The organism is Aquimarina sp. RZ0 (assembly GCF_008370685.1).
GTDB lineage: Bacteria > Bacteroidota > Bacteroidia > Flavobacteriales > Flavobacteriaceae > Aquimarina.
This window is the reverse complement of the sequence record NZ_VTZU01000032.1, coordinates 1-57,671: the sequence shown is the minus strand read 5'-3', so window position 1 is coordinate 57,671 and position 57,671 is coordinate 1. Positions and strand designations below refer to the sequence as shown.

The following is a 57,671-nucleotide window of genomic DNA, read 5'->3' as shown; positions in this document are numbered from 1 at the left end:
CCTGGAGAATATGCCAATGACAGATCTCTTTGTGTTGCATATTTTTTTGTGGGTACTACTTTAATTTTACCTGGGGTAGGCTTAGCGTGATAAACTAATGCTTCTCGTCTTTTGCTTTCGATACTCATACTAAATCAATATATTATGTGTGAATATAAAATGAATTTCAAAAAATAAAACGAACTTATTTGTATTCGTTTATATTTTTGAACTTCATCTAACCTATACAAAGGTACAAGTCTATTCGAGATGCAAAAACTAAACGACAGTTATCTTTTAAATAAAATAAAATTCTAAAAACTTTTATTTATTTCACAAAATCAATACTAAATTCACTAAGTATTCTACTTTTTACTGAAGATTTTATCAGGATCTACGCCTTTATCTAGTTTTTTCTTAGTATCCTCATTCAAAATACTTAATCCTAGTTGATACGATGCATTCATCCATCCAAAACCACTGGGAGTAATGTAGTTAAACTCTGTCCCCACGTTACCATATTCTGCATATACTTTGTGAGTACAGGCAACTACATCATACTTTTCGGGAATCGTACCGTTGTAATCTACCGCATTTTTAGTAATCATCCAAAGCCAACGATATATCAGTTCTTTGGCTTCTTCTGTATATCCATAGTTAAGTAAACCTCTCCAGATCATCATTTGATGTGGCGCCCATCCATTGGGGTAATCCCACTGCCGCTGTGGTGCATCAGGAGTACTCTTATCTGATATATCTGTAGTCCCTGCTATGCCTCCTTTTTGGACCAATTCGTCGAATAAGCTCTTTACTAATAGTGCCGCCTGCTTCTCTGTACATAATCCTGCCCAAAGAGGATAATAATTAGTTGCTGATGTAATAGGTTGTTGTTGTTTCTTAACCATATTGTAATCATAAAATGTTCCTTTCTCCTGATTCCACATTAATGTATTCATGCGATCCTTTCTTCTTTCAGCTTTTCGTAACCACTGCGCTGATGTATGCTTTGTAACTCCCATCATAAACTCATTCCCGAACGCTTCTCTAATCAGGTAGGCAATATCTTTTTCATACTTATATAAGAGACTATTAATCCCAACAGTATTCAAGTCTATACAAACATTATCCAGCCGGTTTGATGTATCGTGACCACTTTCTCTCATAGAGCGATCGTGTGTAAAGTATAGGTCTAGTTTTTTATCTATAAGTACTCCCGAGTTGTATTTTTCTGTAAACTCTATTAGATCAAGTTGATGTTTTTCTGCATATGTATTCAGAACAAAATCAAAATGTCCTTCTTCTGTTTCTGGTGGGATTCCTATTCCTTCTCCATAAAACCGATTCAATCCGGTAGTTGTGAGCCTCACTCCTTTTTGCATCCATACGGTCTCATATTCTTTGATTACCATTCTCAAGTTGTTTGCCAGCCATTCTCTGGAAAGTTGTGAGTTGTTTTCATATATTTCTTTTAATAATGAACTAAAAAAAGGCGGCTGTGTTCTGGTCAAATAATAACTTCTGTTCGCATTAAGAATCTTGCCATAATGTGCTATTTGATATCCAAAATTATCTGCCATTGCCATTGCCAGATCCGCTCGCCCGTCAATTAATAAGCCCACAGACTCAAAGTAACTATCCCAACCATACATCTCGTTAAACCGTCCTCCCGGAACTACAAAAGGTGTAGCCTGATAAGCTCCCTGATCATCTTTATAGTGAGCCAGGTTTAAAATTCCTGGTTTTCTGTTTAGTTTCTTAACATATTCTGGCGTAATAACTTCAGGTAATGTTACCACCTTAAGTGTTGGAATGTCAGTTTTTATAGATTCGAAATAACTAAGTGCTTCCTGATCTTTATTAGGTACATATATTCTAAAAGTATCTGTATCAGATTTTGTATCCTCTAGTATTTTTGACAATCCTTTTTTATCTACAGATCTGGTGAGGTTATCCCAATATCGGGTTTTTATTAATCTTGAAATTCGATTACTTGGCGATTCAGTAATTCTCTCTAAAGAGATCGCACTATCTTTTTCTGCAATCGCCAATTCCTGAAGCAGGTTAGATAAATGATAGGTTCCTTTTAGTGAATGAATTGTTCCACTAGCATCTGCGAAATCAAATTCCTTTGGTCCTTTATCGTCAATAGTTATTTTTTTATCCCCATCTGTATCTTCTTGTATTATTAATTGTTCTAAAACTTTCTGATGACTCAACTGTGGTATTTTCACTTCGTTTTTACATCCTATATCCATTATAAGAATCACGAAAAGTAAGAAATAGTACGTTTTAAAATGTTTCATATTCAGGACTTTACTATTGAATGCGTATTTTTTGATTAACACTTTATCCGACAGTATTTAACAATAATTTTGCTAAAAACTTCTAAGATCGGTGTAAAATAAATTCGTTTATTGAATTGTTTTTCAGAATTTAAGGGTATCTGAAAAGGACTTTTTAATTTTCTCTGAGTAAGATATTAAAATTTAAACGAGATTTCTATGAGAAATACCTGAATACTTTCATCTGTAGTACAAAAGTTTACATATTTCTGAAATTAACCTTGCCATTTCTAACGTAAATCTTGCAAATATGGGGCTACCTATTTTTTATACCAGTCATCATTTGAATTTACTGGAACAAAATATCCTTTTTTATTTTAGTTTTCAGAATAAAAAAGTCAAAATTTTCTTTTACACAACTTCAAACAATAAATGGTATTACCTAATATTTAAACATAGAAATTAGGTATTACTTTAACGATATAAAACTTTTGATTTTTGTTTATATAACAATATTTTGTTTTCTTATGAGTAATTCAGATTAAAACCTTCTTATAATACTACTTTTTTAAAAATTGAATGTTTCGGGTTAAGCCAGAGAATTTAGTTCTTTTTACCGCAGATTTTTGAAATACTTTAGAAAATACTTCTTGCGTAATCTCTTCCCAATCTTTTTGGGTCATCTCCAATAATTCTGGATTAGGATCAAATAATGGCTCGTTATGTGACTTAGAGAAACGATTCCAGGGGCATACATCCTGACATATATCGCACCCAAACATCCAATTATCAAATTTACCTTGAACAGTTGCAGGTATTTCATCTTTTAATTCGATGGTAAAATAGGAAATACACTTACTTCCATCTACCACATAAGGATCAACAATGGCTTGAGTAGGACAAGCATCTATACAAGCAGTACAGGTTCCACAATGATCCGTAACAGGAGTATCATATTCTAATTCTAAATCAAGTATCAATTCTGCGATAAAATAGTAAGAACCAACTTTTTGAGTAATCAAATTACTATTCTTACCTACCCAGCCCAAACCACTTTTTGCTGCCCAGGCTTTGTCTAATACTGGTGCAGAATCTACAAAAGCTCTTCCATGTACTTCTCCGATTTCCTCAGAAATAAATTCCAGGAGCTGCTTAAGTTTTCCTTTGATAACGTGATGATAATCATGACCATAGGCATACTTAGAAATTTTTGGAGCATCTGGGTCTTTCTGAGATGCTGAAGGAAAATAATTTAATAATAATGATATTACACTTTTGGACCCTTCTACCAGAAGTGTTGGATCCAGACGTTTATCAAAATGATTTTCCATGTAAGACATCTGTCCGTTCATATTTTTTTGCAACCATTTCTCTAACCGAGGTGCTTCTTCTTCAAGAAATGCTGCTTTGCTAATACCACAGGACAAAAACCCAAGACGTCTGGCTTCCTCTTTTATAATTTTAGTATACTTAGATTTTAGTGTCAATTATATTTCTTCTTTTATATCCTTACTCATAATCTGTATCCCTTTTTGTATTACCAGCGATGTGGGTAATGTTATATTTTCTCCACGATCAGTACGCATAAAAAGATAAAAACTAGTAATATCTTTTACTTCTCCAACCCAATCAAAATCTTTATCCAAAACCTTAATTCTATCTCCGATTCTTACTGGATGGTTAAAGAATAAAATTGCACTTGCTGTAAGATTAGATAATATAGACCACTGTGCAAAAAAAGCAATCCCAAGAACCGCTAATACCGAAGAAATAAAAACACTAAAATCCTTAATATCAACTCCCCAAATAATAGCAAGTACTGCTATTGTTATTAAGTATATAAAGAGGTAACTAAAATTAAGTATCGCTTTACTCCTATTAGGATTTATAGCTCTCACCTTACTGAATTTTCTAATTATCTGTTTGGATATAAATCTTACAATCAACAAAAGGGTAAATAAGATAACTGTATATATTTCTAATTTATAGGGTATCATCTTCGTGTTTTTTATAATATTGATCTATCTAGTTGTAAATTTTAAGAGTGGGGCAACTGGTTTTAATGTAATTAATGGTTTTATATTAATTTCTTCTATCTCTGTTGCTATTTGATATTTCTTAATCAATTCACTAACAGTGACAATCATTTCATACATCGCAAAATTACTGCCTACACACATTCTAGGCCCTGCCCCAAAAGGAAAATACCAATCTGAATATTCTTTTTTATAATCTTGATGAAATCTGTCAGGATCAAAAGTCTCCGGTCGTTCCCAAAAATCATTATGTCTATGTATCTCATAAAAAGAGATTAGAACCGTCATCCCTTTTGCTAATCGTATGCCACTATAACTATCATTTTCAATGGCAACACGATCAGAAAAATAAACAGGAGGATATAATCGCATCGCTTCTTCAATACACTGAATTGTATATTTACTTCTGGCAAACTGCTCCATCAGTGGTACTTCATCTGCTCCAAACCCAAGCGCTTCTTTATACACTTTTTCCTGAATCTCTGGATGCATTGCCAGTAATACTAATGTAAATGTGAGTGCATTAGAGGTCGTCTCATGACCTGCCACAAAAAGAATAAGTATCTCATCTATTAATTGTTCATTATTCATTTGGCTACCGTCATCATACCTGGAAGCCAACAACATATCCAGAAGGTCATCATAAGTATTCCCCGAGTTCTTTCTCTCTTCAATAATTAGATTTAGCATAGCTCTCGCTTCACTGGTTAATCTCAGTGTATTTTTAATCTGTCCACTAAGATAAAACCACCATCTTTTATAAGGCTGTCTGATTTCCCGAATCAAAGATCGTTGTGCCTCTTCTGTAATCTGCTGAAGCCTGCTAATAGTATCCCCGGTATCTGTATAACTAAATAAAGATTTGGCAACTACCTTAAAAGCTATATCATTCATTAAAGGGTAGATATCTATGGTCAGGTCTGGTTGAATTCGTGTTAATTCTTTTTTAATCGTTTCTCGTATCGTAGCTGCAATACCATCAATCTTCTTTTTATAAAATGCAGGCTGAATTAGCCTTCTTTGTTTTAACCAATACTCACCATTTGAGGTTAAAAGTCCATTTCCTATATATCTTGCTAAGTCTTTTGACTGCAGTGGAGATTTATGATATTTACGATGATGATGCTGAAGCATATGTTTTGCCAAACCAGCATCTCGTATAAATAGAGCTGATTTTCCAAAACCAAGACTTACTTCAAAAATATCTCCATGTTTTTCAAAATTCTCATGATGAAATGGCAATGGGTTTTTGAGAATTCTTTTAGCATTTTTTAATACACGAAGAAATGAGACTTTAGGAATATTCATATATATAGTATCCTTAGACTTCATCTGTTTACATGTATTGTTTTTAGGAATAACATCGAATCTTTGACTCGATATTCGAGATTTAAATGCTCTGAGGCTTTCCTCGAAATCAAAATGTTTTTTTCAATAAATGCCTCGCAGGCTTGCCCTGAGGTAGTTTACTACTAAAAGAATCATTCGCTTTTATTCTTAAAACTTTTTTTAAATTGTGTTATTTCTTGTTAAAACAATCCTCCCTGGATTCCTCCTTTAACTCTTCCTAAATGTTTATATGCTGCTTCGGTGACCTCACGACCACGTGGAGTTCTCATAATAAACCCTTGCTGAATCAAAAAAGGTTCATATACTTCTTCTATTGTCTCTGGGCTTTCACTTACGGCAGTAGCAATGGTGGTTAATCCAACAGGACCACCTTTGAATTTATCAATCAATGTCAGTAAAATTTTATTATCCATCTCATCCAATCCATGTGCATCTACATTCAAAGCTTTGAGTGCATATTTAGAAATCTCGATGTCAATCTTACCATTACCTTTAATCTGTGCAAAATCGCGCACTCTCCTTAGTAATGCATTTGCTATCCTGGGAGTTCCTCTACTTCTTCCCGCAATTTCTATTGCAGCTTCCATAGAGATAGGTACATTAAGTATATGTGCACTTCTTTCTACAATAGTAGCTAGTAACTCTGTTGTATAATATTGTAATCTGGACTGAATTCCGAATCGGGCACGCATAGGAGCGGTTAACAAACCTGATCTTGTAGTAGCTCCTATCAGTGTAAAAGGATTGAGATTAATCTGTACCGTTCTGGCATTCGGTCCACTCTCAATCATAATATCAATTTTATAATCTTCCATTGCAGAATACAAATATTCTTCTACAATTGGACTCAATCGATGAATCTCATCAATGAATAATACATCTCTATCATCCAGATTAGTCAATAATCCCGCCAAATCACCTGGCTTGTCTAGTACTGGCCCGGAAGTAACTTTAATACCAACACCGAGTTCATTAGCCAGAATATGAGCCAGTGTGGTTTTACCTAATCCCGGTGGACCATGAAATAACGTATGATCCAATGCTTCATCTCTTAAATTTGCCGCTTGAACAAAAATCTTGAGATTCTCTAGTACCTGATCCTGTCCAGCAAAATCTTCGAAAGCAAGAGGTCTTAATGCTCTTTCAATATCCAGTTCTTCATTAGAAAAATTCTCACTTGATGGATTCAGGTTTTCATTCATTCTTTTATCGGGTCATTTATTAACAGCTATATCAGTAACAAAGATACTAGAAAAAGTGAATCACTCTTTAGATGTACAAATACTTAAAGTATTCTGTAATATTCTTTTTATAAAATATACTATTTCAACACATTAAATCATTTAATAAAGTTGTATATTGCATTTTGTATACAAAAAACAATATTGTTTTTATGATAGAATATACAGATCTAAGCAAACCTATTTATGATCGCTTAAAAGAAATGATCATTAATGAAGAGCTAAAACCTGGAGAAAAAATAATACAAGAAAAAATAGCCGAATCATTAGGAGTTAGCAGAACTCCTTTGATGAAAGCACTGCTCACTCTCGAGAACGAATACCTAGTAGAAAGTATTCCCAGAAGAGGAATATTTGTGCGAAGCAGAGATCAAAAAGAGATCATTGATGTTTATTTCTGTAGAGAAGCGCTAGAAGGTATGGCCGCACGATTATTAGCAGAACAGAAGGATTATTCAATTATCGGACAACTTAAAGATTGTTTTACACCTTTTGTAAATAAAAAAGAAATAAACCCAATAAACTATGCCAAGGCAGATGAGAGATTTCATAAATCACTCATTAAACTCACAGGAAATGCGCCTCTTGATAAGATTTATTTCTTTAGCAGCATTCATGACAAAGTTATCGGTCACGGATTAGTAAGGCCGCCTGAAGAAACTATGGAAGAGCACTTCAAAATCATTAATGCCATAGCTATGGGAAATCCTGAAGATGCAGAATCATATGCACGAGAGCATATTAGAAAATCAAGAGAATTATTAATCAACCAACATAAATAAGAACCCCGTTGTGATGTATAGAATTACACTCATAACTCACAACCAATAAAATTAAAAAAGTGAATACGTATAACATTGCAGTAGTGCCCGGAGATGGCATAGGAAACGAAATTGTACCCGAAGGCATAAAAGTTCTGGAAGCAGTTGCCAAAAAACATAATTTTACCATAACCACAGAATACTTTGACTGGGGCGCTGGTTACTACCTAAAAAACAACAAGTTTTTACCCGAAAATGGATTGCAAACTTTGCAAAAATTTGATGCTATTTATTTTGGATCTGTAGGGCTACCAGAAGTTGACGATACATTACCAGCCAAAGATTATACGTTTAAGGTACGTACTAGTTTTGAACAATATGTAAATTTTAGACCTGTTCGCACCTATCCTGGAGTACAACGCCCATTGAGAACAGAAAAGCATATCGATTTTGTAATCATACGAGAAAACACAGAAGGAGAATTTGTTCAGATTGGAGATCAATATCTACCAGATGCTGCAAGCGGAATGGGAGTCGATACGAGTATTTTTACCAGAAAAGGTACTGAAAGAATTGCACATTATGCGTTTAAACTTGCCCAAACCAGAAGAAAAAAAGTAACGCATATTACTAAATCTAATACGTTAATCAACAGTCTCACCTATTGGGATCGAATCATTAAGGAAGTAGCACAGCAATATCCAGAAGTAGAACATAATCAGATGTATATTGATAACTCTACTGCGAATTTTGTATTAAAACCAGAGATCTTTGATGTCGTACTGACTACCAATCTTTTTGGAGACATTCTCAGTGACCTTGGTGGTGCTGTGATGGGAAGCCTGGGATTAGGTGGTAGTGGTAATATCAATCCAGAAAAAGAGTTCCCTTCTATGTTTGAGCCTATTCACGGATCAGCTCCTGATATCGCCGGTAAAAATATTGCAAATCCTTATGGGCAGATCTGGTCGGGCGCATTAATGCTTGAACATTTAGGAGAGCAACATGCTGCTGGTTCCATCATGAAAGCTATTGACAAATCTACCGAGCAGGGAGTACTTACCTTAGATTTAGGTGGTAAAGCCAGTACGACTGATGTTGCCAATGCTGTAATTGAGAATCTATAAAAGCATTGTATCATGAAAAACATCGTTGATCTTACGCTTTCTTATACAAATCAGCTGGATGGGTTCACCAAAAAAACCAATAAAACAGTAAAAGATGATGGCTGGAATGCCAGTACGCTCACTTTTTATTCTCATTGCGGCACACATATGGATGCACCTGCTCATTTTAATGTAAGTGATCAAACAATAGATCAAATTCCTCTTTCTGATTGTATGGGTAAAGCCTGGATCATCGATGTACGTACTATTGGATTTAAAGGATTAATAACTTCTGATCATATTCCTAAAAACATAAAAGAGCAGTTTATACCTGGTGATAGTTTGATTTTCTGGACAGATTGGTCTCGATATGTTGATTCATCCATCTATAGAGATGAGCTGCCAAGAATAAGTGAAGAGCTTGCTTTGTGGTGCGTAAAACAAAATGTAAAAATGATTGGTGTAGAACCACCATCTGTTGCAGATGTAAATAATATAGAAGAAGTTACAAATATTCATCAGATCTTACTGCAAAGCGTTGTGATTATCGAAGGGCTTACCAATATTGATGCAGTGCAATCCAATACCATAGAACTAATTGCATTACCCTTAAAAATTTCTAATGGAGATGGTGCACCTGCAAGAGTAATCGCTATAGAAAATTATTCATGAATTCAATATCAGACATATCAAAAACATTACCTGCTGTCGATATAACTAATTATAGAGATAAGAATGATATCCTTTTTAGAAGTCTTCATAAAACCTGTATTGTAATTGACGATGATCCGACTGGTAATCAAACAGTTTATGGAATACCTTTGTTAACCGTCTGGGATGTAGAAACGCTTACTGATGAGTTAAAAAAAAAGACACCCATATTTTTTATATTGACAAACTCCAGAAGTCTCCGAGTTACAGAAATATCTGAAATATACCATAAAATAGCTAAAAATATAATCAAAGCCTCTGCAATAACGCAACGTGGATATACGATTATCAGTAGAAGTGATTCTACACTAAGAGGACATTTCTCGGCAGAGATTAATGCTATAAAACATTCTGAAGATTTTTTAAATACTCTTACCATATTTATACCTGTTATGTTTGAGGGAGGCAGAATAACTGTAAATGATATTCACTATATATTGGATTCGGGTACTTTGACACCTGTTAATGAAACAGCTTTTTCAAAAGATCATTCTTTTGGATACACCAAAGCTAATCTAAAAGAGTGGATAGAAGAAAAAACAAACGGCAACATACAGGCATCAGAAATAGCTTCATTTTCGATTTCGGAAATAAGAACGCTCGATATACATTCATTAAGCAAACAAATTTTGGCACTGACATACGGTACCTATTGTATCATCAATGCGCTTAATTATAATGATCTGGATAAAATTACACAGGCGTTACTACTGGCAGAAAAAAATGGCAAAAAAATCCTATACAGAACTTCAAGTTCATTTGTTCCAAGCTACATTGGGCTTTCTAAAAAAGAGCTGCTAGATCCCAAGGATTTATTTCATAACACTACTAAAAATGGAGGCTTACTTATTATAGGGTCTTATGTTTCTAAATCTTCTGCACAGTTGAAATATTTATTAAGCCAGGCTGATATAAATAATACAATAGAAATACACATAGATCAAATATTAGGTAGTAATTCAATTTCTTATCTCGAAACTATCATTGCTAAAGCAGATCGACATCTTAAATCAGGTAAGAATACAATTGTTTACACCAGTCGAAAATTAGTTACCGGATCAGATATTGACACTACGATTGCTATTGCAACCAAGGTATCGATGGCACTGGTTACATTACTAAAACAAATTTCTACCAGACCAAAATATATTTTAGCAAAAGGAGGTATTACTTCTCATGATATTGCAATCAAAGGTCTGGGTATGAAACGCTCTAAAGTTTTAGGACAAATATTACCCGGTATCCCAGTTTGGGAAATGGGTAAAGAAACAAAATTTCCGAAGATACCTTACATTGTTTTTCCGGGAAATGTAGGTACTGAGGAATCACTTTACACATTAATACAAAAATTATCTTGATATGACAACATCTTCAAAAAGATATGGATTCTTTGCTGGTTCTTTTTTAATAACACTCTTATTGTATATAGATAGAGTGTGTATTTCCTCAGCAAAAGACGCTATCGGTAGAGACTTAAGTCTTACAGACACAGAAATGGGGTGGGTATTGGGAGCATTTGCTTTAGGTTATGCCCTCTTCCAGGTTCCTGGTGGAGCACTGGGTGACCGCTATGGAGTTCGCAAAGTTATGACTGCAATTATGGTTATCTGGTCTGTATTCACATCATTAACAGGGTTTGCCTGGAATTATATTTCCATGCTTTTTTTTAGATTCATATTCGGCGCAGGAGAAGCAGGAGCCTTTCCTAATATTTCGAGAGCTGCCTTCTCCTGGGTTCCTTTAAAAGAACGCGGTATTTTTCAAGGGATCAATTTTTCCGGATCTCGTTTGGGAGCTGCATTTGCATTACCTCTAGTCGCATATATGATAGAGATTTTTGGGTGGAGAAATATCTTTTACATTTTTGGAGCTATAGGAATCATATTTGCCATCATGTTTTATTTTGTTTTTACTAATACTCCAGAAGAACATCAGGGAATTCCTGAAGAAGAGAAACAATATATCATCGAAAACCGTCAAAAAGAAAGTATTTCGACAAAAAAAGGGTTATCTATTAAAAAAATACTTAGTTCTAAAAATGTACTTTTTGCTATGGGGCAATATATCGGTAGTAATTTTATATTTTTTTTCACGCTTACCTGGCTATTCCCATATATTAAGCAAAAATATAGTCTGAACCTTGTAGATGCAGGATTCTACTCTATGTTACCACTATTAGCAGGTGCTGTAGGCAATTGGGTTTCTGGGTTTCTGGTAGATACTATCTATAGAAAAGGAAAATGGAAACTTTCAAGAAGAGTTCCAGCTATTATAGGATTTGTACTGGTCATTATAGGAATTATTTCAAGTTTATATATGGAGTCTCCCTTGGGGGCAGTATTATGTATATCAATAGCAATTTTTGGAGCTGATATGACCCTCAGCCCTTCCTGGTCATTTTGTATTGATATAGGACAGAATCATGCGGGTAAGGTATCAGGAATGATGAATATGGCAGGAAACCTTGGCTCTTTTACTACTGCACTTGCTTTCCCATATTTACAGAAATGGACAGGCTCTAACGATACTTTTTTTTATATCGCTGCTATTCTTGCAGGTATTTCCATCATTTTTTGGCTTAATATGAATCCTGATAAAACCATTGTAAATGAATAAACAGTTTAGAGGAGTCGCTATTGGGTGTGGCTATTTTAGTCAATTTCAATATGAAGCATGGAGCAGAATTCCAGAAGTGACAATTACAGCAATATGCAGTATTGATCCCGATGAAGCAAGGACAACTATGAACACTTATAATATAAACAAGTACTATATTGATTATAAAGAAATGCTTACTCAGGAAATGCCTGATTTTGTAGATATTATAACACCTCCAGAAACTCATTACGAGATGTGCTGTTTTGCTGCAGATCTGGGGATCGCTATTATATGTCAAAAACCTTTAGCTCCCAGATATGATGAAGCTATCAAACTAGTTGATTATATCACAAAAAAAAAAGTGCGATTTGCAGTTCATGAGAACTTTCGCTTTCAACCCTGGCATCGGGAAATTAAAAAAATTATAGACTATAATGAAATTGGTGATCTTTTTAGTTTGAACTTCAGGTCCAGAATGGGCGATGGTTGGGGAGCTGATGCATACCTAAGCAGGCAACCTTATTTTAGAGACTATAAAAAACTACTCATTTATGAAACAGGCGTACATTTTATAGATACTTTTAGATATCATGGTGGAGAAATAAATAGTGTATTTGCTATGCTAAAAAAATTAAACCCTGTGATACAAGGAGAAGATTCTGCGGTCGTTATTCTAAATTTTGAGAATAATGCACACGCACTGTGGGACGCAAATAGATACAACGAAAACAATTTTAAAAAATCAAGATATACTTTTGGTGAATACCTCATTGATGGTTCCAAAGGTTCTGTCAGATTATATTCTGACGGAAAAATAACAATACAAAAACTAGGAGAGATAGAAAAACAACATGAATATTCCCATAATGATACTGGTTTTGCAGGAGATTGCTGTTATAATTTTCAAAAAGATTATATAGATAGATTAATCTCCGGAAAGGATTTTGAAACCGATGGAGAGGATTATCTAAAAACACTAAAAGTTCAGGAAGCTATATATAAGTCATCCAAAACAAAAACCATCGTAAATATTAAGTCACTATAATATTTTTATGGGTAGGGATATCTTAGATATACTTGTTAATATAACTATAAAACATTAATTAATAATCTTAAAACCTAAAACTATGCTTACATATATCTAGCTACTGTACTCACACATGATACCCCAACAACAGTAATATAATTAAAAATATTATTGAGATCCCAACTACAAATTGCTGAATCGTGGTTTACGACTGCAAAAATCGTATCCCTAATTTTGGAAATCACAATACGAAGTATTAGTAATTCTTATACCAATTCTATTTTAGAAATACTCAAATAGAAGTAGTAATTTCTTGTTTAGACAAAAAGAAAATAAAGTATCTCTACAATTTCTTTTTATTTTGAAATATAAACGAAAAAGAGCAAACTTTAACAGGTAATTTTAAATCAGAAAAGGGTACTAATTAGAAAACATTACTATTAAACAATTAATAATCAATTACATTGCGCTATTCCTAATAGTTATAGGGAATTAATGTGGTTAGAAAATTAAGATTTTTCCAGAAACAGCAAACGTATTCTCTTTATTTAGCATAGAAAAGAATTTTTAAGTAGCATTATTTGATGTAATCTATAGTCATAATTAGTAAATTCAGAATATACAATGATTTGTTAGTTTTTTTAAGTTGCTCACGAATGATCAAGAATCGTCTCGGTTTCGTACTTCCTGATTTATGTAGATAGTTCCCAGATCAGACTAGCCAGACATAAATTTATGATCATAACTTGAACTAATTTCTTACCTATACAACGTATGAAATTTCGGAACAACCGCAATCTACTTCAAATTCATACCAACAAAGTAACTAAAAAAAACAGCTTATATATTTCATTCATCCTGAATTGACTTTATTATACGCATACTAAATCTAGCCACAAAACTGGAATAAAATATTTCCAAAACATAGAGATTTAGTTCACATCTTAATCAAAAGAGGGCATATTACATTTAGTAAAATGCATCTGGTAAAACTCGCTGTATTCTATTTATCAAAGTATAATGCGCCTTTACAAGTAAAAACTACTGCTACCTATATTCCTTTACGATTGCTATCAATATCATATCAAGAATTAATAAAATACTAACGTATTATTTTATTTTAAAACCAATCATTATGAAACTATCAAAGCATAAAAGCATAAATTTCATACTTTTTTTCATCCTCTTTACAGGAATATCTTTTCAGATAACCGCCCAAAATATTAAAGGGCGTGTTATTAATAATAATACAGAAGCATTAATAGGAGCTACAATTGTGGCGATAAACACTGAGCATGCATCTATTACAGATTTTGAAGGCAAATTCGATCTAGGTATTCCACCGGGAAGCTACACCTTAAAAATCAGTTACCTTGGATATGAAGATCTAACTGTAGCAATCGACCTCAAAGAAGGACAGACATTACAATTGAACGATCTCATACTCAATAATGCAGCTGTCAGTTTAGATGAACTGGTAGTTTTGGGAACCAGGAGAAAAAACCGAACCGTTATAAAATCTACGGTCCCAATCGATGTTATTGGACAGGAACAAATTGTATCCTCAGGAACCACACAAACTGTAGAATTACTACAATCATTAATCCCGTCATTGACTTCTTTTAAAAATAGTATCACAGATGGAACAGATTATGTTCGTCCTTTTAATTTAAGAGGTCTTGGATCAGAACATGTATTAGTATTGGTGAACGGTAAACGACGACATATCTCTCCTGTAGTTAACGATAATGAACAGGCTCGTGGTTCTGTAAATGTAGATCTAAACAGTATTCCTCCTTCAGCAATTGAACGAATAGAAGTACTAAGAGATGGTGCATCTGCCCAATATGGTTCTGATGCCATAGCAGGAGTAGTCAATATCGTATTGAAAAAAAACAAAAAACTTAATGTCACAGTTACTGCCGGACAAAACCTCAGTACAGAACGAAGAGGATATGCCCCAGGTGAAGGGTTAATTGCCGGACAATCAGATGCTGATTTTCAACCAGGGCTTTTTGTAAAGGATTGGGTGCGTACCGAAGAGGATATTACCCATACAGACGGAGAATCTTTAATTGTTGGTATTTCTAAAGGGTTTGATCTTGGGAAAGGAAACATTAATGCCTCACTACAATTTTGGAAACAAGGAAGATCTGACAGAGCGGGATTAGATCCGGTATATCAATATTTTGGAACATTAGCGAATGGTGAGCAAACCGGAAATCCCACTGAACTGGATTTACCTGACACTACAATTGATCCCAGAGAAGCCAGTTTTGATCGTGAGAACTGGTGGTTTGGAAAAAGTGAGCTAACAGATATTAGCGGTTTTATTAATGCAGAATATCCTATTACAGATGATCATGAGGTATATCTTTTTGGAGGAGTGAGCAGAAGAGAAGGTCGTGGCCCCTGTTTCTGGAGAGAACCAAGATCTAATAACAATGTGCGATCCATACGTCCTGATGGATACTTACCTAATATTACCCCTATTCTAAAAGATTATTCTGGTTCTGCTGGTATCAAAGGTTCGTTCGGAAAATGGAACTATGATCTAAGTGAGTCTGTTGGTTTTGGTGATTTCAATTTTAGAGGAGAAACATTGAACGTATCATTAGGCGATAATCAAAACGTATCCAATACAGGTTTGAGACCTCAGACTGACTTTGATGGCGGAGGTACACGGTTTTTACAAGCTTCCACAAATATTGATATTAGCAGAAGTATTGACATCAATCTGGCTTCTCCCCTCAATCTGGCTTTTGGATCAGAATTCAGATATGAGAGCTATGAGATATATGCTGGTGAACCTGCTGCATTTACCAATGGAGGTGTGCCTATAATTGATGGCCCTAATGCAGGAGGAGAAGCTATTATTGGTACGCAGTGTGTGCCTAGTTTTTCTGACCTGGACGCCACAACCGCAAACCGGTCTAATATTTCCTTTTATACAGATCTAGAAACTGATATTATCCCATCATTAACTATTGGAGTTGCGGGTCGTTTTGAAAATTACTCTGATTTTGGGAGTACTGTCAATGGGAAACTATCTGGTAGATGGGAAATAACTGAAGGAATGGCAATACGATCCTCCACAAGCACAGGTTTTAGAGCACCTGCACTCGCCCAACAAAACTATTCTAATCGTTCATTACAGCCCGCAGGAGATGGTTCCTTACAACAAACAGGAACTTTCCCAGTGGATACAGAAATTGCCAGAGCAATAGGTGCCAGAGAATTAAATCCAGAAAAAGCAACTAATATTAGCGGCGGAATTACTTACAACACAAAAGATTTATCTATCACTATTGACGCATATCAAACAAATGTAAATGACAGAATTATTTTGTCAGAACAATTTGCGGGTATCCAGGAAGGCGGTCAAAATCTCTTGGCAAATTTTCTAGAAACCATTGCTCCTGGTTCAGGTATTACTCAGGTAAATTATTTTACTAATGGATTGGATACGCGCACCCGAGGCCTTGATATATTAATCAATTATAATGTAACATTTGGAGGCGTCATAGAAAACAAGCTTGGATTTACAGTATCTGCCAATTTTAATAGCACACGTATTACCAATGAAAAACAAATTGAAACACCTGAGGAACTGACACCTTTTTCAGAAACTCCTTTATTAGGACATAGCAATCAGGTGCGCATAGAGAATAGTGCTCCTTCCAGTGTAGGAAACTTTATTATTAATTACGAAAGATCTAAGTTGAATGTTCTTATAAAATCGATCTATTATGGAGAAATCACCGCTTCTGAGCGTTTTGCTAACAATCGACCAGAATTTGATCATACTTATGGAGGTCAACTTATCAATGATATGGAAGTAAGTTATAAACTCATGTCTGATAAGTTACGAATTGCTGTAGGTTCTAATAATCTATTCAATATCTATCCAGAAAAACGGTTCAAGTCAATGAGCAGGAATGGTGTATTTCCATATTCTGGATTTGTGCCTTATGGCTTTACAGGAAGATATGTGTACACGCGATTAAATTTTATTTTATAAAGAATCACACAGTACACGCTCCATTCTTTTTCATTTGCATAATGTTAAAACAAAAATGGTCTTGTACAAACATAAAAAGCTTTTCATTTTCATGAAAAGCTTTTTTTATATCTATATAATATATCTATATTCTTTTTAATGATGCATCTCTTCTTCTCCATCTTGCAACGGAGTAATTTGAGAAACATAATCCTGTCCTGCTATAACATATTCTCCATCTTCATTGGTTTTACTATAATCATAAGGCCATCTATATACGTGAGGAATAGCTCCAGGCCAGTTTCCGTGGATATGCTCCACAGGTGTTGTCCACTCCATAGTATTAGAACTCCAAGGATTCTGCACTGCTTTCTTTCCGTAGAAAATAGAAACTATAAAATTATATAAGAACACCAACTGAGCTGCTGCCGTGATTAATGCAAAAACAGTAATCAACACATTTGTATCAGACAAATCATCAAAATAAGGAAAGTAACTATTGGTATAATAACGTCTTGGCAGTCCCGCCATTCCTATAAAGTGCATTGGGAAAAATACTCCATAAGCTCCTACTGCTGTCACCCAGAAATGTATATACCCAAGATTCTTATTCATCATCTTACCATACATCTTAGGAAACCAGTGATATACTCCTGCAAATAAACCATATAATGCAGATATACCCATCACCAGGTGAAAGTGAGCTACTACAAAATATGTATCGTGCACATTGATATCTAATGTACTATCCCCTAGAATAATCCCTGTAAGACCTCCTGTTATAAATGTAGATACTAATCCTATAGAAAAGAGCATTGCAGGGTTTAACTGCAGGTTACCTTTCCATAATGTCGTTATATAATTAAATGATTTTACCGCTGATGGTATCGCAATTAATAATGTTGTAAATGTAAATACAGAACCTAAAAATGGATTCATCCCTGATATAAACATATGATGTCCCCAAACAATTGTAGATAAAAATGCAATTGCCAGAATAGAAGCAACCATCGCTCGATATCCAAATATTGGTTTACGAGAATTTGTAGCAATAATCTCTGAAGTGATTCCTAATGCCGGTAATAATACAATGTATACTTCTGGATGCCCTAAGAACCAAAATAAATGTTCGAAGAGAACCGGAGATCCTCCTTGATTATGCAATACTTCACCTGCAATATAAATATCACTTAAGTAAAAAGAAGTGCCAAAACCTCTATCCATAATTAATAACAAAGCTGCAGATAGTAATACCGGGAATGATACAATACCAATAATAGCTGTCACAAAAAATGCCCAGATTGTTAATGGCATACGTGTCATAGACATGCCTTTGGTTCGTAAATTAATCACGGTTACTACATAATTTAATGAACCTAATAAAGAAGATGCAATAAAAATAGCCATAGAGACTAACCACAATGTCATCCCTGTTCCTGATCCACCGATTGCCTGTGGTAATGCACTTAATGGAGGATAGATAGTCCACCCTGCTGATGCAGGACCTGCCTCTGCAAAAAGAGAAAGTACCATAATTACACTACTTAAGAAAAACAACCAGTAAGAAATCATATTTAAGAACCCTGAAGCCATGTCTCTCGCACCAATCTGTAATGGAATCAAAAGGTTACTAAACGTACCACTTAATCCCGCCGTAAGTACGAAGAATACCATAATAGTACCATGGATAGTTACCAAGGCAAGATACATACTTGGATCCATTACTCCATCGGTTCCAAATTTTCCTAATAATACTTCAAAAATAGTAAACTTATGATCAGGCCAGGCTAATTGTAATCTAAACAATATAGACATGGCTATACCAATAATCCCCATAATCAAACCAGTAACTAAATACTGTTTTGAGATCATTTTATGATCCTGACTAAAAATATATTTAGTGATAAATGTCTCTTTATGATGATGTCCGTGATCTTCTTCGTGACCATCTACAGTTGCTATTGCTGACATACGTTATTCTTTTAATAAAATATATTAATTTTTCTTTTCTCTCTTAGCTTAGTTACTTGCCTGTGCTGATAATTGGTCTTTAAACGTTTGTTGCGTTTTTAACCATGTATTATACTCCTCTTCAGACTCTACAACGATCTTCATTTGCATATTATAATGCGAAGCTCCACAAATTTTATTACATAACAGGTAATATTCAAATTCATAAGTTTCTAAAGCTTCATCTCCCGCAGCAACTAATTTCTTACTCTTCTTTTTTCTGATCTTATTAATGGTAGCAACCTTCTCAACCATGAAATCACTATTCTTCATCTCCTCAGATGTCATCGTTGGAGTATAAGAAAATTCAGTAATCATACCAGGAACAACATTCATTTGCGCTCTAAAGAAAGGCATATATGCTGAGTGTAATACATCCTGTGATCGCATTTTAAAGATAACTTTTCTATTTACAGGTAAATGTAGTTCATTAGTGATCTTATCATCCATACCATATGAATCAGAAACATCTACTCCTAATGTATTAACACCTTCTATAAAACGAACATTCGCTTTTCCTAATACATTATCCTGACCTGCATATCTCGCTCTCCAATCAAATTGGTATGCATATAATTCAACTATTAATGGATCTCCTTCCTCTTCATCAATATTCATAATATCAGTCCAGGTAAATAATCCATATATAATCAATCCAGCTAATACAATTACTGGTATGATAGTCCAGATAAATTCTAATTTATCATTATCAGCAAAGAACAATGCTTTATTTTCTTTTTTACCTCTATACGTATAAGCAAAGAAATGTAATAATCCCTGTGTTATAAACTGAACAACAAAAATCAACACCATAGAAATTATCATCAACCTGTCATAATCAACCCCATGTGCAGAAGCAGACTCAGGAAGGAAAAAACTATGATATTGCACAAAACAATATATAGTTAAAAGATACATGAATATTACAAAAGCAAGCATTAACTTACCTTGTAAGTTATTATCCTTGTCGTTAGCTACCTGAGAATTATCTGATTTTACTTGAGACAATTTTAAAATCTTCGACATCTGCCACAACGAGATCCCAATAAGTGCTAAAACTACTATAGTTAAGAATACAGTCATTTTTATCTATCTTCTTTTTTACAATCTATTTTTTTAATAATGGAAATGTTTACTTTCCTCGATATAAGGATTACCCTTAGCCAATAATGGTGCTTTAGTCAATGCATTAAACACAACATATAAGAATATTCCTAAAAATAACAACACAGCGCTAATTTCAGAAATTCCTATAAACCAAGATGTGCCTACTGTCGCTGGCATTACCATATTAAACACATCAATATAGTGCCCACACAAAATAACAATACCTGCCATTACCACAAACCAGTTTAAACGTTTGTAATCACTATTCATCAATACTAATAATGGAAAAATAAAGTTCATTGCCAGCATCCCAAAGAATGGTAATTTATAATCTTCTATACGCGTAATAAAGTATGTTACTTCTTCAGGAATATTAGAATACCATATTAACATAAATTGAGAGAACCATAAGTAAGTCCAGAATATACTAACACCAAACATAAACTTAGCCAAATCGTGAATATGACTATTATTTACGAATTCCATATATCCTTTAGATTTCAAATAAATTGTAATCAATGCAATAGTAGTAATACCAGATACAAATAAACTTGCAAATACATACCATCCAAACAATGTACTGAACCAGTGTGGATCAAAACTCATAATCCAATCCCAAGAAGCCATGGATTCGGTATATATAAAAAACACAAGGAATCCTGCAGAAATTTTGAAACTTTTCTTATACCATCGATTACCTGTTGGGTCTTCATCTTGTTTTCTTGAATATTTAATCGCAAAATGACGATATAACAGCCATCCACTTAAAAAGATGATCGCTCTTATAACAAATCCTGTTCCGTTAAGCCAACCTGATTTACCTTGAATTAATTTATCATGAGCTACGACTTCTGGATCTGCCCATACAAATAGATGATTTATATGAAAACCGGATAATGCAAGGATTACAAATAATATAATTCCTCCGGGAACCAAATATGCTGTTATTGCTTCCATTACCCTAAAAAGTACTGGAGACCAGCCTGCCTGTGCTGCAAATTGAATTGCATAAAATGCTAATACACCTAAAGCAATCATAAAAAAGAAAAACGCTGCTATATACAATGCTGCCCAAGGCTTATTTTGCAGCTGATGCAATATATGTTCGTAATGCGCATCACCCCCATGAGCTGTCTCTTCTCCATGACTTTCATCACCGTGATGATCTGCTTTTGCTTTTGATTCACTATGTCCTCCATGCGCATCGTGCGCTGCCATCTCTTTTTTTACATCTTCAATAGTACCTGGAGTAGACAGAAAACCATATGAAAGGCCCAATACCCCAATAACTACAAGGACGATAGAAAATAATTTTAATTTACTTGATAGCGTATACATATCTTTATAATATCGTTATTCTTAACTTCTTTACGAATGCACTAATGTGCGTTACTATGATTCTTTTCTGTCGGTTCTTGATCGTGATGTACTTCAGGCAATTTTGCTTCAGCGACATCAGTATCAATACGTGGAGTCTTACCTTCCAAATCAGCTTTTAACTTCTGTACATATTGAACAATTTGCCAACGCTCATGTTCACTTGTTTGAGAAGCATATGATCCCATAGTATTAATTCCGTAATACATTACATGGTAAATACTTCCTTCTGTAATAGCACGACCAGCATCATCATAACTAGGCACTCCTAATATCTTTTCTCTTTTTACTAAAGTACCTTTACCGTTACCTTTGTCTCCGTGACAGATTGCACAATAGATGTCATACAAAGCTTTTCCCGCTTCTTGATTATCCTTTCTATAACGAATAGGATTCTTTAAAGAATCTTTTGCCATTTGATATCCTTCATTAGAGTTTTTGTAATCATAAGGCATCCACCCTCTGGGTATAGAACCTTCTGCCGGAAGCTTTGCTTCCTGACCGTTCTCTCCAAAAACATCATACTCACCATAAGGTTCATATCCTATAGGTTCATACATATTAGGCATATACTGATAATTACGTTTTGAATCTTTTTTACAAGACAAAACACTCATTATCACCAGTGCTACTATTATAATATTTATACTATTCTTCATTATTACTAATGCTTATCTTCTTGCTTATCTATTACTTTGATCTCTACCGCTCCCGTACTACTTAAGAAACTTGTCATGGTATTTACATCATGATGACTAGCATCCAGTTCCATTAAGAAATGATCATCTGTCGTTCTTACATCTGGATTTTCTGCTTCTTTAAAAGGCCATAACTTACTTCTCATATAAAAAGTAATTACCATTAAATGGGCTGCAAAGAATACTGTAAGTTCAAACATTATCGGAACAAAAGCCGGCATATTCTCGAGATAGCTAAAACTCGGTTTCCCTCCAATATTCTGAGGCCAATCTTCTATCATAATATAATTCATCATAGTAATTGCCACAGTAAGCCCTACACATCCATACATAAATGATGTAATTGCTAATCTGGTCGGCGCCAATCCCATTGCCTTATCAAGACCGTGTACCGGAAAAGGAGTATATACCTCTTCAATATGATAATGTTCTCCTCGGACCTGTTTTACAGCGTCCATCAGGACATCATCATCTGTATATAATGCATGTATAACCTTTGATGCCATACTCTAGTTGTTTTTTAATTTGTCAGCTTGTCCAGCCCAGTCATCACGTTGTGCTCTACCTGGGAAAGATCCAGTAATACTATCTAATAAATTGTATTCAGTTTCAGTCATTCTACTTACCTGATCGAAAGTAAAAATTCCAATCTCATTTAATTTTGTTTCCATCACGGGACCGATACCATTCACTTTTTTGAGATCATCAGCTGTTTCTGTAGCTGCATCAAATGTACCTATATTATCCAATAAGCTATTTATATCTTCCTGACTTGCTTCTTCAACCTGTTTCTCCACTATCTCTGAAGCTTCACCTTTTATTGTTATTTTTGCTTTTACCTTTGGAAGTTCATCTCTATGGTCAATACCAGCTTCTCTAAGTTTCTTATACTTCTCTCCAGATGATTTTAAAATTGTTTTCACTTCTGCCTGTGCAATTACAGGGAAAGTACGTGCATATAATAAGAATAACACAAAGAAGAATCCAATAGTACCTATAAATATTCCTATATCCACAAATGTAGGAGAGAACATAGTCCATGATGATGGCAAATAATCTCTATGAAGTGATGTCACAATAATTACAAAACGCTCAAACCACATTCCTATATTCACAACAATAGAAATAATAAATGAGAACATAATACTTCTTCTCAGTTTAGGAAACCACATGAACTGTGGCGAGAATACATTACAAGACATCATTGCCCAATATGCCCACCAATAAGGTCCGGTTGCTCTGTTTAGGAATGCATACTGTTCGTACTCTACTCCAGAATACCAGGCAACAAATAACTCTGTTATATATGCTACACCTACTATAGAACCTGTAATCATAATTACAATGTTCATTAATTCGATATGCTGAATAGTAATATAATTTTCCAGGTTAGACACTTTTCTCATAATAATAAGAAGTGTATTTACCATTGCAAACCCAGAGAAAATCGCTCCTGCCACAAAGTATGGAGGAAATATTGTGGTATGCCATCCAGGAATAACCGATGTTGCAAAGTCAAAAGATACAATTGTATGCACAGAAAGTACTAAAGGCGTTGCTAATCCTGCAAGTACCAAAGATACTTCTTCAAAACGTTGCCAATCTTTTGCTCTACCACTCCATCCGAATGAAAGTATGCTATAAATTCTCTTATTAAAAGGTGTTATTGCACGGTCTCTGATCATTGCAAAATCAGGTAATAAACCAGTCCACCAGAAAACTAATGACACTGAAAGATAGGTAGAGATTGCAAATACATCCCAAAGCAGTGGTGAATTAAAGTTTACCCATAAGGATCCAAATTGATTAGGAATCGGTAGAACCCAATATGCTAACCAGGGACGCCCCATATGGATGATCGGAAACAAACCTGCCTGAATAACCGAAAATATAGTCATCGCCTCTGCCGATCGGTTAATTGCCATTCTCCATTTCTGACGGAATAATAGCAGTACTGCAGATATCAGAGTTCCTGCGTGACCGATACCTACCCACCAAACAAAGTTGGTAATATCCCAGGCCCATCCTACTGTTTTATTTAACCCCCAGGTTCCGATTCCCGTGGATACTGTGTAAATTATACAACCTATTCCCCAAAGGAAAGCAATAAGCGCGATAGAAAATACAATCCACCAAGATTTATTTGCTTTACCTTCAACTGGTGCTGCTACATCCACGGTTACATCGTGATATGTTTTATCACCAGTTACTAAAGGCTTTCTTATAGGTGCTTCGTAATGAGACATAATCCTTTATAATTGAATTGATTCTTTATTAGTTTAAATTAAGCTTCCGTAGTATTTCTTACTTTAGTCTGATACATAACATTGGGTTTTGTACCTACATGCTCTAGTAAGTGATACATACGGTTATCTTTTGTAAGCTCAGCTACTTTACTTTTCTTATCATTGATATCACCGAATGTCATTGCACCAGATGAACAAGCTGCTGAACAGGCTGTCTGGAATTCCTCATCTCTGACAAGTCTTCCATCTCTTTTGGCATCCAGGATTGTTTTCTGTGTCATTTGGATACACATTGAACATTTCTCCATAACCCCTCTGGATCGTACAGTAACATCAGGATTAACCACCATTCGACCAAGATCATTATTCATATGATAGTCAAACTCATCATTCTCACTATATAAGAACCAGTTAAACCTACGTACTTTATAAGGGCAGTTATTCGCACAATATCTTGTCCCCACACAGCGGTTATATGCCATATGATTTTGACCTTGTCTACCGTGAGATGTCGCTGCCACAGGACAAACAGTTTCACAAGGAGCGTGATTACAATGCTGACACATAACTGGCTGAAAAGCTACCTGTGGATTTTCGGATGGTGATTCCATCTCTCCAAACTCAGATAAAGAACTTCCTAAACCAGCTATATTTTCTTTTTTATCATTATCTCCTACAAAACTTTCTTCTGATGAATAATAACGGTCTATACGTAACCAATGCATATCACGAGATCTACGAATCTCGGACTTACCAACAACAGGAACATTGTTCTCTGCATGACAAGCAATTACACAAGCACCACAACCTGTACAAGCATTAAGATCAATAGAAAGATTAAAATGATGACCTACTGACCGATCAAATTCATCCCAAAGATCAACTTCTGGTGAAGTAACTTCGTATTCTATATGGTTTTTACTCACTTCTGGAATCGCATTCCATTCGTGCTTATCTTTTGTATTAAATATCTCTAAAGTCGTTTCTTTAATAATATCACCACGACCCATTAAAGTATTATGCAACTGAACACAGGCAAACTCGTGAGTTCCTTCAGCCTTTGCAAGAGTAATAGATTGCACTGCATTTTGGTTTTGATATAATGCATATGCATTCACCCCCACCTGCATTTCTTCTTTTATATTTTTTACTTTACCGTATCCTAATGCCAGTCCCACAGAACCTTTTGCCTGTCCTGGCTGAATGATTACCGGAGCTACTATTGCCACTCCATTTACTGTAACCTTAGCATAACTGCCATTTAAAGCTCCGTTGGCTACATTCTCATTAATTAACCCAAGTTCTTTTGCATCTGCTTTAGAAACTGTAAGGTAATTATCCCAGGAAGCTCTTGTAATAGGATCCGGCATTTCCTGTAACCAAGGGTTATTTGCCTGTTGCCCGTCTCCGAGAGCAGTCTTTGTATATAGGGTAAGCTCTAATCCTGTAGACTTTGCTGTTGATAATCTTCTAGCAGCAGCCCCTACATTAGGACCAACAGGAGCTACAGTTTCTACTTCTCCTTCTGGAGTTTCAATAGCTACTTCTAATGATTCTTTGGCAAGTATAGGTTTTACCAATACTCCATCGTGCAAAGCCTGATTCCAGGAAGTACCTCCAAGAACACCTGTCCATGCATTTTTAATATAATCATTGTATGATACCGTATTCCCTGTCCATTTTAATAATGTTTCCTGAAATTGACGTGTATCAAATAATGGTCGAATGGTTGGTTGCATTAAACTGTAACTACCTTTCTTTAGCTCTACATCTCCCCAAGACTCTAAATAATGAGGCGTAGTTGCTATATAACTACATGCAGATGCTGTCTCATCATTGTGCATACTAAATGCAACAGAAACAGCTACTTTTGAAAGTCCTTCTTTAAACGCATTAGCATTCGGGAGTGAGTATGCAGGATTCACACCAGCGATCAATAAACCACCTACACGACCAGCATTCATATCCTTTATCAATTGTGCTACTGCTTTTGCATTCCCCTGACGAATTTTTCGAGGTGTATCTTCATTAAACGCTTTACTCTTTATTACTTTATTTATTGCTAAAACAACTAATTGCGCATCTACATCCTGAAGACCAGAGACTACTACAGCATTTTTCCCTGCTTTTTGTATCTGCTTAGCAGCTTTTACAACTTCTGCATCTAACGCTCCATCCAAAGTTCCTTTAGCCCCGTTCCCAGTAACATATTTATATAAAGATGCTAAAACCTGCTTTTGCTGAGAAGGTGTAACCTGAACCCTTTTATCTGCATTTGCTCCAGAAAGAGACATATTTGCCTCAAACTGAATATGCTTAGACATCTTTCCATGCTTAGGAACACGCCCTTTAGCATATCCCCCATCATATCCTCCGCCTTGCCAGTCTCCCAAGAAATCAGCAGCAATACTTACTATCGTATCCGCCTTAGAGAAATCATAATCTGCTAATGCTCTTTCTCCATACATCATTTGATAAGCATCTAATGCTTCGCTATAAGAAATAGCATCATATACTACATGAGAAACGTTTGCATATTTTGATTTAAATTCGGATATTAATTTTGAAGTAGAAGGACTCGCAAATGTCTGGGTTAACAAAACAATTTGTTTCCCCTCAAGACTTTTCAGCTTAGCTCCAACTTCCTTATCCAAAGCATCCCAACTAATATCTTCTCCTGCCTTTTTTGGCCCTTGCAAACGAGAATTATCATATAAAGATAATACTGAAGCATGAACTCTGGCATTTGCTTCTCCATTAGAAGTAGCGAGATTATTATTTTCTACTTTAATAGGACGACCTTCTCTTGTTTTAATTAAAACACTAGCAAAATCAAAACCATCAGCGATTGTGGTTGCATAATAATTAGCAACCCCAGGAATAATTCTTTCTGGTTGCACAACATACGGTATCGACTTAACAACAGGTCCTTCACAAGCTGCCAAAGAGGCAGCTGCTGTACTAAAACCTACATATTTAAGAAAATCACGACGTGTCGTCGAAGAATTTTCCAGAGATGATTTATCTCCTAAAAACGCATCCGTAGGAATTTCCTTCACGAATTCGTTTTGTTGTAGCGTCTCAACAATAGAGCTATTTTCCTTTAGCTCTTCAACACTTTTCCAGTATTTCTTGTTTGATGACATATATAATTGATATTAGCTTCTTACTATTTCCGAGTTCGGACTCACTTTGATTATTAATAATGGCATTTACCACATTCCAGACCACCCATTTGCGCAGCTGTTAGTTTATCCACTCCATATTTCTTAGACAATTCTTTATGAATTTTTTCATAATATTCATTATCTGCTACTTTTATATTGGTTTCTCTGTGACAGTTTATACACCAGCCCATAGTTAACGGTGCATGCTGATACATAACCTCCATCTCTTCTACGGGACCATGACATTTTTGACATTCTACACCCGCAACGCTTACGTGTTGAGAATGATTAAAATATGCAAAATCAGGAAGATTATGAATACGAACCCATTTTACAGGCTCTGTCTCCCCAGTATATGACTGAGTCGTTTCGTCCCAGCCTGTAGCTTTATATAATTTCTTAATCTCTCCATCATAAAACTCTTTTGAATAATCAGCAGTAGCTGTAGACTCAGCAACTTCACTAATTGATTTATGACAGTTCATACATACATTAAGAGAAGGAATTCCAGAAGTTTTACTCACTCTGGCAGAAGAATGACAATATTTACATTCTATCTTATTATCACCAGCATGAATCTTATGAGAATAGTGGATTGGTTGAATTGGCTGATACCCCTGATCTACACCTACCTGCATAAAATATCCGTATACAAAATACCCACTGGCAAGTAACAAAAATATTGCTGTTACCAATACCAAAAACTGGTTTTGAACAAATGCTTTCCATATCGGAGTTCTCTCTTCTGATTCTGGTAATGCTACTCCATTTGCTTCAGCAAAACTTCTCAGCGTTTTATTAACTAAAAACAATACCACAACTAACATTAAGAACACCAATGCCAACGCTGCCAGAACAACATTAGATGAAACTCCTGAACCACCATCAGAACCTTCTCCTCCTGCTACAGAACCACCTTCTACCGGCTTAGGATCAGCTTTTGGCACCATAACATACGCCAAAATATTATCTATATCTGTGTTTGTCAACTGCGGAAATGCATTCATTGCAGTCTTATTGTACTCTTCATAAATTGCAATAGCTTCTGCGTCTCCTGCAGCAATCATTGCAGCGCTGTTTTTAATCCAAGAATACAACCACTCGGTGTTATGTCTTTCTGTCACTCCAAAAAGCGCAGGACCTGTTGCTCTTTTATATCGCTTATGGCAAGAAGCACATAAAGACTTGAATAACGCTTCTCCTTTTGCAATATCTCCACCAGCAGCCACAGCTTCTGTCGGCGCTGCTTCTTCCTGAGCAAAAACCGGATTCAATAAAGAGAATAAAAAAACAGTTCCTAAGAGTAGGAGTTTTGAGGCTGAATTTCGGTATTTAACCTGTTTCATATTATTAAGTAGAATTATCGTCTAAATTTTGGTATGGTTTTTTCAGTGTTAATTGTAAAAAAAGATTAAAAAACCACGTCCTTTTAATTCGACAGCAAAAGTACTATAATAAGTCGATTCTAGAAATGTTAGCGAACTGTTAAGTACTAATTTATAACAATTCTAAATAATATTTTTAGAGGATTGTGAGTTATTAAATTTTACCTTTGTATCAAATCTATTTGTAATGAGAATTTTAAACAAAAAAAACAGCCTTTTACTACTAGGCTTTGGTTTTTTAGGAATAGTAAATTTACATGCTCAGGATCCTATAAATTCTGACAATTCTACTGTTTTTACTACAGTAAAAGCTACTCCTCCTACCAATCCAACTGTGACTATCAATCAAGATCCAAAGATAAAACAATTATTAGCTATCAAAACAGCTATGGATAAAGACGGAACATTGAGTGACAATTACAGAATTCAACTATACAACGGAAACATGAAACAGGCTCAAAAAATTTTAAAGAAAGCCGAAGCTGCATTTCCGCAATGGGAAACAAATTTTAAATGGGAAACCCCAGATTTTAAGGTATGGATAGGCAACTATCGAAGTAAATTAGAAACCGATAGAGCCCTGAAAGAAATAAAAAAAGAGTTCCCCGGAGCATTTAGTTTTTCTAATAAGTAGAAAAAACTTATTCTTCATAAAAAAGCGATGCTCAAACAAATTTGTTTGAGCATCGCTTTTTTATGTTTCTAAAAGAAATTTAATTACAATTTCTTCTTAACTGCTACTTCCTGGAAAGATTCGATTACATCCCCTATCTTGATATCATTATAGTTCTTGACTTGCAATCCACAATCATATCCTTTTGCAACTTCTTTCGCATCATCCTTGAACCTTTTTAAAGACGAAAGCTCTCCTGTATATACCACAACACCTTCTCTAATCAAACGGACTCCAGCATTACGGACTATCTTACCTGTCTGCACCATACATCCGGCAATTGTACCTACTTTAGAAATTTTGAATGTTTCTCTTATTTCTGCTGTACCTGTAATTTCTTCTTTCATTACCGGAGACAGCATCCCTTCCATCGCATCCTTAAGATCATTGATAGCATCATAGATAATAGAATATGTTCTAATATCAATCTCTTCTTTATCAGCAACCATTCTGGCATTACCAGCTGGTCTCACGTTAAATCCTATAATTATCGCATCAGAAGCAGAAGCTAACAATACATCACTTTCTGTTATTGCACCTACGGCTTTATGAATAATATTTACATGTATCTCTTCTGTAGATAGTTTCTGGAACGAATCTGTCAAAGCTTCTACAGAACCATCAACATCTCCTTTAAGTATAATATTTAATTCTTTAAAGTCACCAAGCGCAATTCTACGTCCTATTTCATCAAGTGTAATATGACGTTGCGTACGCACAGATTGCTCCCTATGTAATTGAGCACGTTTTGCTGCAATATCCTTAGCCTCTCTTTCATCTTCCAACACGCTAAATTTATCTCCTGCCTGTGGTGCTCCATCAAGTCCTAATATCGAAACTGGTGTTGAAGGCCCTGCCTCCTTAACATTATTTCCTCGCTCATCTTGCATCGCCTTAATCTTACCACTATTTTTTCCTGCCAGTACATAATCTCCAACACGAAGTGTTCCCGTCTGCACTAATATAGTAGATACATATCCTCGACCTTTATCCAAGAATGCTTCTACTACAGTTCCTGCAGCAAACCTATCTGGATTTGCTTTGAGCTCTAATATTTCAGCTTCCAGCAATACTTTTTCTAATAATTCTTTAACCCCTGTACCTGTTTTTGCAGAAATATCGTGAGATTGAATACTACCTCCCCAATCTTCTACTAATAAGTTCATAGAAGCTAATTTCTCTTTTATTTTCTCGGGATTCGCTTCGGGTCTATCTACTTTATTTATAGCAAAAACAATAGGAACCCCTGCTGCTTGTGCATGACTGATTGCTTCTTTTGTTTGTGGCATAACATCATCATCTGCCGCAATAACTATAATTGCCAAATCCGTGACTTGAGCACCACGAGCACGCATAGCCGTAAATGCTTCGTGACCCGGCGTATCCAAAAATGCGATCTTTTGCCCGCTTTCTAACTGAACTCCATATGCACCAATATGCTGTGTAATTCCTCCACTTTCTCCTGCTATCACATTTTCCTCACGAATATAATCTAACAATGACGTTTTTCCGTGATCAACATGCCCCATTACTGTGACGATAGGAGCTCTATTTACAAGATCTTCCGGAGCATCTACTATTTCTTCAATTGCTTCTTCGATATCAGAAGTTACAAAATCCACTTCATACCCAAACTCATCGGCAACAATAGAAAGTGTTTCTGCATCCAGTCGTTGATTCATCGTAACCATAATACCAAGAGACATACAAGCAGAGATCACCTGTGTAATAGGAACACTCATCATCGTCGCCACTTCTGAGACAGTCACAAATTCTGTTACTTTAAGAACTTTGCTTTCTTCTTCTTGCTGAGCTACATCATCTTCAACTTTCTGACGGTGTTGATCACGCTTATCTCTACGATATTTAGCAGCTTTCGATTTATTAGATTTACCTTGGAGTTTCTCTAAGGTTTCTCTAACCTGCTTTTGCACTTCTTCTTCACTAGGCTCCTCTTTTACAACTGCTGGTCTCTTTCCTTTTGCCAATCCACGATTTGCTGGACCACGATTTCCCGGTCCACGATTTCCACCTGGAGCCCTATTACCTGGTCCACGGTTTCCACCACCTTGCCTATTATTATTACCCGCTCCACCTGGTTTAGATCCTGCTCCTTCTTTACTAATTCTTCTACGGCGTTTTTTAGGATCTCCTCCAGCCTTTTCGGATTTGTCTTCCTTCTTTTTTGGAGGCTTTTGAAACTTTGTTAAATCAATTTTTTGTCCTGTAAAATTAGGGCCATCAAGCTTTTTATATTGAGTTTCAACCTTTACTGGTTCTGCCGGAACTTCTGGTTCCTGAGGCTCTGCTGCTTCTTTCTTGGCAGCAGGCTGTTCCGCCTGTTTATTTGCCTTTTTCTGCTCTAAATCTATTGCAGCTATTTTAGCAATTTTAATAGATTTTTTAACCGGTCTGTTAGAAACAACTTCAGGTTTCTTTTCTTCTGGTTTTGGCTTTTCCTCTATTTTATCAGTTTGCTCTATTTTCTCTTCTTTCTCAGGAGTTTTCACCTCTTTTGCTTCGGGCTTTTCGGTAACTTCTTCCTTCTTATCCAGTTCAATCTTACCTACTTGCTTAGGTCCAGCTAATTGAGCTTTGGCTTTTACAACTTCACGCGCTTCAGCAACCTTACGCTTCTCTTGCTGCTCTGTCTCTATCTGCACGCGTAAAGCTTCTTTTTCCTTTCTTTTTTCTTCACCAACTTCTTTTGAAGCTACCTTTTTACTCTTATCGGTTTGAAACTCATCAAACAAGAGCTGATAGATCTCTGGAGAAATTTTTGTGGTAGGACGCGAGTCTATCTCATGACCCTTTGAATTCAAAAAGTCAACAGCCCGATCTAGCGAGATATTGAATTCGCGTAATACCTTATTTAATCTCATTGTTCTTGCTTCAGCCATAAATGCCTTATTATTTTATGCTCAAATATAAATTAATTGAAGTTATTAATCCTCAAATTCTGATTTTAATATCCTCATAACCTCACTAACTGTCTCTTCTTCAAGATCTGTTCTCTTCACTAAATCCGCTACTTCCTGCTCCAAAATACTTTTTGCAGTATCCAAACCTATCTTAGCAAATTCCTCTATAATCCAGGAATCGATTTCATCGGTAAACTCAGATAACTCCACATCTTCTTCCACACCTTCTCTAAATACATCAATCTCATAACCAGTTAATTGACCTGCAAGTCGAATATTATGTCCTCCTCTACCGATTGCTTTTGAAACTTCTTCTGGTTTCAGCATCACTTCTGCTCTACTACCTTCTTCATTAAGCTTTATCGACGTTACTTTTGCCGGGCTCAACGCCCTGGTAATGTATAATTGTAAGTTATTAGTATAATTTATTACATCAATATTTTCATTTCCTAATTCTCTAACGATACCATGGATTCGAGAACCTTTCATTCCCACACAAGCTCCTACCGGATCAATTCTATCATCATAAGAATCAACTGCAACCTTTGCTTTTTCTCCAGGAATCCTTACTACTTTTTTGACAGTAATTAATCCATCAAAAACTTCTGGTATTTCAGATTCAAATAATTTTTCTAAAAACAGAGGTGATGTTCTAGACATGATAATAGCAGGCTTATTCCCTTTGAGCTCTACAGATTCAATAACCCCTCGCACATTCTCTCCCTTACGAAAGAAATCAGATGGTATCTGTCTATCTTTTGGTAAAATAATCTCATTACCTTCATCATCTAATAAAATAATCGCCCTATGCCGAATATGATGAACTTCTGCTGTATAAATCTCTCCTTCTAAATCTTTAAATTGCTTATAAATATTTGTATTATCATGCTCATGGATTTTAGAAATTAAATTCTGACGTAATGCCAAAATAGATCTCCTACCCAAATGAATCAACTTAACTTCCTCCGACACATCTTCTCCTACTTCAAAATCTGGTTCTATCCTTTGTGCTGCCGTTAATGAAATTTCCTGATTATCATCCTCTACCTCTCCGTCAGCTACTACCACTCTATTCCTCCAAATCTCTAAATCTCCTTTATCCGGATTTATAATGATATCGAAATTGTCGTCACTTCCAAATTTCTTTTTTAATGCATTCCTGAACACATCTTCCAAAATCGCCATTAAGGTTACACGATCTATTAACTTGTCATCCTTGAACTCTGAAAATGATTCTATTAATGCGATATTTTCCATATCAATCTATAAATTAAAATGTTATCATAACTTTTGCTTCCCGTATCTCATTATATGGGACACAAGCTTCCTTGGTCACGGTTATCTTTCCTTTTCCTATTGGCTTAGGCTCTCTAGCTTTCCAAACCAATGTGATCATATCTTCTGTTACTAAAGTCAGCTCCCCCTCGATAGAGGTATTATCCTCAGTTTTTACTTTAAGCTTCCTTCCTACATTCTTCTTATACTGCCGTATGTGACTCAAACCTTCAGAAACTCCTGCAGACATAACCTGCAATGAAAAATCTTCTTCATCACGATCTAAATTATGCTCAATCGCCCTACTCACCGCAATACAATCATCAACCTTAACGCCTTGATCTCCATCCAAAATAACTTCAATGCTATTATCAGGTTGTATTTTACAATCAATCAGAAACAATGAAGGATTTTCATTGAGCGCTTCTTCTAATAAATTCTGAACTTTATCCTTTAATGACATACTTAGATAAAAAGAGGGGACTTCTCGTCCCCTCATCTGGTTTTTTAATTTCAACGGTGCAAAGATAGTAATAATATCTTATATTCAAAATCTAGTTAAGAATGATTTTATTTGTAAATTTAAGTGGCTCTTAAGAGGTTAGATCTTTTCCCCCTTTAAGAATTGTTTTTAAAAGAAATGCCAGCCTTTAAAAATATTATAGCCTCTAACAAAAAATCAGTAAAGACGTATTCTTATTTCACCAGTTATCATAAACACATTTTATCATGATTAAAAAAATACTTGTTCCAACAGATTTCTCTACTCAAGCCGAAAGCGCCTTGAAAGTAGCAGCGCAAATCGCAAAAAAGAATAACAGCCAAATCTATTTATTACACATACTCGAACTCCCTGTACATCTAAACGACTTAATGTCTTCAGGAAATTCAGGACCAGCTCCAGAAGCTATTTTCTTTATGCAACAAACTCATAAAAAGTTTGAAGAGATTCTGAAAAAAGACTATTTAAAGGGAATTGAAGTTTTAGAAACGGTAAGCTTTGAAGATGTCTTAAAAGGAATTACGGATTCCTGTAAAAAAAATGAGATTGACATGATTATCATGGGATCACACGGCTCCACAGGATTTGAAGAACTATTCATTGGGTCTAATGCAGAAAAAGTAGTTAGAACTTCTGAAAAACCCGTGTTGGTTATCAAAGAAGACTGTGACATCTTCAATGTGAATGATATCGTATATGCAACAAATTTTGATGACGAAGACAAACCTTCTTTAATCGCAGCTCACGAATTTGCAAAGCAATTAAACGCAAAACTTCATTTATTGTGGATAAATACCATCAACAGTTTTAAAACCACCAGCCAAACTGAAGAAAAAATGAACCTGATGATTGCTGATCTACCTATTGACAACTACACTTTGAACATTTATAATGATATTAATGTAGAGAAAGGGATTCTGAATTTTGCGAATTCTGTAAATGCCGGTTTGATTGGTATTAGCACTCACGGCAGAAAGGGTTTATCTCATTTTATAAATGGAAGTCTGGGAGAAGATGTAGTAAATCACGCAAAAAGACCTGTATTAACTTTTAAAATATAAATTATCATACTACAATCACAAAAAAAACTCTCTAAACTAAAATCTTAGAGAGTTTATTATGTTGGTCTACTAGGGCTCGAACCTAGACTCTTCTGGACCAAAACCAGACGTGTTGCCAGTTACACCATAGACCAATGTATCTTTGCGGGTGCAAATTTAGAACATTCTTTTTGCTCTGCAAATATTTTTTGAAAAAAAATACTCTTTTTACTCATTTTTGTACTCAACTCCTTTTATTTAAAATCATTAACCTTCAAAAAATATAAACTTCTATAAAGCGTTTGCTAAAAAAACTTAACTTAAAGTATTTTTATCACTAAATTCGCCAGACGTTTTTATAATAGTTAGATCTTATGGGTACATTCAACTTTAAAAAGTGGAATAAAATATTAGGATGGGCAGTTTTTTTGATTGCTCTATGTGTTTACTCACTTACCGTAGAACCTACTGCCAGTTTCTGGGATGCGGGAGAATATATCGCTACTTCCTCTAAGCTACAAGTAGGACATCCACCAGGAGCTCCATTGTTCCAAATGATTGGAGCATTTGCATCTGTTTTTGCATTTGATAAAACTCAAATAGCCTATGTTGTGAATATGACATCCGCTTTTGCCAGTGCCTTTGCCATTCTATTCATGTTTTGGTCAATTACAATACTTGTTACAAGACTTATTATAAAAGACGAAGAATTGACTCAAAATAAAGCTATTGCAGTTTTGGGAAGTGCATTGGTAGGTTCTCTCGCATTTACCTTTACAGATAGTTTCTGGTTTAATGCTGTAGAAGCAGAAGTATATGCGATGGCAATCTTTATTTTATCAGTATTATTCTATTTAGGATTATTATGGGAGCGAGATATGCACAAAGCCCGCGGAGATCGATGGCTAATACTTATTGCTTTTATTGCCGGTCTTTCCTTTGGAGTCCATTTTATGGGATTACTTTCTATTCCTGCCATAGGGCTTTTATATTATTTTAAAAACTATAAAGTCACTTTGAAAAGTTTTATTGCGGCAAACATAATTGTTGTTGCCATATTGCTATTCATATTTAAACTTCTTTTACCTTCTACGCTAAAATTATTTGGAGGAATGGAAGTGTTTTTTGTCAACACTATAGGACTTCCTTTTAATTCTGGTACCATTATTACCGGAATTGCTATTGCAATTGCATTTTATTACGGATTAAAATATACGCGTAAAAAAGGCTTACCATTAATAAACTCTTCTTTGCTATGCGTATTGTTCATTTTTATTGGGTTTTCTTGCTGGATAATGCTGCCAATACGTGCCAATGCAGGTACCGTTATCAACGAAAACAACCCTAATAATGCCAGAGAATTGCTTGCATACTACAACTTGGAGCAATACCCGGAAACTCATCTTTTTTATGGCCCTCAATTTACTGAAATCTATGCTGGTCTGGATGAAGAGAACCCCTATGAAGATGGCAAACCTAAGTATGAGAAAAACTTAAAAACAGGAAAATATGATATTGTAAATGATTGGAAAAATGCCAAACAAAATATAGATGATCGTCAGAAATCATTTTTACCCAGAATGTGGAGCACAGAACACATTAGCAACTATATGGATTTTACGGGGCCAATAAAATTTACAATCAAACCAGAATTTCAGGATCAGGAAGAACTACTAAATGCTGTTACAGAGTTTAGAAGAGAATATGCTACCGGAAAATTAGACAACGATGACTATAATAAATTCTTACGATCCTTTGGTGATTATATTGATGTAAAAAAACCTTCTTTTGGAGCAAATATAAGATACCTTTTCGAGTATCAAATGGGATATATGTACTGGAGATATTTTATGTGGAATTTTACTGGTAGACAAGATGACAATCAGGGAAAATATACGAATCTGGAAGGTAACTGGTTGAGCGGTATCAAATTCATAGATGAACTTCATTTAGGATCGCAAGACAACCTTCCTGAGGACGCATTGAAAAACAAAGCCCGTAATACTTACTATTTCTTACCTTTATTATTAGGATTATTAGGATTTATATTCCAGGCACAACGCGATAAAAAGAATTTCTGGGTATTATTAATATTTTTCCTTTTTACCGGACTGGCACTAAAAATATATCTGAACGAAAGACCTTTTGAGCCTAGAGAACGTGATTATGCACTCGTAGGGTCGTTTTATGTTTTCGCTATTTGGATAGGTTTTGGAGTGTATGCGCTATTTGATATACTCAAAAACGCTGTAAAACCTAAATTACTCGCCCCAGCTGTGACTCTAGTGTGCTTATTTGCTGTTCCGGTATTATTAGCTGCACAAAACTGGGATGATCACGATAGATCCAACAGATACACCGCCCAATCGATGGCAAAAATGTATCTACAATCCTGTCAGGATGACGCCATTCTATTTACTATAGGAGATAATGACACTTTTGCACTGTGGTATGCTCAGGAAATAGAAGAATATCGTACTGATGTAAGAACAGTAAACACTAGTCTTTTTGCGACAGACTGGTATATTGATCAGATGAAAAGAGCCGCTTATGACGGAAAACCAATTCCATCACAGCTGACACACGATTTTTATCGATTCGGAAATAACGACGCAATCTATTTTAAACCCGTTACAAAAGACACCATTCCTATTAATACTTGGATGGATTGGATACAAAATGACAACCCAAAAACCAAAGGTGATTTACAGAACGGAAAAAAAGTAAATACTTTTCCTTCTAAACACATAAGAATTCCTGTAGATAAAGAAGCCGTGTTGCGAAATGGTATTGTTCCTCAGAAAGATGCTGATCTTATCGTACCTTACATAGATATACATCTCAAAGGAGACCTATTATTCAAAAACAGATTATTGATGCTTGATATCATCGCTAATAACAACTGGGAAAGACCTATATATTTTACCGGAGGTAGTTTTGGAGATGATGATTACTTATGGATGAAAGATTATCTGCAATTAGATGGAGTAACCTATAAATTAGTTCCCATCCGTACTAAATTAGACAAACGTAACCCATATGACATGGGGCGAATTGACACCGATGTGATGTACAAAAATGTGACAAGCTGGGATTGGGGAAATAGTGAAGACCCAAATATCTATCACGATCCGGAAACTCGTAAAAATGCAATTACGTACAGGAGTAATTTAGCACGATTAGTAGAAGCTCTTATACAAGAGGATAAAAAAGATAAGGCCAAAGAAATATTAGACTTAGGTATGGAAAAAATGCCTATAGAATATTATGAATACTATACGCTATTAGAACCATATGTTAATGGGTATTATGAAGTGGATGAAAAAGAAAAGGCTCGTGAACTGTGGACAAAAATTGCTAAAAAATATCAAGACCAGCTTACTTATTTTGGAAGTCTTACACTAGAAAACCAATATGAATATGCTAATGAAATTGTGAGTAATGTAGAACGCTATCGTAGCGTTGTAGATCTCTTACTTATCAATAAAGATCGAGATATGGTTGAAGAAAAGGCTGAAGAATTTAATCGATATTTAAGATTATTTACAAGGCTTTATTCTGAAGACGAAGAATATGATGATGATGCTATCAAGCAACAACAAGAAGAGGAAGCATTACTAAAAGAAATTCAGGAAAGACAAAAAGCACTTGACACTATAGACAGTACCGAAAATTCATAAAACCTGGCTTAGATTCGTCAAAAATACATCAAATTAAGTATGCTTTTCAGCATAAATTTTGTGTAGAAATGTTATATTTTTGAAGCTTAAAGTTGAAGAATACATCTTGAACAATGGTTTTATACGATTTGTGATTAAAAAATTCGTATAAATTCATTGAATTATTTTTTCTTTATGCAAGGCAAAAAAATCAAGCATAGCTATAGCTACGGTTTATTTTTTAAACGAAATAGAAAGGAAAAAGAAACGATGAATATGCGAAATTTTTAGTTATAAATCGTATTATATTGTTTCTGACTTAAAATCACCGTTCGAATTTGCTCCTTTTTATTTATATTGAAGTGTGAAAATCATTCCGGTCAAGACTCCTGTTTTAATCAAATCCCTTTTTTCTGAATATACCTGGGATTTCTCTTCGAACGCAAAAGGAGGAGAAAAAAAAATATACCTTACTTTTGATGATGGCCCTATCCCAAAAGTTACAGAATTTGTTCTGGATCAATTAAAACAGTATAATGCCAAAGCTACATTTTTTTGTATTGGAGAAAATATAGAAAAACATCCAAACATTTTTAATAAAATTATTTCTGAGAAGCATTCGATAGGAAACCATACCATGAATCATATGAAAGCCTGGAAAAATAATACCAACACATACCTAGAGAATATTTCCACTTGCGAAAAAAAAATCGCAGAACATATTACTTCACAAAACAAACTATTCAGGCCTCCATATGGGCACATAAGCAAAAGCAAACTAAGTAAACTAAAAAGAAAGGGATATCACATTATATTATGGGACGTAATCTCAAAAGATTGGGATAAGAACGTTTCACCAGAAGAATGCCTCGGCAATGTAATTAACCATTCAGAAAATGGCAGTATTATTGTTTTTCACGATAGTATTAAAGCCTCCAAAAACATGTCGTATGCCTTACCAAGGACACTTGATTTCTTTACCCAAAAAGGCTATATCTTTGATAAAATATAAATGAACTCATCTTGAGTAATGCTTTGACCTACAAAACTTACATTTTGCACGTTAATTTTGTTTTTTTAACCGTAGCTATAGTTATGCTGAAAAAAAATACTTCATTATAGTACAAAAGCCAAACTTTTCGGTTGAAAACCACTACTCAAGATAAGTTCAATATGCTCTTAAGAGACATATTCTTTTATCAGTCCTATCAGAGTATTAGCATCTTGTTCTCCACTTTGTCTCCATACCATTTCACCTTCTTTATATATCATCAAAGTAGGTAATCCTTTCACACGAAGCGCAGTAGCCAATTCCTCGTTCTTATCAACATCTATTTTTATCACTTTAGCTTTATCGCCAAGAGCTGCTGCTACATCTCTTAAGACAGGATGCATTGCTACAGATGGTTCATTCCATTCAGTATAAAAATCCAGTAAAACCGGAACTTTGATACCTATTAACTCTCCAAACTTTGACATTTTCTAAAATTTTATGTACAATCTTTAAAAAAATAACACTTTTCAAATACTGCTATATCACTGTAAATATAACATTTTCTATGAATTAAGACGGTTGCGTCCCTTTTCTCAGTTCAATTACTGTAATTTCTGGCCAAATCCCGACTCTTCCGGGATATGCATGAAATCCAAATCCTCTATTTACATTTAGATACCTACCCATTTCAGAATACATCCCTGCCCATTGTTTATATACATACTGAACAGGGCTCCATTTCATAATTCCCGGTATTTCGATCCCAAACTGAAACCCGTGGGTATGACCACTTAGCGTTAGGTGAAAATGATCTTTATGTTTTTTTACTTCATACTCCCAATGAGAGGGATCATGGCTCAATAAAATCTTAAAATCTTCTTTAGACACCCGCTCTGAAGCTTTTGTCAGGTCTCCTGCTTTTTTAAAATTATGTCCCCAATTCTCTACACCTATCACAGCAATTCGTTCTCCGCCTTTTTCTACAAACACGCTTTCATTTAATAATAATTTAAAATCAATTTTAGAATGAACATCTTTTATAGCTTGAAAATTCGCGTCTTTTTTTTCTTTTGTATCCCACGTAACATATTCTCCATAGTCATGATTCCCAAGAATAGAATACTTCCCGTAAGAAGGCATTTTTATTTTTTTAAAAACATCTATCCAATCATCCATTTCACTAGCCATGGTATTTACAATATCGCCAGTAAACAATAACAGATCCATTTCCTGTTGATTAATAAGATCCACAGCATATTCGATTTTGGCAACCTCATCAAAACTACCAGAATGGATATCAGAGATCTGTGCTAAACGAAAACCATCAAATGCCTCAGGAAGCTCCTTAAAATACAATACGTGATTGATCACCTTGAAATTATACTTCCCTTTAAAAATACCGTGTATTAATCCTGCAAAAGGAATGGCGGCAACTCCTAATGCCAACTGGCTGATAAACTTTCTTCGCCTTGGTAAATACTGTGTTGCATTTCCTTCAAAAAAAGTGTTTGTGAGATAGGTATATCCTGCAATGGCCACTCTGATTATATCTTCTCCAAACATAAATAACACCAACACTAACTTTGGCACTACACTGATTAACAAAAGCCCAATCGCTCTAAGGCTATCCTTTGTAGGACCAACACTTCTGTCATAATTCACAAAAACATAAATAACATAACCAATGATGACCAAAGAAATTGTCATATATAACAATTGAATCCATTGACTTTTAGTAATCATTCTAATTACCTGATATGCATATACCTCTATTAGTATATACATAAGAATAGGAATTATCCAGCGCATAAGTACTTTTAATTTGTTAACAAAACTATTTCACCTTTTCGAATTGTTATTACATTTAAGTAAAAATTAACGAATCTCTATATTTTTATAATAAAAAATCCCCCAAACGCATAGATTGCGAGGTATAAATCTCATTTTTTTCTTTCATATGTAAAATTTTTATTCGTACCTTCGTTTCGTTATTGATTGAAGAACTAATAAAAAAAACTCTACAGTATTTATAAAATATATAATCGCATTTAAAGTAATTGATAACATTGTTATCAATTTTATTTTGGGGCGAAATGCCGTCAGTACTTGACGGCATTTCTTATTTATTGATTTTAGATCATTATCATCAATGTTCTTTTTATATTGCATTTCTAAAAATTCGAACTCTTAACTATGTCACAAAAACGGCTTTTCTTACTCGATGCATATGCACTTATTTTTCGTGGTTATTATGCATTAATTAAAAATCCCAGAATTAATTCTAAAGGGCAAGATACATCTGCCATTATGGGGTTTATGAACTCACTTTTTGATGTTATCAAAAGAGAAAACCCTGATCACCTGGCAGTAGCCTTTGATAAAGGAGGTAGTAAAGACCGGGTTGAGATGTTTCCTGAATATAAAGCAAACAGAGACGAAACACCCGAGGCAATAAAGATTGCAGTTCCTGTTATCCAGGAAATCCTGAAAGCTATGCACATTCCTATTATAGAATTAGCCGGTATCGAGGCAGATGATCTTATAGGAACCATTGCAAAACAAGCTGAAAAAGAAGGGTATCAGACCTATATGGTAACTCCTGATAAAGATTATGCACAATTAGTCTCTGAAAATATATTTATGTACCGCCCTGCCAGAATGGGTAATGGGATCGAGATATGGGGTATTCCCGAAGTTCAGAAAAGATTCGAAGTAGAAAGACCAGAACAAGTAATTGATTACCTGGGCATGATGGGAGACGCCGTAGATAACATCCCTGGACTGCCGGGTGTAGGTGACAAAACAGCCAAGAAATTTATTGCAGCCTATGGATCTATGGAAGGACTATTTGCAAATATCGATAAGCTTAAAGGCAAAATGAAAGAAAAAGTAGCAGCGAATCAGGAATTAGGGCTGCTTTCCAAAAAATTAGCAACCATCATGCTGGATTGTGACGTAAGCTTTGATGCAAAAAACTATGAAATATCTTCACCCGATGCGGCTAAAGTTCAAGAGATTTTTGAAGAACTGGAATTTAGACGATTAAAGGATCAGTTTACAAAAATCTTCTTCCCCTCAGAAGATGTTTCACAATCTAAAACTACCAATCCAAAAAAACAATCTAACCAAGCAGGTGCTGGACAGTTTTCTCTCTTTGGAGGTGCAGAAGAAAACACGGCAGAGAACGTTTCTACTTCTGGCAGAAAAACAATTGCAAACACTGAACATTTTTATCAAAGTATTGCACCTGGAATGGCTATGAAATTGTTTCTCCAGAACGTACTAAAACAAGAAAATGTTTGTTTTGACACAGAAACAACCGGTCTTGATCCACTTGTAGCAGAACTTGTCGGTATTTCTTTTTCCTGGGAAGCTGGAAAAGGATTTTATATCCCATTTCCGGAAGATCGGACTGCAGCGCAAGAGTTGATTGAACAATTACGCCCATTTTTTGAGACAGAAACTATCACTAAAATCGGACAAAATCTAAAATATGACATCAAGGTATTGGCAAAATATAATATTGATGTAAAAGGTAAACTGTTTGATACCATGTTGGCTCATTACCTTATCAATCCTGATATGAGACATAATATGGATGTCCTTGCAGAAACCTATCTTAATTACACCCCTGTGTCTATTACAGAACTCATCGGTAAGAAAGGTAAAAATCAATTATCTTTCAGGCAAGTACCTATAGATAAGCAAACAGAATATGCTGTAGAAGATGCAGATATTACATATCAGCTCAAAGAACATTTTGCTCCGGAACTTAAGGATGCGAATACGATATCCTTATTCGAAGATATAGAAGTTCCATTATTAAGAGTACTCGCTGATATGGAAATCGAAGGCATCAATCTGGATAAAGATTTTTTAAAATCGTTATCAGCAGACTTAGATAATGATATTAAATCATTAGAGAAGAGTATCTATGCAGAAGCTGAAGAAGAATTTAATATTGCATCGCCAAAACAACTGGGAGTTATTCTTTTTGAAAAATTAAAACTGGTTGACAAACCAAAGAAAACTAAAACCGGGCAGTATTCTACCGCAGAAGATGTATTATCATATTTGGCTAAAGATCATAAAATCATCCAAAACATACTAGATTACAGAGGGTTATCAAAATTAAAAAGTACATATGTAGATGCATTACCTACACAAATAAATGAATCTACCAATCGTGTACATACGGATTACATGCAAACAGTAGCTGCCACGGGTCGATTGAGTTCTAACAATCCTAATCTACAGAATATCCCAATACGCACAGAACGCGGGAGACAAGTAAGAAAAGCATTTGTCCCCAGAAGTGAAGAGTTCACGATGTTGGCTGCAGATTACTCCCAAATAGAATTAAGAATCATTGCTGCCCTGAGTGAAGAAGAAACGATGATCAATGCGTTTAAAAACGGAGAAGATATCCATGCCTCTACTGCCGCAAAAGTATTTAATGTACGCTTAGAAGAAGTTACCAGAGAACAACGTAGTAACGCCAAAACTGTAAACTTCGGGATTATCTATGGTGTTTCTGCTTTTGGACTAAGTAATCAAACAGATCTTTCCCGCAGCGAGGCAAAAGAATTAATTGACACTTATTATAAAACCTATCCTAAGTTACGTAATTATATGAGTGAACTTGTTGATTTTGCCAGAGATAATGGATATGTACAGACAGTACTAGGCAGACGACGTTACCTGAAAGATATTAATTCTGCTAATGCAGTAGTGCGAGGTGCAGCAGAACGTAATGCTGTCAATGCTCCTATCCAGGGGAGCGCTGCAGATATTATTAAAATTGCCATGATTAATATCCATAAAAAATTAAAAGATAAAAATTACAAAACCAAAATGCTACTACAAGTACATGATGAATTGGTTTTTGATGTCTATAAACCTGAATTAGAAGAAATAAAATCTATGATAAAATCTGAAATGGAAAACGCTTATACACTAGCAGTTCCATTAGATGTAGATATGGGATTAGGAGACAACTGGCTAGAAGCCCATTAATCACTGTTTTTTTAGCATAAATTTATACTATGAACTCATTTAGATATTTTGGGATTGACTAAAAAGTCTAAATGGCTTCTATACTTAGAAGGACATCACTAACCAAATTATTATTTATGGAACAACTTTTTACAGTCGAAAGTTTTATTACATTATTAATGCTTGTTTTATTACAAGCGGTATTAGGTTTTGACAACCTGTTATACATATCTCTGGAGTCTAAAAAAGCCCCTGCTGACAAACAAAGCTTTGTTCGCAAAATGGGAGTAGGTCTCGCTATTATCCTGCGTATTGTTTTATTGTTTGTTCTGATGTCTTTAATTCAATTCTTTCAGGATCCGTTTATCAGCTTGCATGGCAACAACATTATAGAATTTGAGTTTAATGTACATAGCATTATTGTACTTATTGGAGGTATTTTTATTATCTACACTGCTATAAAAGAAATCTGGCATATGATGCTCTCTAAAGAGCACGAAATTTCTGATCAGAAAAACAAGAAAGCGTCTACAAACAAGATTATTTTCTGGATTGTAATTATGAATCTTGTATTTTCTTTTGATTCTATATTAAGTGCAATGGCATTAACAAGTGATATGGAATATATCCCTCAACTGATCCTTATGTCTATTGCTATCATTATGGGAGGTATACTGATGATTGTCCTTGCTGACAAAGTATCTGATTTTTTGCAAAAAAACAGGATGTATGAGGTATTAGGTCTTTTTATCTTATTTATAGTTGGTATCATGTTATTATCAGAAGGAGGACATCTGGCACATCTGCATTTGTTTACTAATGCCATTACTCCGATGAGTAAAACTACCTTTTATTTTGTGATTATCGTGTTGGTTATTGTAGATGTTGTGCAAGGACGTTATCAGAAAAACCTACTAGCCGAAAAGCGACATCAGGAAATATTGGCAGAAAAAGAAGAAAAAACAAGCAGTAAGTAACGCACGCAACTTATATTTTTATAAGCGTAGTAAAAGCCGTTTGATATTCTCAAACGGCTTTTTGCTTACTATAGCGCTTGATATTTTAATCTTATTCAACTTCTGTTTTTTATATTTTGAAGTATAATACGATTTGTGATTAAAAAATTCGTATAAATTCATTGAATTATTTTTTCTTTATGCAAGGCAAAAAAATCAAGCATAGCTATAGCTACGGTTTATTTTTTAAACGAAGTAGAAAGGAAAAAGAAACGATGAATATGCGAAATTTTTAGTTGTAAATCGTATAATATGTGATCTAAAATTTAAAATTAAAATCTACTCGTGCCCTACTGCCTGTTTCAAGGAAATCTGCTTCTTTTTTAATTTGTTCGATCTGGTATCCTCTAAAAATAAGGTTCATTTTCTCATTTATTGCATATCCTATCCTAAGCTCAAAACCTTTGGTATTAGAAAGTCTGGATCCTGTTGCATCAAAAGAAGAATAATCCAACCTGCCCCAATCGTTTTGCGCAAAATAGTCTACGATTGCATATTTACCAATGTGGGCATAATATACGTTTAGAATCCAGTCATTCGCTTTTCTGAGTTTTCCAAACTTTACATTCATCACATATCCATCCTTTTCTTCAATCAATGCTAACGGAATTTCTGAAGTATCCAAGTCTTCTAAATTCTTGTAAAAATCTACTCCAAAAACAAGTCTCTTTTTTAAAGAGAATTCATATTCTAATCCTACTGTTACGATAGAATAATCCAACTTAAAATCTCCTTTCTTATCTGGTATATTCGATACTTGATTAAAGTAAAAAAAACCAGGATATAGGTGTATTTTTTGATTTAATATATCCTTTACTCTTACTTGCACTCCCTGGAAATAGCTATCCTCATCAAAAGTTTTATTATTAGATCCAATAATAAAATGACCTGAATTAATCTCTATAGAATTCACCAATTTTAAATTCAATAAAATCTTATAGCTAAGCGCTATCCCTTCCGGAAACACATTGTCATTCCAGAACAGTTCATTTTGCTTATAAAAAGGGAACGTATTTTTTCCTATCCATCCCGTAAATTGATGATAATGCGCTGAAAAATATACTTTTTCGAGTCCTACCTGTAGAGTAGAAAATTCTCCTTCTCCTCCCCCCAAAGTAGTATGAGGCCCTTGCTGATCTCTTAAATTCCCTGTTCTTATTCGAGCACCGATTTCTGCCCAATTTTTATAATTGTATTTTGCTTGTAGTCTAAACCTATACCGCAGGCGACTTCTATCTTCTCTATAAGATCCATCTCCTTTTTGAGAATCCCAATCATGCTCTCCTCTAAATCTAAAATCCCCGGAAAACTGTATTTTTTTGTCCTGAAAATTTTGGGACTGAGATTGTATGGCAGTCGTAAGAAGAAATACGATGGCTACACTAATTTTCTTAAACATTTAAAATGCTTTTATGATTAATAATTTTTTGTTGAAGTATTGGATTTGTATGTACTTGTTGAGTGCAACAGAATAAAAAGCTCCTTTGTGGAAATACTGTCAAAAAATGTTTGACGCATATATTTCCGGTTTTCTTAAACGAAAACACAAACTTTTATTCTGCTTGATTCAGTATATAGAGTATATAGATAATATGTTTTTTAACTTCTAAAATTCACTTATATAAGAGTGATTTAATTTTTCGATTTTCATAAGAAAAATGCAAACCACTCTTATAAGCTAATAGTAAACTATCTCGGGGCAAGCCCACGAGGCACTTATTGAAAAAAAAACATTTTGAATTCAAGGCAAGCCTCGGAGCATCTAAATCTCGATTATCGAGTAAATATTAGTAACCCTATCAAGAAATTTCCAGATCAAGTTTTAACATCTAAAAAAAATGATACCATAGTCGTGTCACCAGAATTGATTCATTTATATCAAAATCAGGTTGTTTTTTAAGAAAACTTAAACAATTACAACAAGCTATACTGAAGTATTACATCATTATATCTCTAATGTATAATGACCTACAAAGGCATGTCTCTCAAAAGATAACAACCAAACATGTAACATTTTTGGATTTTTATCATCCCAGTACATAACCGGACCATCGATACCTACCAAATGACTATCCAGCCAATTATCTTTATCATCAGTAAGATATGAGTAGTATGGATTTTTATCTGACTCCCAAGACAAATGTTGTTCATAGGACTCGTAAAAAGGATGGTTAGAAAAACCCATAGAATTTTTCCATCCTTCATTCGCTTTATCATCTGACAAAGTTGGCAAATCAGAAAGATCCAAACCGCCTAATACCAACTTGGTTGTTCTTTTATTATCGGCATCAATAAACGTAAAGTTAATCTCGTTTAATGTATCTTTTGCTTGTGAGCTCATTACTTTATAAAGAGTGACTTCTTTTAGATTTCTGATTCTTCCTAATTCTGTTTTTCTAGGATTTGATTTGTTATAAAATCCTGGTGGACTAAACGTAGCAAACTTGGTACTATCACTTTGTAAATCCCTAATAGTTTTGAAGGTTTCTGGATATATAATCTCTTTAAACTTCTTTTTTCGTGCTCCTTCTAATGGGTACATCGTATTCCCTTTATCTTGATAAGATATAGTAACAGTATCCAATGTTTTGGAAATATAAGACTTCTTGATTTTTCGATTTTCACAATCAACCCAGTTTTCGAGAGGTTTTTTATACAATTCAAAATCTACATCATTTCTCGCCTTAAACAATTGTGTATACAGAGGCTTCGGAAAATCAAACCATCCATGAGAAAAAGGTAATTCTTTTCCATTCTCCTTCTTGTAAGCTATTATCTCCCACAAATAAGAATTCAAACAGTTTCTGGCAATATCAACCCGCACGATATCCTTGTTTGAAGACTGAAATTGACTTGCATTAAAACGAACCTGATTTCTATTCCATTCCTGATTGACAACAGCGATATATGATAAATATCGATCTTCTTTTAGATGTTCTGGTACGGTAGGCATAAATTCTAACAAATCAATAGTATTGAATGCTATAGAATCTCCCGTTTTTCCATTCGAATAAAAATAAAACGAATATTTTCCATTCTCCTTTTCCGGATGAATTTTTCCTGCTTCAAAATAATTATAATCATAATCAGAAGCCATAAATCCAATATCAGGATTATCAGGGTACTCTCGATCATTGAGAGATTCTATTTTAAATGTAAAATCTTTATTTTCAATAGTTAATTCGCTTATTTGTTTTGTTTCCTTAGGTGTATCTTTACAAGAAAATATAGCAAAAAGCAATAAGGTGTTGATTAAAATCTTTGTTGTAAGTTTCATAATTTAGGTATTATAAAAGATTCAGAAAGGCGTAAAGAAACTCTCATAGAATAGTCTCTACATATTCCTACTTTGTCTGAATTTTTTGTAAGTGTTTGTGTTAGTATTTCTGTTTTTTAGACTAATGGAATTCATCAAATATCCTTTCTGTACAAGGGAAATTTATCCTCAAAATAAAAGGCGCAATTATCCTGTCTTATGCCATTAAAAAATATCGTTATACCTACCTATTATGAAATAGTCAAAAACCAAAACAATAATGATGTTGTAGCATCCTGATTTTATGCATGGCTGAGATTGGATAAAACTGATATTGTTAAAATAACATAGAGAATGAGTTATGTGATTCTATGCGTTTGATTATTCAAAAAAACTCTTTATCTCAGATTTTCTCTCGTATCCTATCAATGCATCAACAATTAATACACATACCTACGAGACATACTGCTGGAAAAAAAAGACAATCTGATATAGAAAACCTCAATAATTCAGTTCTTGATACGGGATTAAATTAGTTTGTTTTAAAAAAGAGCCAGTTACACTCTTTTTGTTTATAACAGCAATATGATTGTGGTTATTAGAAGTATGTAAGTCATTTGATCTCCTAAGATCTTTACGTGCCATCTTATTCATGATAGATAACAAAGGCTTTATAAAAAGCGTTTTTAGTCTGTGTAACATTTTCATAATTTAAATTTGGTTAACGCTATTTTAGACGGAAAAAACACCTTCTATCTACAGTAAAAAATGTTAAGGATGTATTAATTGAATTAAAGCCAATATTCATACGCTACTCTAATAAATATGAAATTTATAGTATAAAATTCTGGCAAAACAGTAACGTAATTATTTTTTTTAGCTTTCTAAATAAATTTATCTACTTATTCATGGCATAGATTCAAGAATTTTGACCTTCTTGTTAATATTTTAGTATTTGTAGTCGATTCTTGACACAGGAGTCCAGTATGATTGCTAAATATTCAATTATACGATTTGTGATTAAAAAATTCGTATAAATTCATTGAATTATTTTTTCTTTATGCAAGGCAAAAAAATCAAGCATAGCTATAGCTACGGTTTATTTTTTAAACGAAGTAGAAAGGAAAAAGAAACGATGAATATGCGAAATTTTTAGTTATAAATCGTATTAGAATAAAAACCCTCAAGAAATATTTTCTTAGGGATTTTACAGTATTCGCAAAAAAAATGTCTCAGGATATCCTGAGACATTTTTAGTATGATATATTACTATCTGTAATAAAAAAGCGTGTTAATTCTTATTCAAACAACAACTAGTATTAGCTACCACATTGCCCTAAGTTCGTCCATCTTCCATTACTCTGACGCTCATATAGAGATCCTTGATAAGTTACTCTATCTCCAGTACTGTAGCTACTATTGTTACCATTAAATGGCTCAACATTTTCACAAATATCAGCAGCAGGATCTTCTGTACCACATCTTCCTATACGATTCCAACGGGTAAAATCTCTTTCAAACAAGAACCCTCTAAAGGTAACTTTGTCACCTACCTGATAGCGTTGCCCACGTACCCATTCATCTACACCATCACAGATATCATCTGGATCTGGATTCGGGTCTGGGTTCGGATCAGGATCTGTTCCTCCACCTGGATATACTTGATTTGTCCCTGCAATATCACCAGGAGATAATTCAGCTCTTCTTCTAGGGTAAGGCCGACCAGTACTTTTTTCAACTATAGTAGGTTGTCCATTTTTACTAAATGTAAACGATCCATACATCATCGTAGATCTAAGGTCAAATTCACCGATAAGTTCTGCTCTAGAGTTTAATCTGAACTGACTTTCAGCACCAGCCTGTATGTTTTGGAAGTTAACTATTACATGATCATCTCTATCACGACGAGTTTGCTCATGTACATATCCTAATGTATGCCCTATCTCATGAATCATAACTACCTCGCTCGTTAGAACCCCCATATTTATTCTACCTCTAGTACTAGCTCCTAAACTTGCACTTGCACAGTTACATTGGTTACCACTATTTACAATAGTTACAAAAAAATTCTCATTGGTTCTTTCTTTAAACCTAATAGCAGTTTTAGAAGACCATTCATCCATAGAATTTCTGGTTACTCTAATTTGATTTGCGGATAAACTTCTATCAAGTACATACACTACTGTGTTGTTTGACCATTTACGTATTCCACCACCTAATCCAAGTTTTACGCCAGCATCTGGAGTATCATTAGGGTCTACAACTCCATCATTTGGAGAATCAGATACTTGCTCTGGAAAAATTTTCATATCATCTAACAGATATGTTCCATCAGGCAATACTTGTACAACAGTTTCATCCCCCATAAAAAATACCTTTTTAGTTTCTATAGAAGTATCTTCAGGATTCTCATCAAAGGTTTCTGTGCTACAGGAAGCAACAAAAAACCCTAAACTCAGCATACTGATTTTTGCTAAGTTAATAATTTTTTCAGTGTTCATTTCTTAAAATTTAGTAGTTGAATTTATTTATTTCGTAGTTAGGATAACCAACTAACACCTAATGTATTATAACGTTGTAAGTTAATTAAATGTTAAACTTGATTAATTTTTTGTTAGTCATCTATTATTCGTTGTAGTTCACTGAGTAAGCGTTTTTTTTAAAGTAAAAATATCTTCACTTCTTAAAGTTTTGGCAGCCAGAAACTGAACCGTAATTATTTAAAATTGCAGTTGTATTTTTAATAATTCAGTATGCTCGCTTTTAAAGGGCTAAAAGTAATTTTAAATAATGTTAATAAAATTACGAATTATCACGTAATCGATTTTAAGGTTGTTTTTAGCTCTTTTAAGGAGTTTTTTTGTTTCTCTAGTATTGTTCTTAACTAATTGTTGATAACTCTTTAAATCAAACCTAACAAAAACCTTTGAACACCTTGGTCTTTTTTTATCTTTGTTTGTTGACCAAAAATTGTAATTAATTAAAGCTGATTTATGAGCGAAGAAGCAAAAAAAAATAATTATTCTGCCGATAGTATTCAGGCACTGGAAGGGATGGAGCATGTACGTATGCGTCCATCAATGTATATTGGAGATGTAGGGACCAGGGGATTGCATCATTTAGTATATGAAGTTGTAGATAATTCTATTGATGAAGCACTGGGAGGGTATTGTGATACGATTGATGTTACTATTAATGAGGATAACTCTATCACAACAAAAGATAACGGTCGTGGAATTCCTGTAGGAATTCATAAGAAAGAAGGAGTTTCTGCGCTAGAAGTGGTAATGACCAAAATAGGAGCAGGAGGAAAATTTGATAAAGATTCTTATAAAGTTTCAGGAGGATTACACGGTGTAGGTGTTTCTTGTGTAAATGCACTTTCTGATCATCTGCATGCGATTGTGCATAAAGATGGAAAGGTATGGGAACAAGAATATGAAAAAGGAAAACCTTTGTATCCGGTAAAATCAACCGGAGATACTGATTTTAATGGAACAGTTGTAACTTTTAGACCGGATCCTACCATTTTTCAGCAGACATTAGAATATAACTATGATACGCTGGCAAGTCGTATGCGAGAATTGGCATACCTTAATAAAGGTATAACTATTACGCTAGTAGATAAACGCCATACAGACGATAAAGGGAATCATGTTTCTGAAATCTTTCACTCTGAAGAAGGGCTGAAAGAATTTGTTCGATTTTTAGATACAAGTCGTAGTCCTATTATTGGTCATGTAATTGCTATGGAAGGAGAGAAGAATGACATCCCTGTAGAAGTAGCTATGATCTATAATGACTCTTATGCGGAGAATTTACATTCTTATGTAAATAATATTAATACCCACGAAGGAGGAACGCATCTTTCTGGATTTAGAAGAGGACTTACTTCAACGCTTAAGAAGTATGCAGATGCTTCCGGGATGTTGGATAAACTTAAATTTGAAATTGCAGGAGATGATTTTAGAGAAGGTCTTACAGCAATCGTTTCTGTAAAAGTACAGGAACCACAGTTTGAAGGGCAGACCAAAACCAAATTAGGAAATAGAGAAGTTACCTCTGCCGTTTCTCAGGCTGTTTCTGAGATGTTAGAAAACTATCTGGAAGAAAATCCTAACGACGCTAAAACAATTGTTCAGAAAGTTATCCTTGCTGCTCAGGCACGCCATGCAGCAAAGAAAGCACGCGAAATGGTGCAACGTAAATCTGTGATGAGTATCGGAGGTTTACCTGGTAAACTATCCGATTGTTCAGAACAAGATCCTGCATTATGTGAGGTATTCCTTGTTGAGGGAGACTCTGCAGGTGGAACGGCTAAACAAGGGAGAGATCGTATGTTTCAAGCTATTCTTCCGTTGCGTGGTAAGATTCTCAATGTAGAAAAAGCCATGCACCATAAGGTTTTTGAAAATGAAGAAATTAAAAATATCTTCACAGCTCTTGGTGTGACTATTGGTACAGAAGAGGATAGTAAGGCATTGAATCTTTCTAAACTACGGTATCATAAAGTGGTGATTATGTGTGATGCAGATGTGGATGGTAGTCATATTTCGACCTTGATCTTAACCTTCTTTTTTAGATATATGAAAGAACTGATAGAAGCTGGTCATATTTATATTGCGGCACCGCCATTATACCTGGTAAAGAAAGGAGCGAAAAAACAATATGCATGGAATGATGATCAACGAGATATGATTATAAAAGAGTTTGGAGAAAGTTCAAAAATACAACGTTATAAGGGTCTTGGAGAGATGAACGCAGAACAATTGTGGGATACTACCATGAATCCGGAATATAGAACGATGCGTCAAGTAACGATCGATAATTTAACAGAAGCAGATAGAATTTTTTCTATGCTGATGGGAGATGAGGTACCACCTCGTAGAGAATTTATAGAGAAAAATGCAGTGTATGCAAATATAGACGCATAAACGCAGGAAGCTTATCTAGAAGTATAGCTTTAAGCAGAAATGCAAACTCATAAGCAAAAGTAATCTTCAAGATATGTTTCTTACCAAATAATTTACAATGAGATCCGTTATACAGAGTATAGCGGATTTTTTTATATATTGTTGCGCCTATAAAACCCAAATCTAATGAAAAAAATTAGTGTATTTTTTATACTGCTTATATCGCATGTATCCTATTCTCAGACGAATGTTGACCAGTTGCTGGAACTTGGTATCGCTAATGCAGAACGTTTTAGTTCTGATTATTTTGCTCCCGCGGGAGAAGTATTGGTGAATAGTATGTCTAATGGATGGTATAAGACTGCTCAGGTAAAGAAATTGTGGAAATTTAAAGTTGGCTTTGTCGGAAATCTTTCTTTTGTCAGAGAAGAAAAGCAATCCTTTATTTTTAATGTTGCAGAATATACAGATATAGAATTCGATGATGGATCCTTAAGACGTACGGTGGTCAATGCATTTGGGGGAAATCAGGAAGATGTCGTGGTTGTACTAAACGAGGGAGGTTTTGGCTCGGTAGCAGTTACCTTGCCTGATGGGATTGGAGATAAAGAGATTGCTATGGCGCCAACAGGTTTTTTACAAGGATCTATGGGGATATCCAGAAGTACAGAAATTAAAGCCAGGTTTTTGCCTATGCTTGCGGCAAGAGAAAATACTAAAGTAGGCTTATATGGTATTGCAGTGCAGCACGAATTAACTGATTGGATTTTTTCTTGGAAAAGACTTCCTTTTAAGGTTTCTGGTTTGGTAGGATATACTAACGTAAAAGGAACATATGACTTTACAAATGATAGTAGTATCGAGGGAGTAGATCAGGAAATTAGCCTGAATTCTAATTCCTGGTTACTTACAGGGATTATTTCTACAAAACTTCCTAAGCTTAATTTTTATGGAGGTTTTGGATATTATTTTGGAACAAGTACTGCTGATATTTTGGGGACGTATACTGTTCAGAATGGTCCTTTGACTTCTCAGACTGTTACCGATCCTATTTCAGTAAAAAATAAGACAAGAGGAGTAAAAGCAACCATTGGTGCTAATGTAAAATTAGGTTTATTTACTGCAAACCTGGATTACACACTTCAGAACTATAATAATGTATCTTTAGGTTTTAATTTTGGTTTGTAATTTAACGAAGAATTCACAAATAAAATCGTTAAAGAATTCGTATTTTCGCGATTATTGAATCTATTCAATAATCGTAGTAAGTACTAATCAAAATTACATATAAATCATGAAAATTACAGTAGTAGGAGCTGGCGCAGTAGGTGCAAGTTGTGCTGAATATATAGCCATAAAGAATTTTGCTTCAGAAGTTGTATTGCTGGATATTAAAGAAGGCTATGCAGAAGGTAAGGCGATGGATTTAATGCAAACCGCTTCATTGAATGGGTTTGACACAAAAATAACTGGCTCCACAAATGATTATTCAAAAACAGCAGGGAGTAATATTGTTGTAATTACTTCAGGAATTCCTCGTAAACCGGGAATGACTCGTGAAGAATTGATTGGTATCAATGCGGGAATTGTAAAAACCGTTTCTTCTAGTTTGATAGAACATTCTCCTAATGCTATTATTATTGTGGTGAGTAATCCTATGGATACTATGACTTATTTAGTGCATAAGACAACAAAACTTCCTAAAAGCAGAATTATTGGTATGGGAGGAGCTTTGGATAGCGCACGTTTTAAATATAGATTGGCAGAAGCTCTGGGAGCTCCTATCTCTGATATTGACGGGATGGTGATTGGTGGTCATAGTGATAAAGGTATGGTACCATTGACAAGATTGGCAACCAGAAATAGTGTGCCGGTTTCAGAATTTATTTCTGAAGATCGATTAGAACAAGTAGCAGCAGATACCAAAGTGGGCGGCGCTACACTTACTGGATTATTAGGAACATCTGCCTGGTACGCACCTGGAGCAGCAGTTTCTGGATTGGTACAGGCAATTGCCTGTGATCAAAAGAAAATATTCCCTTGTTCTACCTTATTAGAGGGCGAGTATGGATTACATGATTTATGTATAGGAACCCCTGTAGTATTAGGGAAAGATGGTATCGAAAAAATTGTAGAGATCGAACTTACTGATGCTGAGAAAGCAAAATTATCAGAAAGTGCAGAAGGCGTCAAAAAGACCAATGGACTGTTAGAATTGTAAGAACAAATTTATAATTCTTTATTATAAACTATCTCGGGATAAGCCCATGAGGTATTTATTAGAAAAAAATCATTTCGATTTCGAGGCAAGCCTCGGAGCATTTAAATCTTGATTATCGAGTAAAGATTATACTAAAAGCTGCAATAATGCGGCTTTTAGCATTTATACCATTTTTGATTTCAATGTATCTGCCACCATTTATTGTTTGAATTTACTATAATACGATTTGTGATTAAAAAATTCGTATAAATTCATTGAATTATTTTTTCTTTATGCAAGGCAAAAAAATCAAGCATAGCTATAGCTACGGTTTATTTTTTAAACGAAGTAGAAAGGAAAAAGAAACGATGAATATGCGAAATTTTTAGTTATAAATCGTATGAAACAAAGAATAGCGCATATAGCTTTAATAGTAAAGGATTATGATGAAGCAATAGAATTTTACACTAAAAAATTAGACTTTACTTTACTTGAGGACACAAAAATTGACGAAAAAAAGAGATGGGTAATGGTTGCTCCACCAGGTGCAAAAGAATGTTGTTTACTTTTAGCTAAAGCAGCTAATGACAGACAAAAAGAAAGTATAGGAAATCAAACAGGGGGTAGAGTCGGATTTTTCCTTTTTACAGATGATTTTGAAAGAGATTACACTAAAATGATTAACCGAGAAATAAAATTTGTAAGACCCAAAACCGAATTTGAATATGGAACTGTCGCTGTATTCGAAGATTTATATGGAAATATGTGGGATTTGATTGAACCGAATGAAAATAACAAAGGTTTGATAAAATAAACAGCAGGTAACAAAAACTATAATTAATGTGGGTTTTAGTCTTTAATCCAAAAGTTAATGTATATTTTTAATGTCCGTCAAATCATTTTGATTTGACTTTTGAACAAAAAATAAAAGCAACCAAAATGTTTTAACTAAGTGCTAAAACGAAAACCTCTGATTTTCTATTACCGCACTAATCATAACCTGAGCGTTGTGCGTCACTATGACCCGTCCTGAAATATGTATACAAAAAACCAATGTATATGTATAAAAATGATGGATATGTGAGACGCTATAGCGAAAGCTTTAAACTCAAAGTTCTAGCAGAACTTACCAAAGGAAACCACTCC

At 34.7% G+C, this 57,671-nt stretch carries 39 protein-coding genes and 1 tRNA gene (1 of these 40 running past the window's edge); 17 read left to right on the top strand and 23 right to left on the bottom strand.

What is annotated here, in order from left to right; translation table 11 throughout:
- From F0000_RS13505 to ruvB, 6 genes are all read right to left on the bottom strand, one after another.
- Positions 1-128: the beginning of an NADP-dependent malic enzyme gene (locus F0000_RS13505; protein WP_149625250.1), read on the bottom strand. The gene continues 2,188 nt to the left of window position 1, outside the view; only the first 128 of its 2,316 coding nucleotides appear in the window; the start codon lies at positions 126-128; the stop codon falls past the left edge of the window.
- A 216-nt stretch (positions 129-344) separates the two neighbouring features.
- Positions 345-2,282, bottom strand: coding sequence for a trehalase family glycosidase (locus tag F0000_RS13500; RefSeq protein WP_149625249.1), 1,938 nt, complete (start codon positions 2,280-2,282; stop codon positions 345-347).
- Positions 2,283-2,821: 539 nt separating this feature from the next.
- The gene (gene queG / locus F0000_RS13495; protein ID WP_149625248.1) at positions 2,822-3,748 is read right to left on the bottom strand and encodes a tRNA epoxyqueuosine(34) reductase QueG; all 927 of its coding nucleotides are present in this window, start codon (positions 3,746-3,748) and stop codon (positions 2,822-2,824) included.
- Positions 3,749-4,258 (bottom strand): mechanosensitive ion channel family protein, encoded by a 510-nt coding sequence (locus F0000_RS13490; RefSeq protein ID WP_149625247.1) that lies wholly within the window; start codon positions 4,256-4,258, stop codon positions 3,749-3,751. It abuts the gene before it with no gap.
- Positions 4,259-4,282: 24 nt separating this feature from the next.
- Entirely contained in the window at positions 4,283-5,629 is a 1,347-nt protein-coding gene (locus F0000_RS13485) for a cytochrome P450 (RefSeq protein ID WP_149625246.1), read from the bottom strand.
- Between the two features lie 197 nt (positions 5,630-5,826).
- Complete coding sequence (gene ruvB / locus F0000_RS13480) at positions 5,827-6,849, bottom strand: Holliday junction branch migration DNA helicase RuvB (protein ID WP_149625245.1); 1,023 nt, start codon at positions 6,847-6,849, stop codon at positions 5,827-5,829.
- A 191-nt stretch (positions 6,850-7,040) separates the two neighbouring features.
- On the opposite strand from ruvB, the gene F0000_RS13475 reads away from it, so the two are divergent.
- The 7 genes from F0000_RS13475 to F0000_RS13445 all read left to right on the top strand — a co-directional run bounded on the left by F0000_RS13475 (position 7,041) and on the right by F0000_RS13445 (position 17,112).
- Complete coding sequence (locus F0000_RS13475; protein WP_149625244.1) at positions 7,041-7,670, top strand: GntR family transcriptional regulator; 630 nt, start codon at positions 7,041-7,043, stop codon at positions 7,668-7,670.
- A gap of 59 nt (positions 7,671-7,729) precedes the next feature.
- On the top strand, positions 7,730-8,776 hold the full coding sequence (locus F0000_RS13470) for an isocitrate/isopropylmalate dehydrogenase family protein (protein ID WP_149625243.1): 1,047 nt from the start codon (positions 7,730-7,732) through the stop codon (positions 8,774-8,776).
- A 12-nt stretch (positions 8,777-8,788) separates the two neighbouring features.
- Entirely contained in the window at positions 8,789-9,427 is a 639-nt protein-coding gene (locus F0000_RS13465) for a cyclase family protein (RefSeq protein ID WP_149625242.1), read from the top strand.
- Positions 9,424-10,824 (top strand): four-carbon acid sugar kinase family protein, encoded by a 1,401-nt coding sequence (locus F0000_RS13460; RefSeq protein WP_149625241.1) that lies wholly within the window; start codon positions 9,424-9,426, stop codon positions 10,822-10,824. The genes F0000_RS13465 and F0000_RS13460 overlap by 4 nt, the downstream gene beginning before the upstream one ends.
- A 1-nt stretch (position 10,825) precedes the next feature.
- On the top strand, positions 10,826-12,082 hold the full coding sequence (locus F0000_RS13455; protein ID WP_149625240.1) for an MFS transporter: 1,257 nt from the start codon (positions 10,826-10,828) through the stop codon (positions 12,080-12,082).
- A complete protein-coding gene (locus tag F0000_RS13450) occupies positions 12,075-13,109 on the top strand; it encodes a Gfo/Idh/MocA family protein (protein ID WP_149625239.1) in 1,035 nt (344 codons plus the stop codon). The genes F0000_RS13455 and F0000_RS13450 overlap by 8 nt, the downstream gene beginning before the upstream one ends.
- Before the next feature lie 1,117 nt (positions 13,110-14,226).
- Positions 14,227-17,112 (top strand): TonB-dependent receptor, encoded by a 2,886-nt coding sequence (locus F0000_RS13445; RefSeq protein WP_149625238.1) that lies wholly within the window; start codon positions 14,227-14,229, stop codon positions 17,110-17,112.
- Between the two features lie 135 nt (positions 17,113-17,247).
- Here F0000_RS13445 and F0000_RS13440 read toward each other — a convergent pair whose 3' ends face one another.
- Genes F0000_RS13440 through F0000_RS13405 form a run of 8 tightly spaced genes read right to left on the bottom strand, consistent with a single transcriptional unit; the run spans position 17,248 to position 29,042 of the window.
- Positions 17,248-19,062 (bottom strand): cbb3-type cytochrome c oxidase subunit I, encoded by a 1,815-nt coding sequence (locus F0000_RS13440; protein ID WP_149625237.1) that lies wholly within the window; start codon positions 19,060-19,062, stop codon positions 17,248-17,250.
- Positions 19,063-19,110: 48 nt separating this feature from the next.
- Positions 19,111-20,184, bottom strand: coding sequence for a cytochrome c oxidase subunit II (locus F0000_RS13435; protein ID WP_149625236.1), 1,074 nt, complete (start codon positions 20,182-20,184; stop codon positions 19,111-19,113).
- A gap of 33 nt (positions 20,185-20,217) precedes the next feature.
- Positions 20,218-21,546 (bottom strand): quinol:cytochrome C oxidoreductase, encoded by a 1,329-nt coding sequence (locus F0000_RS13430; RefSeq protein ID WP_149625235.1) that lies wholly within the window; start codon positions 21,544-21,546, stop codon positions 20,218-20,220.
- 41 nt (positions 21,547-21,587) lie between these two features.
- Positions 21,588-22,244: a cytochrome c gene (locus tag F0000_RS13425; RefSeq protein ID WP_149625234.1), complete on the bottom strand. Its 657-nt coding sequence runs from the start codon at positions 22,242-22,244 to the stop codon at positions 21,588-21,590.
- 5 nt (positions 22,245-22,249) lie between these two features.
- The gene (locus tag F0000_RS13420; protein WP_149625233.1) at positions 22,250-22,789 is read right to left on the bottom strand and encodes a DUF3341 domain-containing protein; all 540 of its coding nucleotides are present in this window, start codon (positions 22,787-22,789) and stop codon (positions 22,250-22,252) included.
- Between the two features lie 3 nt (positions 22,790-22,792).
- Entirely contained in the window at positions 22,793-24,532 is a 1,740-nt protein-coding gene (gene nrfD / locus F0000_RS13415; RefSeq protein WP_149625232.1) for an NrfD/PsrC family molybdoenzyme membrane anchor subunit, read from the bottom strand.
- A 35-nt stretch (positions 24,533-24,567) separates the two neighbouring features.
- A complete protein-coding gene (locus F0000_RS13410) occupies positions 24,568-27,675 on the bottom strand; it encodes a TAT-variant-translocated molybdopterin oxidoreductase (RefSeq protein ID WP_149625231.1) in 3,108 nt (1,035 codons plus the stop codon).
- Between the two features lie 53 nt (positions 27,676-27,728).
- Positions 27,729-29,042, bottom strand: coding sequence for a cytochrome c3 family protein (locus F0000_RS13405; protein ID WP_149625230.1), 1,314 nt, complete (start codon positions 29,040-29,042; stop codon positions 27,729-27,731).
- Positions 29,043-29,268: 226 nt separating this feature from the next.
- Between F0000_RS13405 and F0000_RS13400 the strand changes: the two genes are divergently transcribed.
- Entirely contained in the window at positions 29,269-29,715 is a 447-nt protein-coding gene (locus F0000_RS13400; RefSeq protein ID WP_149625229.1) for an SPOR domain-containing protein, read from the top strand.
- An 83-nt stretch (positions 29,716-29,798) separates the two neighbouring features.
- Here F0000_RS13400 and infB read toward each other — a convergent pair whose 3' ends face one another.
- The 3 genes from infB to rimP are packed head-to-tail and all read right to left on the bottom strand — an operon-like array spanning position 29,799 to position 34,449.
- Positions 29,799-32,654 (bottom strand): translation initiation factor IF-2, encoded by a 2,856-nt coding sequence (infB, locus tag F0000_RS13395; RefSeq protein ID WP_149625228.1) that lies wholly within the window; start codon positions 32,652-32,654, stop codon positions 29,799-29,801.
- Positions 32,655-32,699: 45 nt separating this feature from the next.
- On the bottom strand, positions 32,700-33,932 hold the full coding sequence (gene nusA, locus F0000_RS13390) for a transcription termination factor NusA (RefSeq protein ID WP_149625227.1): 1,233 nt from the start codon (positions 33,930-33,932) through the stop codon (positions 32,700-32,702).
- 13 nt (positions 33,933-33,945) lie between these two features.
- A complete protein-coding gene (gene rimP, locus F0000_RS13385) occupies positions 33,946-34,449 on the bottom strand; it encodes a ribosome assembly cofactor RimP (protein WP_255452738.1) in 504 nt (167 codons plus the stop codon).
- A 230-nt stretch (positions 34,450-34,679) separates the two neighbouring features.
- Here rimP and F0000_RS13380 point away from each other — a divergent pair, with 230 nt between their 5' ends.
- The gene (locus tag F0000_RS13380) at positions 34,680-35,513 is read left to right on the top strand and encodes a universal stress protein (protein WP_368668095.1); all 834 of its coding nucleotides are present in this window, start codon (positions 34,680-34,682) and stop codon (positions 35,511-35,513) included.
- 61 nt (positions 35,514-35,574) lie between these two features.
- Here the strand turns inward: F0000_RS13380 and F0000_RS13375 are convergent.
- Positions 35,575-35,647 (bottom strand) — tRNA-Gln (locus tag F0000_RS13375).
- 219 nt (positions 35,648-35,866) lie between these two features.
- Here F0000_RS13375 and F0000_RS13370 point away from each other — a divergent pair.
- Both F0000_RS13370 and F0000_RS13365 read left to right on the top strand, forming a co-directional pair.
- Complete coding sequence (locus F0000_RS13370) at positions 35,867-39,172, top strand: DUF2723 domain-containing protein (RefSeq protein ID WP_149625226.1); 3,306 nt, start codon at positions 35,867-35,869, stop codon at positions 39,170-39,172.
- 343 nt (positions 39,173-39,515) lie between these two features.
- Positions 39,516-40,163, top strand: a complete 648-nt coding sequence (locus tag F0000_RS13365; protein ID WP_149625225.1) for a polysaccharide deacetylase family protein — start codon at positions 39,516-39,518, stop codon at positions 40,161-40,163.
- 167 nt (positions 40,164-40,330) lie between these two features.
- Here F0000_RS13365 and F0000_RS13360 read toward each other — a convergent pair whose 3' ends face one another.
- Together F0000_RS13360 and F0000_RS13355 are read right to left on the bottom strand one after the other, a co-directional pair.
- Positions 40,331-40,630, bottom strand: a complete 300-nt coding sequence (locus F0000_RS13360; protein ID WP_149625224.1) for a co-chaperone YbbN — start codon at positions 40,628-40,630, stop codon at positions 40,331-40,333.
- A gap of 85 nt (positions 40,631-40,715) precedes the next feature.
- A complete protein-coding gene (locus F0000_RS13355; RefSeq protein ID WP_149625223.1) occupies positions 40,716-41,954 on the bottom strand; it encodes a metallophosphoesterase in 1,239 nt (412 codons plus the stop codon).
- Positions 41,955-42,338: 384 nt separating this feature from the next.
- Here F0000_RS13355 and polA point away from each other — a divergent pair, with 384 nt between their 5' ends.
- Together polA and F0000_RS13345 are read left to right on the top strand one after the other, a co-directional pair.
- Complete coding sequence (gene polA / locus F0000_RS13350) at positions 42,339-45,161, top strand: DNA polymerase I (protein WP_149625222.1); 2,823 nt, start codon at positions 42,339-42,341, stop codon at positions 45,159-45,161.
- Between the two features lie 71 nt (positions 45,162-45,232).
- Complete coding sequence (locus F0000_RS13345) at positions 45,233-46,117, top strand: TerC family protein (protein ID WP_255452735.1); 885 nt, start codon at positions 45,233-45,235, stop codon at positions 46,115-46,117.
- Positions 46,118-46,415: 298 nt separating this feature from the next.
- On the opposite strand, the gene F0000_RS13340 is transcribed toward F0000_RS13345, so the two are convergent.
- From F0000_RS13340 to F0000_RS13330, 3 genes are all read right to left on the bottom strand, one after another.
- Complete coding sequence (locus tag F0000_RS13340; RefSeq protein WP_149625221.1) at positions 46,416-47,555, bottom strand: putative porin; 1,140 nt, start codon at positions 47,553-47,555, stop codon at positions 46,416-46,418.
- 546 nt (positions 47,556-48,101) lie between these two features.
- Positions 48,102-49,433, bottom strand: coding sequence for a hypothetical protein (locus F0000_RS13335; RefSeq protein WP_149625220.1), 1,332 nt, complete (start codon positions 49,431-49,433; stop codon positions 48,102-48,104).
- 1,298 nt (positions 49,434-50,731) lie between these two features.
- Complete coding sequence (locus tag F0000_RS13330) at positions 50,732-51,913, bottom strand: M12 family metallopeptidase (protein WP_149625219.1); 1,182 nt, start codon at positions 51,911-51,913, stop codon at positions 50,732-50,734.
- Between the two features lie 492 nt (positions 51,914-52,405).
- Between F0000_RS13330 and gyrB the strand changes: the two genes are divergently transcribed.
- From gyrB to F0000_RS13310, 4 genes are all read left to right on the top strand, one after another.
- Positions 52,406-54,346 carry a DNA topoisomerase (ATP-hydrolyzing) subunit B gene (gyrB, locus tag F0000_RS13325; RefSeq protein ID WP_149625218.1) on the top strand — a complete coding sequence of 647 codons (1,941 nt, stop codon included), beginning with the start codon at positions 52,406-52,408 and terminating at the stop codon, positions 54,344-54,346.
- Positions 54,347-54,511: 165 nt separating this feature from the next.
- The gene (locus F0000_RS13320; protein WP_149625217.1) at positions 54,512-55,513 is read left to right on the top strand and encodes a DUF6588 family protein; all 1,002 of its coding nucleotides are present in this window, start codon (positions 54,512-54,514) and stop codon (positions 55,511-55,513) included.
- 106 nt (positions 55,514-55,619) lie between these two features.
- Positions 55,620-56,546: a malate dehydrogenase gene (mdh, locus tag F0000_RS13315; RefSeq protein WP_149625216.1), complete on the top strand. Its 927-nt coding sequence runs from the start codon at positions 55,620-55,622 to the stop codon at positions 56,544-56,546.
- 379 nt (positions 56,547-56,925) lie between these two features.
- Positions 56,926-57,339 (top strand): VOC family protein, encoded by a 414-nt coding sequence (locus tag F0000_RS13310; RefSeq protein ID WP_149625215.1) that lies wholly within the window; start codon positions 56,926-56,928, stop codon positions 57,337-57,339.
- Positions 57,340-57,671: the final 332 nt, after the last annotated feature.

Excerpts from the sequence above, each read along its gene's own strand:
- F0000_RS13500 (WP_149625249.1), bottom strand. The coding sequence starts at position 2,282 with ATGAAACATTTTAAAACGTACTATTTCTTACTTTTCGTGATTCTTATA.
- F0000_RS13490 (WP_149625247.1), bottom strand. The coding sequence starts at position 4,258 with ATGATACCCTATAAATTAGAAATATATACAGTTATCTTATTTACCCTT.
- F0000_RS13485 (WP_149625246.1), bottom strand. The coding sequence starts at position 5,629 with ATGAAGTCTAAGGATACTATATATATGAATATTCCTAAAGTCTCATTT.
- ruvB (WP_149625245.1), bottom strand. The coding sequence starts at position 6,849 with ATGAATGAAAACCTGAATCCATCAAGTGAGAATTTTTCTAATGAAGAA.
- F0000_RS13475 (WP_149625244.1), top strand. The coding sequence starts at position 7,041 with ATGATAGAATATACAGATCTAAGCAAACCTATTTATGATCGCTTAAAA.
- F0000_RS13465 (WP_149625242.1), top strand. The coding sequence starts at position 8,789 with ATGAAAAACATCGTTGATCTTACGCTTTCTTATACAAATCAGCTGGAT.
- F0000_RS13460 (WP_149625241.1), top strand. The coding sequence starts at position 9,424 with ATGAATTCAATATCAGACATATCAAAAACATTACCTGCTGTCGATATA.
- F0000_RS13455 (WP_149625240.1), top strand. The coding sequence starts at position 10,826 with ATGACAACATCTTCAAAAAGATATGGATTCTTTGCTGGTTCTTTTTTA.
- F0000_RS13450 (WP_149625239.1), top strand. The coding sequence starts at position 12,075 with ATGAATAAACAGTTTAGAGGAGTCGCTATTGGGTGTGGCTATTTTAGT.
- F0000_RS13445 (WP_149625238.1), top strand. The coding sequence starts at position 14,227 with ATGAAACTATCAAAGCATAAAAGCATAAATTTCATACTTTTTTTCATC.
- F0000_RS13440 (WP_149625237.1), bottom strand. The coding sequence starts at position 19,062 with ATGTCAGCAATAGCAACTGTAGATGGTCACGAAGAAGATCACGGACAT.
- F0000_RS13435 (WP_149625236.1), bottom strand. The coding sequence starts at position 20,184 with ATGACTGTATTCTTAACTATAGTAGTTTTAGCACTTATTGGGATCTCG.
- F0000_RS13430 (WP_149625235.1), bottom strand. The coding sequence starts at position 21,546 with ATGTATACGCTATCAAGTAAATTAAAATTATTTTCTATCGTCCTTGTA.
- F0000_RS13425 (WP_149625234.1), bottom strand. The coding sequence starts at position 22,244 with ATGAAGAATAGTATAAATATTATAATAGTAGCACTGGTGATAATGAGT.
- F0000_RS13420 (WP_149625233.1), bottom strand. The coding sequence starts at position 22,789 with ATGGCATCAAAGGTTATACATGCATTATATACAGATGATGATGTCCTG.
- F0000_RS13410 (WP_149625231.1), bottom strand. The coding sequence starts at position 27,675 with ATGTCATCAAACAAGAAATACTGGAAAAGTGTTGAAGAGCTAAAGGAA.
- F0000_RS13405 (WP_149625230.1), bottom strand. The coding sequence starts at position 29,042 with ATGAAACAGGTTAAATACCGAAATTCAGCCTCAAAACTCCTACTCTTA.
- F0000_RS13400 (WP_149625229.1), top strand. The coding sequence starts at position 29,269 with ATGAGAATTTTAAACAAAAAAAACAGCCTTTTACTACTAGGCTTTGGT.
- infB (WP_149625228.1), bottom strand. The coding sequence starts at position 32,654 with ATGGCTGAAGCAAGAACAATGAGATTAAATAAGGTATTACGCGAATTC.
- nusA (WP_149625227.1), bottom strand. The coding sequence starts at position 33,932 with ATGGAAAATATCGCATTAATAGAATCATTTTCAGAGTTCAAGGATGAC.
- rimP (WP_255452738.1), bottom strand. The coding sequence starts at position 34,449 with ATGAGGGGACGAGAAGTCCCCTCTTTTTATCTAAGTATGTCATTAAAG.
- F0000_RS13380 (WP_368668095.1), top strand. The coding sequence starts at position 34,680 with ATGATTAAAAAAATACTTGTTCCAACAGATTTCTCTACTCAAGCCGAA.
- F0000_RS13370 (WP_149625226.1), top strand. The coding sequence starts at position 35,867 with ATGGGTACATTCAACTTTAAAAAGTGGAATAAAATATTAGGATGGGCA.
- F0000_RS13360 (WP_149625224.1), bottom strand. The coding sequence starts at position 40,630 with ATGTCAAAGTTTGGAGAGTTAATAGGTATCAAAGTTCCGGTTTTACTG.
- F0000_RS13355 (WP_149625223.1), bottom strand. The coding sequence starts at position 41,954 with ATGCGCTGGATAATTCCTATTCTTATGTATATACTAATAGAGGTATAT.
- polA (WP_149625222.1), top strand. The coding sequence starts at position 42,339 with ATGTCACAAAAACGGCTTTTCTTACTCGATGCATATGCACTTATTTTT.
- F0000_RS13345 (WP_255452735.1), top strand. The coding sequence starts at position 45,233 with ATGGCTTCTATACTTAGAAGGACATCACTAACCAAATTATTATTTATG.
- F0000_RS13340 (WP_149625221.1), bottom strand. The coding sequence starts at position 47,555 with ATGTTTAAGAAAATTAGTGTAGCCATCGTATTTCTTCTTACGACTGCC.
- F0000_RS13335 (WP_149625220.1), bottom strand. The coding sequence starts at position 49,433 with ATGAAACTTACAACAAAGATTTTAATCAACACCTTATTGCTTTTTGCT.
- F0000_RS13330 (WP_149625219.1), bottom strand. The coding sequence starts at position 51,913 with ATGAACACTGAAAAAATTATTAACTTAGCAAAAATCAGTATGCTGAGT.
- gyrB (WP_149625218.1), top strand. The coding sequence starts at position 52,406 with ATGAGCGAAGAAGCAAAAAAAAATAATTATTCTGCCGATAGTATTCAG.
- F0000_RS13320 (WP_149625217.1), top strand. The coding sequence starts at position 54,512 with ATGAAAAAAATTAGTGTATTTTTTATACTGCTTATATCGCATGTATCC.
- mdh (WP_149625216.1), top strand. The coding sequence starts at position 55,620 with ATGAAAATTACAGTAGTAGGAGCTGGCGCAGTAGGTGCAAGTTGTGCT.
- F0000_RS13310 (WP_149625215.1), top strand. The coding sequence starts at position 56,926 with ATGAAACAAAGAATAGCGCATATAGCTTTAATAGTAAAGGATTATGAT.